Origin of the sequence: Nocardia niwae NBRC 108934 = DSM 45340, from assembly GCF_001613465.1 — a bacterium.
GTDB lineage: Bacteria > Actinomycetota > Actinomycetes > Mycobacteriales > Mycobacteriaceae > Nocardia > Nocardia niwae.
In genome coordinates this window covers 227,756-284,956 of the sequence record NZ_BDCK01000017.1, presented here as the reverse complement: position 1 = coordinate 284,956, position 57,201 = coordinate 227,756, and the positions used below count along the sequence as shown (strand labels likewise).

The following is a 57,201-nucleotide window of genomic DNA, read 5'->3' as shown; positions in this document are numbered from 1 at the left end:
GGCGTCCGTTCCCGCAGACCGTAGGCCTGTTTGGCGTAGACCACGATGGACCGGCCCTCCGGCGTCTCGTCGGCCAGGCTGGAAAGCTGCGCGGCGTCGGCCAGTTCCGCCTTGCTCACCCCGGGAACCGGGACGAAGTCCGCCGCCTGGCGGTTGCCGAGCGTGATGGTGCCGGTCTTGTCCAGTAGCAGGGTGTTCACGTCACCGGCGGCCTCGACGGCCCGGCCCGACATGGCCAGCACATTGCGCTGCACCAGACGATCCATGCCCGCGATGCCGATCGCCGACAGCAGCGCGCCGATGGTGGTGGGGATCAGGCACACCAGCAGCGAGACCAGCACGATGCCGGTGACGCCGTGCACGTCCAGCGCCGAGGTGTCCGGCACGCCCGGGTTGTTCGCCTTGCTGAAGATCGCCATCGGCTGCAGCGTGGCGACCGCGAAGACGAAGATGATCGTCAGCGCCGCCAGCAGGATGTTCAGCGCGATCTCGTTCGGGGTCTTCTGCCTGCTCGCGCCCTCCACCAGCGCGATCATCTTGTCGATGAAGCTGCGGCCCGGCTCCTGGGTGATCCGCACGACGATCCGGTCCGACAACACGGTGGTGCCGCCGGTCACCGCCGACCGGTCACCGCCGGACTCGCGGATCACTGGCGCGGATTCACCGGTGATCGCCGACTCGTCGACCGACGCGATGCCTTCCACGACGTCGCCGTCGCCCGGGATCACCTGCCCGGCCTCGACCACGACGTGATCACCGCGGCGCAGATCCGGGGCGGCGACGCGTTCCTCGACCACCCGCGCGCCCGGCGACCACTCCACCAGCCGCCGCGCGACGGTGTCGGTCTTCGCCTTGCGCAGCGTGTCGGCCTGCGCCTTGCCGCGTCCCTCCGCGACGGCCTCGGCCAGGTTCGCGAAGATCACCGTGAGCCACAGCCACACGACGATCGCCCAGGCGAAGAAGCTCGGGTCCGCCAGTGCGAGAACGGTCGACCACACCGCGCCGAGTTCGACGATCAGCATCACCGGGTTGCGCCACAGGGTGCGCGGGTCGAGCTTGCGAACCGCGTTCGGTAGCGAGGTCAGCAGCATCTTGGGGTCGAGAACCCCGCTCGGGACACTCGTGCCCCGCCGCGGCCGCTCGGGCTCGGCCTGTGCCGAGACCCTTTCATCGAGTGCGGAACTGGACATGTCAGTGGATTCCTTCGGCGAGCGGCCCGAGCGCCAGCGCGGGCAGGAAGGTGAGCGCGACCAGGATCACCGTCACACCGACGACCATGCCGACGAACTGCGGCCGGTGCGTCGGCAGCGTGCCGATCGACTCGGGAGTGGTGCCCTGCCGCGCCAGCGAACCGGCCAGGGCGAGCACGAAGATGATCGGCAGGAAACGGCCGAAGAGCATGGCCAGGCCCAGTGCGGTGTTGTACCACTCGGTGTTGCCGGTCAGGCCCGCGAAGGCGGAGCCGTTGTTGTTGGCGGCCGAGGTGAACGCGTACAGCACCTCCGACAGACCGTGCGGCCCGGAGTTCAGCATGCTCGCGCGCTGCCCCGGCATCGCCATCGCCGCGGCCGTGCCCACCAGCACGATCAGCGGACTGATCAGGAAATACGACGCGGCGAGTTTGATCTCGCGCGGCGTGATCTTCTTGCCCAGGTACTCCGGAGTGCGACCGACCATGAGGCCCGCGACGAACACCGTGATCACCGCCAGGAGCAGCATGCCGTACAGACCCGATCCGGTGCCGCCGGGCGCGACCTCACCCAACTGCATGTCGAACATCGTCATGAGACCGCCGAGGCTGGTGTAGGAGTCGTGGAAGGAGTCGACGGCGCCGGTCGAGGTCAACGTGGTCGAAGCGGCGAACGTGGCCGAATTCGCCACGCCGAAACGCTGCTCCACGCCTTCCATCGACGCGCCGATCGCGGTCGGCACGGTGCCGTGGTGCTGGAGCTGGAACAGGTTGGTCAGCGTGACGCTGATCAGTGCGATCGTCCCCATCACCGCGACGATCGCGTAGCCCTGCCTGCGGCTGCGCACCATCCGGCCGAAGGTGCGCGGCAGCGAGAAGCTGATCACCAGCAGCAAGAAGATCTCCACCCAGTTGGTCCAGGAGGCCGGGTTCTCGAACGGGTGCGACGAGTTGGCGTTGTAGAAACCACCGCCGTTGGTGCCGAGTTCCTTGATCACCTCTTGGCTCGCGACTGGGCCGCCGGGGATGATCTGCCGAGTCCCGTCGAGCGTCTGCGCCACTTGGTCGTGCGCGTGGAAGTTCTGGATCACACCGCCTGCCACCAGAACGACCGCGAAGATGAACGCGATCGGGAGCAGGATGCGCAGCGTGCCGCGCACCAGGTCGACCCAGAAGTTGCCGAGATCGCCGGTGTGCTGGCGAGCGAAACCTCGCACCAGCGCCACCGCCACGGCCATGCCAACGGCCGCCGACACGAAGTTCTGCACCGCCAGCCCCGCCATCTGCACCAGGTGGCCCTGGGTCGACTCGCCGGAGTAGTTCTGCCAGTTGGTGTTCGTCACGAAACTGACCGCGGTGTTCCAGGCCAGCGCCGGCGTCATCTCGGTGGCCGGGTCGTGCAGACGCAGCGGCAACCTGCCTTGCATCAGCTGGAAGAAGAACAGGAAGAGAACGCCGACCGCCGAGAAGGCCAGCACGCTGCGCGCGTACACCGGCCAGGGCTGCTCGACTTCGGGGTGCGCTCCGATCGCACGGTAGACGAGACGTTCTACGCGAGAGTGCTTCCGGCTGTCGTAGACCCGGTACATGTAGTCGCCCAGCGGCACGTGCACCAGCGCGAGCGCCAGGATCAGGGAGGCCACGAAGGCGATCCCCGCCGTTGTCGTGCTCACTCAGAACCTCTCGGGAAACAGCAGCGCCGCGACCAGATAGACCGCGACGCCGACGGCGAGAACCAGACCGATCAGATTCGCGGTCACAACTTCTCCACCCCGCGCTGGATCACCCCGAACAGCGCGAACGCCGCCACGGTGAGCGCGGTGAACACCACGACCGATATCACTGCACAACCTCCATCCGCGCGCCGGACTCCGGCGCGACACAGCGAGTGAAGCGCCCCAGTGGCGCGTCCGGCCGTTTCCTGACGACTTCTTGACGCCCGGGTGCTCGGCATTTGCGGTTCATTGACACTCACGCGACGCCCGCAAGGATGGCGTCAAGGAACGCGGACGGACCGTCAACACCCCGTAAAAATCCAGGTCCCGCCGTCTGGCGACGGTAGAAGTGGAGAGTCGGCCAGGCGGGACGATTCCAGCGCGACCGGTGCCGTCCAGCCGGAAAGAAGAGAGGACCGCGATGTCGGCAGTGATCTTCGTCGTCGCCTTCGTCTGCTGCGCGCTGGTCATCCGCGCGCTCGGGGCTCGCGAACAGGCGCCGCGACCCCTACCGATTGTGCTCGAGGTCGATGATGCGCGGAGGTGACGCGGAATCGGAAGGCCGCACGGTGGCGCGACAGCGCGCCGCGACGATCGAGGGGTGCTCGGCCCGGGCAGCGCGACGCGCGATGATGAAGGCGTGAAACGCGGGCAGCTGCGTATCTACCTCGGCGCCGCGCCGGGAGTCGGCAAGACCTACGCCATGCTCGGCGAGGCCCACCGGCGGCTGGAGCGCGGTCGCGACGTGGTGGCCGCGGTGGTCGAAACGCACGGCAGGGAGAAGACCGCGAAACTGCTCGAGGGCATCGAGCGCGTACCGCCGAAGCTGATCGACTATCGCGGCAGCACGTTCGCCGAACTCGACGTCGAGGCGGTGCTGCGGCGCGCGCCCGCGGTGGTGCTGGTCGACGAGCTGGCGCACACCAACGCGCCCGGCAGTGAGCACGAGAAGCGCTGGCAGGACGTGGCGGAGTTGCTCGACGCGGGCATCGACGTGATCTCGACGGTCAACGTGCAGCATCTGGAGAGCCTCAACGACGTCGTGGAGCAGATCACCGGCATTCAGCAGCGCGAGACGGTACCCGACGCGGTGGTGCGCGAAGCCGACCAGGTCGAGCTGGTCGACATCACGCCGGAAGCGCTGCGGCGCAGGCTTTCCCACGGCAACGTATACGCCGCCGAGCGGATCGACGCCGCGCTGCGCAACTACTTCCGCGCGGGAAATCTCACCGCCCTGCGCGAGCTGGCGCTGCTGTGGCTGGCCGACCAGGTCGACGCCGCACTGGCGAAATACCGGGCCGATCACAAGATCACCGAATTGTGGGAGGCGCGCGAACGCGTCGTGGTGGCGGTGACCGGCGGCCCGGAATCGGAGACGATCGTGCGGCGCGCAGGCCGGATCGCCACGAAATCCAGCGCCGATCTGGTGGTCGTGCACGTGGTGCGCGGCGACGGCCTGGCCGGGGTCTCCACCGAGCGGCTGGCCCGGCTGCGTGAGCTGGCGGCCGGCCTGGACGCCTCCCTGCACACCGTCACCGGCGACGACGTGCCCACCGCGCTGCTCGAGTTCGCCCGCGAGGCGAACGCCACCCAGCTCGTGCTCGGCACCTCCCGCCGTTCGCGCTGGGCGCGGATCTTCGACGAGGGCATCGGCTCCACGGTGGTCCAGCGCTCCGGCAAGATCGACGTGCACATGGTGACGCACGAGCAGGCTCACCGCGGATTCCGGTACGCGGCCCTGCACCCACGCCGCCCCCTGGCGGCCTGGCTCGCCGCCGTTCTCGTGCCTGCCCTGGTCTGCGCGGTCAGTGCCGCCTACCTCGACGAGCTGCTGGATCTGGGCGGGATCAGCGCCGTGTTCGTGGTCGGCGTGGTCGCGGTGGCGCTGCTCGGCGGCGTCGTGCCCGCGTCGTTCTCGGCGCTGCTGTCGGGCCTGTTGCTGAACTGGTTCTTCGCCCCGCCGCGCTACAGCCTTACCATCGCCGAGCCGAACAGCTTCATCACCGTGGTGGTGCTGCTCATCGTCGCCGTCGCGGTGGCGGCGCTGGTCGACCTGGCCGCGAAGCGAACCGTTCAGGCGCGCAAGGCGTCCCGGCAGGCCGAGCTGCTGACCATGTTCTCCGGCGCGATCCTGCACGGCGCGGATCTGCCCCGGCTGCTCGAACAGATCAGGGAGGTCTTCGCGCAGCGCGCGGTCGGCCTGGTGGCGGGCGACCGGGTACTCGCCGAGGTGGGCGTCGACCCGCCACGGCAGCCGTCGGATGCGGACACCGTGGTGGAAGCCGGCGATGCCCGCCACTGGCTACTGCTGTCCGGCCGCCCGCTGGCGGCCGCCGACCGACCGGTGCTCAACGCGGTGACCAACCAGGCCGTCGCGCTGGTGCGGCAGGCGCGCCTCGCCGAGGAGGCCAGCGCCGCCGCGGCGCTGCTGGAGGCCGATCGCCTGCGGCGTGCTCTGCTCTCGGCGGTCAGCCACGACCTGCGCACCCCGCTGGCAGGCGCCAAAGCGGCGGTGTCCAGCCTGCGCAGCGACGACATCGAGTTCTCCCCCGAGGACACCGCCGAATTGCTGGAGACGATCGAGGAATCGGTCGATCAGCTCACCGCACTGGTCGGCAATCTGCTCGACTCCTCCCGGCTCGCGGTCGGCGTGGTCACGCCGCAGGTGCGGCGGGTCTACCTGGACGAGGCGGTGCACCGCGCGCTGGTGAGCGTCGGGATGGGCGCGCGGGGACTGCGCCGCGCGGCAGTGGACCGGGTCCGGGTGGAGGTCGGCGACGTCTCGGTGCGCGCCGACAGCGGCCTGCTGGAACGGGTACTGGCGAACCTGATCGACAACGCGTTGCGGCACGCGCCCCGCGCGGACACGGTCCGGATCACTGCGGAACGCGCGGGTGACCGGGTCGCGATCGCGGTCGTCGACACCGGCCCCGGTGTGCCGCACGGCACCGAGGAGCAGCTGTTCGAACCCTTCCAGCGCCTCGGCGACCGCGACAACACCACCGGCGTCGGCCTGGGTCTGTCGGTGGTGCGCGGGTTCGTCGAAGCGATGGGCGGCACAGTGCATGCCGAGCCCACCCCGGGGGGAGGATTGACCATGCTGGTCGACTTGCCCGGCGGCGAGCCGCCGGATGCCGGCGGCACGGCCGTGGCGCACGAGACGACGAACGCGGGTGAGTGAGTGTCCGTGACGACACAGGAGGCGGCGGTGGCGGCGAAGACGTCCGAGGCGGTGGCGACGAAGGTGCTCGTGGTCGACGACGAACCACAGATCGTGCGCGCGTTGCGGATCAATCTGTCGGTGCGCGGCTACGAGGTGATCACCGCCGCGACCGGCGGGGCGGCCTTGCGCGCGGCGGCCGACCGGCATCCGGACGTCGTGATTCTCGACCTCGGCCTGCCCGACATGGACGGCATCGAGGTGCTCGCCGGATTGCGCGGCTGGACCGCCGCGCCGGTGATCGTGCTGTCGGCGCGGACGGATTCCGCCGACAAGGTCGAAGCGCTGGACGCGGGCGCCGACGACTACGTCACCAAGCCGTTCGGCATGGACGAGCTGCTGGCCCGGCTGCGCGCCGCGGTCCGGCGCGGCGCCACCGATCCCGACGCCTCGGCGCCCGTCGTGACCACCGACTCGTTCACCGTCGACCTGGCCGCCAAGAAGGTCACCAAACGCGGCGAGACCGTCCACCTGACCCCCACCGAGTGGGGCATGCTCGAGATGCTGGTGCGCAACCGCGGCAAGCTGGTCGGACGGCGTGAGCTGCTGCGCGAGGTATGGGGTCCCTCCTACGCCACCGAGACCCACTACCTGCGGGTCTATCTGGCGCAATTGCGCCGCAAGCTGGAGGACGATCCGTCGCATCCCAAGCACCTGCTGACCGAGGCTGGCATGGGTTACCGGTTCCAGGAGTAGTAATCCCGGCCACGGGCCGCCGACCGCGCGGAATGGCTCGACCTGGCGCGGCGTTGCCAGGCGCGCGAGTTGATTGCGACGACAATGGCAGGATCGAACCCATGGCTGAACAGACCGCTACACCCGTCACCGCCACCGCGGCGCCGAGCGCGCCGGAACCGACCACGTTGTGGGTCGAGCGCACCGGAACCAGGGCTTACACCGGCCGCAGCTCCCGCGGCGCCGAAGTCCTGATCGGTTCGCAGGGCGTTCCCGGTGTGTTCACCCCCGGCGAGTTGCTGAAGATCGCGCTGGCCGCCTGCTCCGGGCTGAGCGCGGACTTCCCGCTCTCGCGCAAACTCGGCGACAACTTCGACGCGACCATCCGCGTCTCGGGCGACGCCGACCGGGAGAACGAGGTGTACCCGCACCTGGAGGAAGTGTTCGAGCTCGACCTCAGCGAACTCGACGACGCATCCCGCGAACGGTTGCTGGTCACCGTGCAACGTGCGATCGACAAGGTCTGCACGGTGGGACGGACACTGAAGGCGGGATCGAAGGTGACGCTGTCGTTCGACATCGAGGCCTGATGGGCGAGACCGTTCGGTTGAGCGCCTGGGTGCACGGAATGGTCCAGGGCGTGGGTTTCCGCTGGTGGACTCGGTCGCGGGCGCTGGAGCTCGGCCTGGTCGGGCGCGCGACCAATGCCAGGGACGGCCGGGTGCACGTGGTCGCCGAGGGGCCACGACCGGCCTGCGAGCGGTTGCTCGCCCACTTGCGTTCCGGCGATACACCTGGTCAGGTGAGGTTGGTTGTGGAAAGCTGGGAGCCCGCGCGGGGTGATTTGACCGGTTTCGAGGAGCGGTAGTGGTGGTTCGGGCGACGAGGGGGGCGCAGCGGTGAGCACGCGAAATCCGGGTGAAGACGAGCGCCGGGACGAGCCCGAACGGCCGTCCGAGCCGCAGCGCCCGGGCGCGGACCAGCAGCCCGCCACTCCGGCCACGCCCGCCCCCGGCGACGACCAGGACTGGTCGACGCCCGTCTCCCGTGGCACCGACCAGCCGGCCCCTGGGGACGCCGAACAGTCCGGCGTCGACTGGTCCACGCCGGTATCGGCGCCGCCCGGCGAGACGAGCGGCCCAGGCGGCGAACACCCGGCAGCCTCCCCGCGGCCCGGCAGTATCCAGCGCCAGGAAGCCGGCGTGACTCAGCCCCGCCCACCGACCGTGGCCGAGGCGCGGGCAAGGGAGAAGGCCCGCAGACGCGCCGAGGAGGAACAGCGCGCCGCCGCCTGGGCCGAGGCGGCCAAGAAGCGCACCCGCAAGCGGGTCATGATCGGCGGTGTCGCCATCGTCGGCGTCGCCGCCCTGGTCGGTGGCGGCTATCTGGCCTATCGCGCCCTGGCCGCGCCGGACCGGGTGACGGCGCAGTGCGTGAAGACCGAGAACGGCCAGGAGATTGTCGTCGACGACTCCTACTGCGGCGACGGCCGTCCCGGCTTCATCAGCGACACCGGCGTCAATCCGGGTTTGATCATCCTCGGCGGCGGGCCGCAGTACCGCTACTACTACGGCGGCACGGGCGCCATCGGCAAACCGCCGACCGGCGGCACCACGATCAAACCGAAAGGCGCCGAGATCAAGACCAAGAGCGGCACCACCATCCAGCGCGGCGGTCTGGGCAGCAAGAGCACCGGCGGAGGGTCGTAGATGCGACGCGTGCGGGATACGCCCCGGGCGGGCTGGCAGCAGACCGTCGAAAGCCAGGGCCTGGTCTACGGTTCCCCGGGCCGGGATGCGAGTGGTCAGCCGCGCCCGTACTGGGACGAATCGGTGCACTACGAGTTCGAGATGCCGGAGATCCTCGCGTTGGAGGCCGACGTCGAACTCCTGCACTCGATGTGCCTGAACGCGGTCGAGCACATCGTGCTCACCGAGCGGTACGCCGATTTCGGCCTGCCCGAATGGAGCTGGGGCCCGATCGCGGAATCCTGGCGGCGCTCCGACCCGCACGTGTACGGGCGCTTCGACCTGCGCTACGACGCGCGGCGTCCGGCGAAACTGCTGGAGTACAACGCGGACACGCCGACCTCGCTGCTGGAGGCGGCGATCGTGCAGTGGCACTGGCTGACCGACCGCTACCCCGGCGGCGACCAGTGGAACTCGTTGCACGAGAAGCTGGTCGAGCGGTGGGGCGAGCTGCGCGATGTGCTGCCCACGCCGCAACTGCACTTCACCTGGTCCGGCGCGGACGCCACCGGTGAGGACAACGTCACCACCGCCTACATGCAGGAGACCGCGGCCGAGGCCGGGTTCGACACGGTCGCGCTGCCGATCGAGGAGATCGGATTCGATTCCGAGCTGGAACGTTTCGTCGATCTGGCGGAGGCCCCGATCGAGGGGATCTTCAAGCTCTACCCGTGGGAGTGGGTGCTCGACGACGATTTCGGCAAGCGCGTCGTGGACAGCCTGCCGCAGACCATGTGGATCGAACCGCTGTGGAAGACGCTGTTGAGCAACAAGGCGATCCTGGCGGTGCTGTGGGAGATGTACCCGGGCCACCCGAATCTGCTGCCCGCCTACCTCGACCAGCCCAACGAACTCACCGAGTACATCCGTAAACCGAAGCTGGGACGCGAAGGCGCCAACATGACGATCGTCGGCGCCGGCCTGGAAACCGCGACCGGCGGTGTCTACGGCGAGGAAGGCTACGTCTACCAGCTGCTCGACCCGCTACCGGAATTCGACGGCATGCGCCCGGTGCTCGGCGCGTGGATCGTCGGCGACGCCGCGGCGGGCCTCGGCATCCGCGAGACCGCGGGACTGATCACCGACGACGGCTCCGCCTTCGTCCCGCATCGCATCACCGATTGAGCATCGTCACCGTCGAACACGAATCCGCCTCGGCCGTAGGCCGGCCCGTCTCGGAAGGATCAAGATGACCGCAGTCGCCCTGGAATCGGGGTACTGGAGCTCGCTGGGTGAGGGGGTGGGAGCGATCGTTCTCTACGCCCTGGTCGGTTTGGTGCTCATGCTCGTCGGCTTCTACGCCATCGACCTGACCACGCCGGGCAAGCTGCGCAAGCTGGTGGTGACGGGCAAGCCGAACGCCATCATCGTCACCGCGGCGGGGATGATCAGCATGGCGTTCATCGTCGTGCTCGCCATCTTCGCCGTGGGCGGCGGCGGCAAACTGTCCGAGGGCCTGATCGCCGCGCTGGTGTTCGGCCTGGTCGGCATTGTCGCCCAAGTCGTCTCGGTGCGCGTCATCGAGCGGGCGCTCGGCATCGACATCGGCGCCGCGCTGCACGCCGACACCTACACCACCGAGGTGCTCGTGGTGGCGGCCGCGCATTTCGCGCTGGGTCTGGTCGTCGCCTTCGCGATTCTGTAGGCGGCGCCGCGCGTCCCGGCACCTCGACGGCCCGGATGTGCGCTGTCGGTCGCCGTGGTTCCGCTGGGTCAGTGCTGGTCGGCGTGGTCGAGACAGTACGCGGCCGCCGCGAGGTACTGGCGGCACTCGGGTCCGTGACCGGCGTGCACGCTGCGGATGAACAGTGCGCGATCCATATCGAGATCTGTCGACGGCTCCGCGGAACAGTCCCGGTACCGGGCGCGCCACAGGTCCTGCGTATCCAGCGATGTCTGCATCGTGCACCTCCCGTGCTGTGGAGCAGTGCGAGAAGGGCTTGCCAATATCCTTACGCCGGAGGCATACCCGATCCTGCCTCGCGACAACCGGTGTGCCTCATCTGGTCACCAGCCGCCAGTCGTCGGGCAAGCGGGCCGCGGTGATCTGTGCGCCCTCGGCCTCCAGATCGACGGTGGTCGTGCCGAGCCGCAACGCGCGCAGCGAGACCTTCCCCCACCGCGCCGGAAGCTGCGGCCGCACGGTGAGCGTCCTGGCCGGCGCATCGGGGTCGAGTCCGAGGAACGCGCGCACCAGCAGCAACGGCGCCGCGCTCGCCCACGCCTGCGGAGAACAGGAGGTCGGGTACGGCACGGGCGTGGCGAATCGCGAGCGGGGAAAGCCGCAGAACAACTCCGGCAGGCGTCCGTCGAACACCGCCGCCGCGTCCAGCAGGCCGGTGGCCAGCCGGGTCGCCAGCTCGACCGCCCCGGGCACGTGCCGATAACGCAGCAGGCCTGCCACCGCGATCGCCGTGTCGTGCGGCCAGACCGAGCCGCAGTGATAGCTCATCGGGTTGTAGGCGCCCATGTTCGACGCCAGGGTGCGCAGTCCGAAGCCGGAGTCCATCTCCGAACCCGCCAGCCGCGCCACCACTTCCGCCGCGTGCTCGTCGGTGGCGATGCCCGACCAGAGGCAGTGCGCCACATTGCTGGTCAGCGCGTCGACCTGACGCTTGCCGCCGTCCAGCGCCACGGCGTACCAGCCGCGGTCGGGCAGCCAGAACTGCTCGGCGAATTTGACGCGCAACTCCGCGGCGCGTTCGCGCAGCTGACCGGCCAGCCGCGGGTCGTCGAACGCTTCGGCCAGCTCGGCTCTGGCCAGCATCGCGGCGTGCACGTACCCCTGGACCTCGCACAGCGCGATGGGCGCCTCGGCGATATGGCCGGTGGCGTCGTTGATTCCGTCGAAGCTGTCCTTCCAGCCCTGGTTGATCAGGCCGCGGTCGGTGGCGCGGCGGTACTCGACGAAGCCGTCGCCGTCCCGGTCGCCGTAGTCGGTGATCCAGCGCAACGCGGCGTCGGCCGCGGGCAGCATCTGCCGGATCGCCTCCTGGTCGGCGCCCCAGCGATGGCATTCGGCCAGCAGCATCACGAACAGCGGTGTGGCGTCGGCGGTCCCGTAGTAGATGTTGCCGCCGAAGACTTGTCCGCCCGCCGGGCCGCGGCGCATCTCGTGCATGATGCGTCCGGGTTCCTCCTCGGTGAGCGGGTTGACGTCCTGTCCTTGCAGTTCCGCCAGCTGCTGCAGTGTGCCCAGCGCCAGATCGACCTCCAGCGGCAGCGCCATCCACGCGGTGAGCAGGCTGTCGCGCCCGAACAGGGTCATGAACCACGGCGCGCCCGCGGCGACGAACGGCCGGGCGTCGCCGGATTCGTCGTGCATCTGCAGCGCGCCCAGGTCGCTTTCGGTGCGGCGCAGCACCCGGGTGAGCGCCGGGTCGGATGCGGCGATGTCGGTGGCGGTGTCGCGCCACGCCTCGATCTTGCGGCCCGGCGCGCTGATCCCGTAGTGCTCGCCCGGCGAGATGGCCTGGAAGCGCTGATTGCCCACTGTCGGTTGCGCGATGATCTCGGTCTGCCAGCATTCGCCGACCGGCACGATCACCCGCCACAGCAGCGAACCGGGGAGAACCTCCGGTTCCACGGTCGCCGAGATCGAGATCCCCCGGCTGCGGTCGGCGTGATCGTGCAGCACGAGTTCGCCGTCGGCGACGGTCACGTCGGCCCGCGCGTGCCCCGCGCGGCCCTCCTTCACCGCGAAGAGATCGACGAAATCGGCGTCCACGTGCAGTTCGAGCAGCACCGCCGTCGGTTCACGGCCCATGTTCTCCAGCGTGATCAGCTCGTGCATGCCGTCGGCCACGATCCGTTCGCGCACCACCAGCAGCGTGCTGTCGGCCAAGCCCGCCTGCGGGGGCCTGCGCAACACGAACCTGGCGGCGAACGCCTCCGGACTCAGCACCGAAAGCGACTCGGCGGGTTTGCCGTTCACCAGCAACTCCCAGCGGGACAGCACGCGCGCGTCCCGGAAGAACAATCCGTGCGGTTTCCCCGGTTCGACGTCACCGAGCCGATTGGACAGGCAGAACGTGCCGCCTTCGACCAGGGTCACCGAGCCGCACCCCCCGAACCCGGTCGGCTCACCGGAGTTCAGGGGGGCGGGGCTCAACGGTGCGGAATCGGTCACGCCAATCCGCTCGCCGCGATCCGGATCGGCGCGACGCCGCCGGCCGTGGCGTCGAGCGGAGCGGCAGCAGGCGCAGCGATGTCCACCGGCGCGGCGCCGAACCGCTTCTTGGAGCGCAGCAACCGGCGATACACCTGTTCGTAACCGAAGCCGAGCGTGTCGGAGCCGAAATTGGCCTGCACGTGGGCTCGGCACGCGTACGGGTCGATGCCCCTGACCTCATCGATGGCCATGGGCAATTCGGCGGGATCCGTGCAGATACGGCCGGTCACGCCGTCGACGATCACCTCGGACACCGCCCCGCCGCGCAGCGCGACCACCGGCGTGCCACAGACCATGGATTCGATCATCACCATGCCGAACGGTTCCTCCCAGCGGATTGGGAACAACAGGCAACGCGCATTCGCAAGCAGCTTACGCTTGGCCGCCGCGTCGGCGAGACCGAACACGTGATCGTTTTCCGTCAACAGCGGCCGCACCTTCTCCTCGAAGTAGGCCTGCTCGGGACGCTCGCTGCACTTGCCCGCCAGCACGAGCGGGATCCCCGCGGCGTGCGCGGCTTCCAGCGCCAGGTGCGGCGCCTTGCACTCGTTGAACCGGCCGAGGAACAGCGCGTAGTCGTCCTTTTCCACGCGGAACGGCCAGTCGTCGACGTGCAGCGCGTTGTGCACGCGCCCGGCCCAGTTCAGACCCGGCGCCAGCTCGCGCTGGCGGTCGCTGATCGCCACCAGCGCCACCTCGTCGCCGAGATCCTGGTAATAGCGGTAGATGTCGTCCTCCACCGGCCCGTGCACGGTGAGCACCGTAGGCAGGCCCATGTTGTGGAAGACGGACGCGTTGAGCGGGCCCGCGAAGGTGTGGTCGTGCACCAGGTCGATACCCGATGTGGCCACGAGCTTCTCGATCGCGCGGCGCACCCGCAGCGCGTGCACGACCTCGGGGAACGGCTCACCGAGGCGCTCGGGCAGCGCTCGCTCCCACACCGGCACGAACTTGGCCTTCGTCCCTGGCTCCCCGGCGCCCAACAGCGTGACGTCATGGCCACGGGCCACCAATGCGTCGACAAGATCGGCCACCACGGCCTCGACACCGCCGTATGCCTTGGGCGGCACGTCGAAGTACGGCGGCACGACCATCGCGATGCGAAACGGGCCGCTCGAACGATCTGTCGACAAGTAGTCGCACGCCGGCATCTCCAGATCGGACGACGCCTGCGCGGAAATCGGCACGGAAAGCGCGCTCATGACCCTCCTTCCAGGGACAACCAAGTAGCACTCACTCGCATTCACCCAGCACTCGGAGTACCGGGCGCCGAACTGAACTAAGTGGCCGCCGCGGCGGGGGTGAAGACCTAGCTGCACCGCCGTCCATGGGGCTTGGTTGGCCTGGTCACGCCGTCGGCATGAGCAGGGGGGCCGAGTGGGAGGTACCTCAGACGGGGTCGTTCAAACCAAACAGTTCGGGAAAAATCGCACCGCCCAGCGTTCGTTCGGCAACCGATGGGTAAGCCGGTGGCCCCGCCTTGTCGGCCGAGGCGCGCCTCACCCGTCGAGGACGACCCGCGGATCGTGGTCGGTCGGGGTGGCGTCGCCGCCCGCCACGACGAATGACAGCAGATCTTCCGCTTCGGCTCGCACCGCTGCCTCGTCGGAGGCGGACAGCGGGTGCCAGGGAACGATGCGCAGCGTGGCGCCGTCCAGCGACCAGCGGCCGTGCACGAATCCGTCGACCAGGTACACCGCAACGCCCGCGGAGGCCTCCTTGGCGGTGCGCTTGCGGTCCTCTTCGCCGACGATCCTGCGGCGGTCCTTGTGGCCGAGCAGCGCGTTGTCGAAGGCGGGCAGAAAACGCACGGGCACAGGCAGTTCCGGGTCGGCCAAGGGCGCGTCCGGCAGATCGAACAGCACGCGATGCTCGTCGTCGGTGAACACGCGCAGCCGGGGGCGCAGATCGTCGACGACCTCGGCCAGCCGGGTGATGCCGGCCCACGCCTGCATGTCGGTCACCGTGGCCGGTCCGAAAGCGGCCAGGTAACGCAGCACCAGCGTCGCGGGCTGCGGCGCCGCCATCGGCGTGCCCGTCCATTCCTCGGCCGACCCGACCGTGACGAACCGATTGCGCCATCGCCCCCACGCGCCGGTCTCGGGGCCGTGCGTCAACGGCACCAGTAGCTCGACGGTTTCGGCGAGTCTGCGCGGGTGCCTGCCCGGGAAGCGCCGGGCGAGCAGGTCGCCCAGTTCGCGGCGGCGCAGGTGCTGCCCGGCCAGCAGTTCGCGTCCGGCCGCGGCGAGCGCGGCCAAGTCGACGCCGTCGATCTCGTCCCGGAAGTACGGCGTTTTCAGCGCCGCGACGACCACGGACTGCACCGTCGGCCGCAGCCACCGATAGTCCTCGGCGTCGGCCAGGTGCACGGTCCGGCGAATCATGGTGGAACGCACCAGCGAGCGATCGCGCAGCAGCGCGGCCAGGTCGTCGTGCCGGAAGTCCGCCAGACGCGACCACAGCCCCACATAGGGCCAGTTCGGTTCCTGGCCCTGCACCGCGACCAGCTGCCGGACGAGTTCCAGCGGGGGCATGCGCACCCGCTCCACCAGCTTCTGGCGGACCAGCAGCGCCCGATTCAGCTCGCGCAGTGAGAGTTTCGTCATGCGACCATCGTCGCCCAGCCCACCGACACCTCGGCGCCTGCCGCGCCAGCGGGACTCACTGATCCGGTAGGCAGCGCCCCGGGTCGGGCAGGTCGGCGCACGGCGCGTTGCCGTGCGCACGCAGCACCTCTTTGCCGGTCTGATCGGTCAGGAAGTGCAGGAAACTCGCGGCGAGCGAGTCCCCGGGCAGTTCGCCGTTGCTGTAGGCGTATTCCACTCCCCAGAAGGGATAGGTGCGCCGCACGGCGGCGTCGCGGCCCGGGCCGACACCGTCGATCACGACAGTCGGCAGACCAGCGTCGACGGCCTCCGAGAACTCGGCATAGCCGATGGCGCCGGGGATCTCGGCCACCGCCTTGCGCATATCGGCGGTCAACTGCACCTCGCAGTGCGCGGGCTCGGTGACGACCGTGCCCTTCAGCGCCGTGCAGCTCATGTGCGGGCGATCCGGTTGGGAGCCGTCGAGCAGCCTGCGCTCGAGGGTGTTTCGCGAACCCGAACCCGGAGTGCGGTTGACCAGCACCACGGGCAGGTCCGGACCGCCAACCGCACGCCAGTTGCCGATCTTGCCCCGGTACAGATCCTGGATCTGGGCGACGGTGAGACCGCGGATCCCCACGCCGGAATGCACGATCAGGGCGAACAGCGACAACGCGAGCGGGCGGTGTACCAATGCCGGATAACCGCTGCCCTTCGCGCCGTCGGTGATGGCGAGCAACCCGGCGTTGCCCGCGCCCTCCTCGGCGAGCCGGTCGAGCCCGCGCTCGGTGCCTTCGAAGCCGAACGCGAAATCCGCCTCGATGCACCGCTTGCGGTACTGCGCGGCGGCTTCCTCGAGCACCGGTCCGAACGCCGAGGACCCGACCACGGTCAGTTTGCCCGAGGCGCACTCGAGCGGCGTCGGCGACGGGTCCACCGCGGCCACCACCAGCTGGACGACGATCACCAGCACCAGGAACACCGTGAGCGCGATCATCATCAGAGGAATGCCGGTGCGGCTGCGGGTTTCGGTGAGCCGGCCGCCTTTGATGCCGCCACGCAATACGGGTTGCGGGTATTCGCCGACGCCTTCGGAACGCTGCAGAATCGCCAGGATCTTGTAGTGATCGCCGGGACCGAGCGGCACCTTCGGCAGATCGATCACGCCGATGTGCCCACTGGTGTCCTCGCGCACCGCGATGCCGGAGTCGGCGTCGAGATTGTCGGCCAGCGCGGGATCGCTGAGCTCGTTCACCGCCATCCCGATCACCCGGCGCTGCGGAAAGCGCAAGTGCAGACCGATCCGCGCGGCGTCCGGCGCCTTGTAGTCGTGGGAATCGATCGTCGTGACGCCGCTGTTCTCGATGCGCACCAGGACGACCGAGATGTCCTTCAGGTCCGGGGTCGCGCCGTCGGATGAGGGGCGCAGCTGCGGCAGCACGCCGGGGAACACCGAGTCGATCTCGCCGGTGACGGGCGTGTCCATCTGCACCCGGTAACCGAGCCGTCTACGACCGGCGAAGACGAACTCCCACAGGAACGCGCCGATGGGCACGGCGATACCGATGAGCGCGAGTACGATTTCGAGCGGAAAGTCGCCCACCAGTTGATCCCACCCCCAGCAATCGTGTGGCCCTCGTTCTCGGCGGCAATCGCCTTCCGACACAGCCGAAATCGAACTATCCGACAATAGTCGACCCGGCGGTCACCCGTGCGCGAGAGTCCAGGTGAGGAGATCCGCCAGCGGCCACGTGTTGATCACCTGTTCTGCCGCGACACCGTTCGCGACGGCGCGCTCGCAGCCATAGCCCTGCCAGTCGAGCTGCCCGGGTGCGTGCGCGTCGGTGTCGATCGAGAAGTGACAACCCATCTCGGCGGCCAGTCGCAGCAACCGCGAAGGGGGATCGAGTCGTTCGGGCCTGCTGTTGATCTCCACGGCGGTGCCGTAGGTGCGGCATGCCTCGAACACCACCTCGGCGTCGAACGTCGACTCCGGCCTGGTGCCACGTCCACCAGTGACCAGGCGGCCGGTGCAGTGACCGAGCACGTCGACATTGGGGTCGGCGACCGCGTACGCCATCCGTTTGGTCATGGTCGCGCTGTCGTCGCGAAGACGCGAGTGCACGCTGGCCACGACGATGTCCAGCCGGGCCAGCAGGTCCGCCTGCTGGTCGAGGGTGCCGTCGTCGAGGATGTCCACTTCGATGCCGGTGAGGATGCGGAACGGCGCCATCCGCTCGTTGAGCTCGGCGACCACATCCAACTGCTTGCGCAGCCGGTCGGCGGACAAGCCGTTGGCCACCGTCAGGCGCGGCGAATGGTCGGTCAACGCACAGTATTCGTGCCCGAGCGCGGCCGCCACCCGCATCATCTCCTCGATCGGGCTGCCGCCGTCGGACCAATTCGAGTGCGTGTGCAGATCACCGCGCAGCAGTTCCCGCAGCGGCTTGCCCGGAGCTCCGATCGGCTGCGCGGCCGCGCGCAGCTCGGCCAGGTAGCGTGGCACCTCACCCGCGTACGCCTGGTCGATGACGGCGGCGGTCTTGGGTCCGATGCCCGCGAGCTCGGTCCAGTTGCCTGCCGCCCGCCGCGCCGCGCGCTCGTCGGCGGACAGTCCGGCGACGACCTCGGCGGCGCGGCGGTATGCCTTCACCCGATGGGTTTCCGCTCGGGAGCGCTCCAGCCAGAAACCGATCTCCCGCAGCGCCGCCTCCGGACCGGGCGCCGCGGCCCGGTCCGGCATGCCACTCGGATGCTGGTCCGGCACCTGCTACGGCACCCGGCTGTATTTGACGAACGCCACCCCGTCCTCGAACACCGTGCTGGTGATCACCCGGAATTTGGCCGGTTCCGGCAGCCGCGACCCGGCGCCGAACAGCGCGCGCCCGCGGCCGAGCACGATCGGATAGAGCTTGAGGAAGATCTGGTCGATCTCCGGCAGCAGCGCCTGCGCCAGTTCGCCGCCGCCGCACAGCCAGATGCCCAGTCCGCTCTCCCGCTTGAGCGCACGGACCTTCTCGACCGGGTTCTCCGAGATCAGCTCGACAGCTGGATCCGGGCTCTCGGGCAGTGTGGTCGAGACCACGAATTGCCGCAGGTGCGCGTACGGAGTCGACGTGCCGGTGCGGACCCCGAAGTCGTGCGTCTTGCGTCCCATCAGCACCGTGTCGAAGTAGCGATTGCGTTCCTCCAGCCCGATCGCTTCGCGCACCTTGGTCGGCAGCGTCTCGGGGTACTGCGCGTTGATCGACGGACCGTGATCGCCGCCGACGGGGAAGAAGTCGACCGAGCCGTCCTCGGTGGCGATGAATCCGTCGATCGTCGAGGCGACGTAATAGGTGAGCTTGCGCATGCTTCCCTTCCTCACGGTCGGCTGACATTCCGAACCGCCCTGAGGAAACGGTAGCTCGCCCGCGCTAGCGACGGCGGGGCTTCGGCTGGCAGCGCGGACAAGAGTAGGACGAGCGGTTCATGAACCGCTCCCGGATGATCGGCGCACCACACCGGCGACACGGTTCGTGCTCCCGACCGTATACGGCGAGGGAGCGTTCGAAGTAGCCCGACTGGCCGTTGACGTTCACATACAGCGCGTCGAACGACGTACCGCCCGCGGCGAGCGCTTCCCCCATCACCATGCCGACTTCGGCCAGCAATCCGCGCACCGCGGGCCGCGACAGCCCCGAGGCGAGCCGGCCACCGTGGATCTTCGCGCGCCACAGCGCCTCGTCGGCGTAGATGTTGCCGATTCCGGAGACGACGCCTTGATCGAGCAGGACACGCTTGATCTCGGTCTGCTTGCGCCGGATGACGGCGACCACGGACTCGACGTCGAAACGCGGGTCCAGCGGGTCGCGGGCGATGTGCGCGACCGGCTGCGGCACCAGGGTGCCGTCCACCTCGACCAGCGGCGCTAGCGCCCAGCCGCCGAAAGTGCGCTGGTCGACGAAGCGCAGCTGGGTGCCGTCACCGAAGGTGGCCCGGATGTGCGCGTGCTTCTCCAGCGGCGCGTCGGCGGGCTGGACCAGCATTTGACCGCTCATGCCGAGATGCACGACCAGGGCGGCTTCGGGGTCGTCGAAGGTGAGCCAGAGGAATTTGCCGCGCCGCTCGGCCGACTCGACCTTCAGGCCGGTCAGCCGGGCGGCGAGATCGGCGGCGCCTTCGAGATGGCGGCGCACCGAGCGGGGATGGGTGATCGCCACCGATTCGACAACCCGGCCGACCACGTGCTCGGCGAGCCCGCGTCGCACGACCTCGACCTCGGGTAGTTCGGGCACGTCAGGTTTCGGCGGTCAGCGCCTCGTAGGCGGCCCCCGCGGCCTTCTGCTCGGCTTCCTTCTTGGACCGGCCGACACCCTGCCCGTAGGCACGTCCGCCGACCACCGTGGTGGCGGTGAATTCCTTGTCGTGGTCCGGCCCGGTCGAGGTGATCTCGTAACTGGGCACGCCGAGACCACGCTCGGCGGTGAGTTCCTGCAGGCTCGTCTTCCAGTCCAGGCCCGCGCCCATGCGCGGTCCACGCTCGAGCAGCTCGGCGAACAGCCGCAACACCACGGAGCGAGCCACTTCGATGCCGTGCTCCAGGTGCACGGCGCCGAGCAGCGACTCCATACCGTCGGCGAGGATGCTCTCCTTGTCCCGGCCACCGGTGAGTTCCTCACCTTTGCCGAGCAGCAGGTGCGCACCGAGGCCGCCTTCGCCGAGCCCACGGGCCACTTCCGCGAGGGCGCGCATGTTCACCACGCTCGCGCGCAGTTTGGCCAGCTCACCCTCGCTCTTCGAGGGATGCTCGTGATACAGCCGTTCGGTGATGCTCAGTCCGAGCACGGAGTCGCCGAGGAACTCGAGACGCTCGTTCGTCGGCAGACCACCGTTCTCGTACGCGTACGACCGATGGGTCAGCGCGAGACGCAGCAGATCCGGCTGCACATCGACGCCCAACGCGGCGAGCAGGCTCGCGTGTTCACCGGACGAGTCGGGTTCGTCGGTCACGTCGCTACGACAGGTCGAACGATCAGACCGCGGCGGTGACCTGGCGGCCCTTGTAGGTGCCGCAGGACGGGCAGGCGATGTGCGGCAGGGTCTTCTCGCCGCAGGCGCGGTTCGGGCAGGTGATCAGGGTCGGCGCGGTGGCCTTCCACTGGCTGCGCCGCGACCTGGTGTTGGAACGGGACATCCGGCGCTTGGGAACGGCCACGACTACTTCTCCTCTGTCTGATTGCTCTGCCGGTTCGGCTGATCGGTCTTGCTCAGTGGTCTGGGTCGGCCGCACCCTCGTCGGGGCTGCCGGTGCCGGGCGATCCGGAGGCGAACTTAGCCAGTCCGGCCCAGCGAGGGTCAAGTATCTCATGCCGGTGGTCGGATCCCGCAATCGCCATCCGTACGCCGCATTCCGGGCACAATCCCGCGCAGTCCGGCGTGCACAGCGGCTGCAGCGGCAGCTCGAGACCGACCGCGTCGATCACCACGGGCTCCAGATCGATGAGGTCGTCGACCATGCGGTAGATCTCGTCGTCCTCGGTGGTCTGCTCGGTGGTGCTGTCCGGATAGGCGAACAGTTCGGTCAGCCGGAGGGTGACCGCGTCGCCGAACGACTCGAGGCAGCGCGAGCACTCCCCTTCGATCGGCGCGGTCACCGTCCCGGTGACCAGCACACCCTCGGACACCGCCTGCAACTGCAGATCGAGCTCCACCTGCGCGCCTACGGGAACGGCGATCAGATCCAGGCCGATCCGCTCCTCGGTGGTGACGGTGCGGTGCAGCTCGCGCATGGTCCCCGGCCTGCGGCCGAGGCTGCGGGTGTCCAGCGCGAAACCAGCGTCCGGGGAGCGGCGCTTGGCCGACTTGGGACGCGACGCGGAACCGGAACCGGCGGACATCACGAACTCGCTCACGATCGAGGGGATACGGGCAACCACTCAACAATACGCGATCATGCGGGGGTGACCCAAACTCACCCCACCGCGATCGACGCCGCTACCTGCGGAATTCGCTGGCGTAGTCGGGTGCGCCCGCACCGCTGCGGAGCTGATGCCGTCCCCGCCCGACCGTGCGCAGCGTGCTGGTCAGCGTCTCCTCGAAATCGGCCAGCCGGGAGTCGACGTAGTGGTCGCATTCCTCGCGCAGGCGATCGGCTTCGGCGTGCGCGGCGTCGATCACCCGCGCCGATTCGGCGTGCGCGGCGCGGACCACTTCGGTCTGCGTGACCAGCCGCTCCTGCTCGGCGAGCCCTTCGGCGACGGAGCGGTCGTAGGCGGCCTTGCCCGCCTCGATCATTCGCTCGGACTCGACGCGCGCCCGGCCGGTCACCGCCTCGTATTCGGCGTTTCCCTCGGCCACCACGCGATCGGCTGCCTCCTGAGCGGAGGCGACCAGACGATCGGCGTGCGCGCTCGCCTCGGCGACCATGCGGTCGGCGTGGGCCTTGGCGTCGGCCAGGATGCGATCGGCTTCCTCGCGCGCGGAGCCGATGGTGTGCTCGGCCTGTTCGTTCGCGCCGGTCACCGCGGTCTCGGCGGCGGTCCTGGCATCGGAGACGATCTTGTCGCGATGGTCGAGCACGTCCTGGGCGTCGTCGAGTTCGCCGGGCAGCGCGTCGCGGACGTCGTCGAGTAGCTCGAGCACATCGCCGCGCGGCACGATGCAGCTGCGGGTCGGCGGGATGCCGCGGGCCTCTTCGACGATGGCGACCAGTTCGTCGAGCGCTTCGAATACGCGATACATGCTCACTACCCTCCTGCGGACTCACGGCGAAACTTTCCGCCGAGCCCCAGTGTGCCCGTCGTCACCGCTCGTGCCGAGTCACTTTCCGGTGTGTCGGGCCAGTGTCTCGCACGCCACAGAAATCAAGTGGAGACTACCTCTCCGCTTCGTGTTAAATTCTTCTGGAAGGTCGACCAAGATCTTCACCCCCTACCGCGGTCCCCGGATCGCGGACCAGGAAGCCGGAGGTACGGGCAACCTGCCGTCGAATGTTGACAAGCTCCGACGCGCCAGCGATCGCTGAATACGCGCGATGAACGGAACCTGCCAAGAGTCGACGGGGGAAGCGGGCGATCACCATCGCCGTTGTCCTCGCCGATGGCCTGTGTTCGATCGGAAAGACGATGACTGTTCTGGAACTACCGCGACCGGCGGGAGGAAGCGCCACCAGCTTCTTCGTGCCGTGGGTGGGCCCCTACCCCGTGTTGCCGGCGACCTCGGTCGCGACCAGGTTCGGACAGCTCACCCGTTATCTGCGCGGCGATCGCGCCTTCGCGCAGCTGATCCGTTTCGCACTGGTCGGCGGATCCAGCAATATCGCCTACGTCCTGCTGTTCTTCGCCATGCACAGCGTCGGCCCGCTGGTCGCCAACGTCGTCGGCTCGGTGGTCAGCACCATGATCGCCAACGAGCTGCACCGGCAGCTCACCTTCCACGCCGCGCAACGGGTGGGCTGGTTCACCGCCCAGTGGGAGGGCGGCGGGCTCGCGCTGGTCGGCCTCGGCGTCACTACCGCGGGACTGGCCGCGCTCGGCCTGTGGGCTCCCGGAATCGGCGACACCGCTCAGGCCGCCGCCATCCTGGGGATCACCGCCGCGGTCGGCGGCATGCGTTTCCTCGCCCTGCGCGGCCTGGTCTTCTAGGCGGGACCAGTGGTTGCGTGCGCTCCAGTGATCAGTGATTGCGTGCACTCGAGTGATCAGTAGCTGCGTGCGCCCGACCGGAGTCGCGGTCGACGGTCCGTCGACGCCGACCGAGTAGTGGGCAACCCGTAACAGGTTTCCGCCGCCGCGCGGGGTCAGGGCTATCCCCATCGCCGCATCGGCGTTCGCGGAATTCGCGGTGCAGGTCGGGCGTGCGGTTCTCCGTCAGCTCTTGCGCTCGGCCAGACGGTCGACGAGGCGCTTGTGCACCGAGGGAGGCAGCATGTCGGTGACGTCGCCGCCGTACGCGGCGACCTCCTTGACCAGTGAGCTGGACAGGAAGCTGAAGGACGGGTTGGTGGCGATGAAGAACGTGTCCACCCCGGAAAGCTTCTTGTTCATCTGCGCCATCTGCAGTTCGTAGCCGAAGTCGCCCGCGTCGCGCAGGCCCTTCACGATCGCGGTGATGCCCTGCTCGCGGGCGAAGTCCACCAGCAGGCCCTGCCACGACTCCACCCGCACGTTGCCCAGGTGCGCGGTCGACTCGCGCAGCATCTCGATGCGCTCCTCGACGGTGAACATGCCCTGCTTCTTCGGATTGATCATGACGGTGATGACGACCTCGTCGAACTGGGCCGCGGCCCGGGTGAAGACGTCGAGGTGTCCGTGGGTCACGGGGTCGAACGACCCGGGGCACAGTGCTCCTGCCATGAGGCGACGCTAGCAGGACGCACGCGGCCGGGCCCGAGCGACCGGTTCCGCGCCTACGCGTCCGGCTCGTACTCCGCCAGATCGATGCGCGTTTCGCCGTATCGGCGCGACTTGGCCGGGACGAAGTCTGCGGGCCAAGCCGTTTCGGGCGATCGCGCCGAACGCTCCAGGACGACGAACGCTCCGGGACGCAGCCAGCCGTGCTCGGTCAGCGCACGCAGGTCGGCGAGGACCGCGGCGTCGTCCACCGCGTAGGGCGGGTCGGAGAACACCACGTCGAAAACGCCCGCCCCACCCAGTTGCAGCACACCGGCCACCGTCGCGACGCGCAATTCGGCGCCGGGCAGCCCCAGCTCGGCGATATTGCCGCGAACCACCGCCGCTGCCTTGCGGTCGGACTCGACCAGCAGCGCGTGCTGCGCGCCCCGAGACAGCGCCTCGAGCCCGAGCGCGCCGGAACCCGCGTACAGGTCCAGCACGCGCGTGCCCGCGAAGTCCAGCCGGGCGTCCAACGCGCTGAACAGCGCCTCCCGCACCCGGTCGGAGGTCGGCCTGGTGCCCGAGGGCGGCACCCGGAGGCGCCGCCCGCCCGCCGTTCCGGCGACGATCCGCGTCATCCGGCGGACGACTCCCGGACCGCCAGCTCGATGAGCAGGTCGCCGCCTTCGACCTGTTGCACAGCGCCGATGGCGACGCGGCCGACGGTGCCCGCCCGGGGCGCGGTGATCGCGGCTTCCATCTTCATCGCTTCGATGGTGCCGATGGTGTCGCCCGCCGCGACCGAATCGCCTTCGGACACCGCGAGTGTGACGACACCGGCGAACGGCGCCGCGACGTGGCCGGGGTTGGCTTTGTCGGCTTTCTCCGCGGCGGGGATCTCGCTGGCGATCGACCGGTCGCGGACCGAGATCGGCCGCAGCTGCCCGTTGAGGATGCACATCACCGTGCGCATGCCGCGCTCGTCGGGTTCGGAGATGGCTTCCAGGCCGATGAGCAGGGTGACGCCCTTCTCCAGCTGCACCCGGTGTTCCTCGCCGCGGCGCAGGCCGTAGAAGAACTGGTTGGCCGACAGACCCGAGGTGTCGCCGTACTTCTCGCGGTGGGCGAGGAATTCGGCGGTGGGCCCGGGGAACAGCAGCCGGTTCAACGTCGCCCGGCGCTCCTCGGAGGTACCGGCCAGGCCTTTCTCATCCGCGGGCGTCAACGGTGTCTCGGGCTTGGCCGCGCCGCGCCCGGCCAGCGCTTTGCTGCGGAACGGTTCGGGCCAGCCACCGGCGGGGGTGCCGAGTTCGCCGCGCAGGAACCCGATCACCGAATCCGGGATGTCGTAGCGGCCGGGGTCCGCGGCGAAGTCCTCGACGTCGACGCCGGTGCCGACCAGCGCCAGCGCCAGGTCACCGACGACCTTCGAGGACGGGGTGACCTTCACCAAGCGGCCCAGCAACCGGTCGGCGGCGGCGTATTTCGCCTCGACCTCCTCGAACCGGTCGCCCAGTCCGAGCGCGATGGCCTGCTGACGCAGGTTCGACAACTGACCGCCCGGAATCTCGTGGGTGTAGACGCGACCGGTGGGCGCGGGCAGTCCGGATTCGAAGGGCGCGTACACCTTCCGCAGCGCCTCCCAGTACGGCTCCAGGTCGCACACGTTCTGCAGGTTCAACCCGGTGTCGTATTCGCTGTGCGCGGCCGCGGCGACGATCGCCGAGAGCGCGGGCTGGCTGGTCGTGCCCGCCATCGCGGCGCTCGCACCGTCGACGGCGTCGGCGCCTGCCTGCCACGCGGCCAGGTAGGTGGCCAGCTGCCCGCCGGGCGTGTCGTGGGTGTGCACGTGCACCGGCAGATCGAAATTGCTGCGCAACGCGGTGACCAGCGTGGTCGCGGCCGGAGCGCGCAGCAGACCCGCCATGTCCTTGATCGCGAGCACGTGGGCGCCCGCGTCCACGATCTGCTCGGCCAGCTTCAGGTAGTAGTCCAGGGTGTAGAGCGTCTCGTCCGGATTCGACAGGTCGCCGGTGTAGCTGATGGCGACTTCGGCGATCGCGGTACCGGTCTCCCGCACCGCGTCGATGGCCGGACGCATCTGGTCGACGTTGTTGAGCGCGTCGAAGATCCGGAAGATATCGATGCCGGTGGCGGTCGCCTCGGAGACGAACGCGCGGGTCACCGCCTCCGGGTACGGGGTGTAGCCGACGGTGTTGCGGCCACGCAGCAGCATCTGCAGGCAGATGTTCGGGATCGCTTCCCGCAACGCCGCCAGCCGCTCCCACGGATCCTCGTAGAGGAACCGCAAGCCCACGTCGTAGGTGGCTCCGCCCCATGCCTCGATCGACAGCAACTCCGGGGTCAATCGCGCCACATGTCCCGCGACCCCGAGCAGGCCGTTGGTGCGCACGCGGGTGGCCAGCAGCGACTGGTGCGCGTCCCGGAAGGTGGTGTCGGTGACGCCGACCGCCTTCTGCTCGCGCAGCGCCCGCGCGAACCCTTCCGGTCCCAGCTGCAGCAGCCGCTGCCGGGAGCCGTCCGGCGGCGGCACGCTCAGATCGATGGCGGGGAGTTTGTCGTGCGGGTACACCGTGGTCGGCCGCTCGCCGTGCGGCTTGTTCACGGTGACGTCGGCCAGATAGTCGAGGATCTTGGTGCCGCGGTCGGCGGATTGGCGCAACGTCAGCAGCTGCGGGCGCTCCTCGATGAACGAGGTGGTGACCAGGCCCGCCTTGAAGTCGGGATCGTCCAGCACCGCCAGCAGGAAGGGAATGTTGGTGGCCACGCCGCGGATCCGGAATTCCGCCAGCGCCCGGCTCGCCCGCGCCACCGCCGCACCGAAGTCGCGGCCCCGGCAGGTGAGCTTGACCAGCATGGAGTCGAAGTAGGCGCCGATCTCGGCGCCCAAGTTGGCGCCACCGTCCAGGCGGATGCCCGCGCCGCCGGGCGTGCGGTAGGCGGTGATGCGGCCGGTGTCGGGGCGGAACCCGTTGGCCGGATCCTCGGTGGTGATCCGGCACTGCAACGCCGCGCCCCGGATGGTCACCGCGTCCTGGCTCAGCCCCAACTGCTCGAGCGACTCGCCGCCCGCGATGCGCAGCTGCGACTGCACCAGGTCGACGTCGGTGATCTCCTCGGTCACCGTGTGTTCCACCTGGATGCGCGGGTTCATCTCGATGAAGACGTGGTTGCCGCGCTCGTCCAGCAGGAACTCCACGGTGCCCGCGCACGAGTAGCCGATCTGCCTGGCGAAGGCGACCGCGTCGGCGCAGATCCGTTCCCGCAGCGCGGGGTCCAGATTCGGCGCGGGCGCCAGCTCGATCACCTTCTGATGCCTGCGCTGCACCGAACAGTCCCGCTCGAACAGGTGCATCACATTCCCGTGCTGGTCGGCCAGGATCTGCACCTCGATATGGCGGGGATTCACCACCGCCTGCTCCAGGAACACCGTCGGGTCGCCGAACGCCGACTCCGCCTCCCGCGAAGCCGCCTCGATCGACTCGCGCAACTGCTCGGGCGCGGCGACCCGGCGCATCCCGCGACCGCCGCCGCCGGCGACCGCCTTGACGAAGATCGGGTACTCCAGCTCGCGCGACGCGGCCAGCAGTTCCTCCACATCCGAGGACGGTGCGCTCGAACGCAACACCGGCAGGCCGGCCGCCTTGGCCGCCGCGATGGCGCGCGCCTTGTTACCCGCCAGTTCGAGGACCTCGGCCGACGGTCCGATGAAGGTGATGCCCTCGCGGGCACACGCCGCCGCCAGATCCGGGTTCTCCGACAGGAATCCGTATCCCGGGTAGATCGCGTCGGCGCCCGCGGACTTGGCCGCCTCGATGATCGCCTCGATCGACAGGTAGGCCCGCACCGGATGGCCGGGTTCGCCGATCTGGTACGACTCCGCCGCCTTCAATCGATGGACCGAATTGCGGTCCTCGTAGGGAAACACGGCGACCGTCCCGATGCCGAGTTCGTAAGCCGCGCGGAAGGCTCGGATGGCGATCTCGCCACGGTTGGCAACCAAGACTTTCGAGAACATTGACCTAAGGTACCCGGCTGCGTGAACCGCACCGACACGGAATCCCCCTTCGCGAACTTTTTCACAAAGCCGACTAGCACCGTTGCGAAGTTGCGTTCACCGTGCCGATACAAATGGCCGCGCCGGCAACCGGTGCGCTGCTCGGTAACCGGGTCCGGTTCGGTGTGCTCGTCCCACCGCGTCCTATGCTGAGAGCGCAGCTGGTTCACCGCAGCGCGACGAGATGGAGCCCCGACGTCGCGCGACGGAGTCGAGCCCGCCTGTGCGGCGACGCACGGCGGGTGAGAGGGAACCCGGTGAGAATCCGGGACTGTCCCGCAGCGGTATGCAGGAACGACCGCCGTCACCAGGCACTGAGTTCACCGGGCCGGAAGGTCCGCGACTCGGGAAGCGACGGCCAGTAGGTCGGCCATCGGGAGCATTCCGGCGTACGCCGGCCCGCACGGCCGGTGCCCGCGAGTCCGAAGACCTGCCAGCCGTGCCGGGTACGCCGTACCCGGCGGCCACCGCCTCGTGGATTGGGCGCGCGGATCACCAGCTGACGTGTCGGGGCTTCTCGGCCGGGAATATCACCGGCATGTCATAAGGTTCTCCGCCTGCCCGTATGGCGATGGCTTTCGTCCTCAGCAATGGAGAAACATCGTGACTGTTGCACAGCAGAAGCCGTTCACCGCGACGGTTCTCGGGCTTCCACGAGTGGGGCCACGACGCGAACTGAAGCGGGCTACCGAAGCCTATTGGGCGAGCAAGATCGACGCGGGCCGGTTACACGCCGTGGCGCGCGACCTGCGGCAGGCCCAGTTCGCCGAATTGCGAGCCGCGGGCTTGGACTCGATCCCCGTCGGCACGTTCTCCTACTACGACCAGATGCTCGACACCGCCGAACTGCTGGGCGCGCTGCCGCCCCGCGTCGCAGGGATCACGGATCCGCTGGACCGGTATTTCGCCGCCGCGCGCGGCACCGACACGGTCGAGCCCCTGGAGATGACCAAATGGTTCGACACCAATTACCACTATCTGGTGCCGGAGATCGGCCCGGAGACCGCGTTCTCGTTGCACCCGGAGAAACTGCTGGCGCAAGTGCGCGAGGCGCTCGAGCTGGGCGTGCCCGCCCGGCCGGTGGTGATCGGCCCGCTCACGTTCCTGAAGCTGGCGAAGGCGACCGGGGGCTCGGCACTCGCCCGGCTGATCGAACTGCTGCCGCTGTACCGCGAACTGCTGCGCAGGCTCGCCGTCGCCGGCGCCGAGTGGGTGCAGATCGATGAGCCGGTGCTGGTCACCGACCTCACGGCGGAGGAGATCGACCTGCTGCGGGTCACCTACGAGGAGCTCGCCGACGCCGCCGAGCGCCCGGCGATTCTCGTCGCGACCTACTTCGGTCATCCGGACGCCGCGCTCCCGGCGCTGGCGCGCACCGGAATAGAAGGAGTCGCCCTCGACTTCACCTCCGGCGTCGACGTCGCCGCGGTGGCGGCCGTGCCCGCGCTGACCGGCAAGCTGGTCGTCGCCGGGGTGGTGGACGGGCGCAACGTCTGGCGCACCGATCTCGACCGAGCCGCGGCCACTCTCGGTACGTTGCTGGGATCCGCCGGGCACGTGGCGGTTTCGAGCTCGTGCTCGTTGCTGCACGTGCCGTACGCGCTGGCCGCGGAGACGCGGTTGGACGAGCGTCTGCGATCCTGGCTGGCGTTCGGCGCGGAAAAGGTGACCGAGGTCCGCCTGCTCGCGACCGGGCTGAGCGAGGGCTCGGCGGCGATCGAGGCGGAATTGGCCGCGGTCCGCGCGGCGCTGGCGTCGCGGAAGTCGGATCCGCGGCTGAACGATCCCCGGGTACGTGCGCGGCTGGCCGCGCTCGGGCCGGACGCCGCCCGCCGCGCGCCCGCCGAACAACGCCGGGAACTGCAACGGGACCGTTTGCGGCTGCCTGCGCTGCCGACCACGACCATCGGGTCCTATCCGCAGACCTCGGCCATCCGGCTGGCGCGCGCCGCGCTGCGCAAGGGCGAGATCGACCAGGCGGAGTACGTGCGCCGGATGCGCGCCGAGATCGCGGAGGTCATCGCACTTCAGGAAGAACTGGGGCTGGACGTGCTGGTGCACGGCGAGCCGGAACGCAACGACATGGTGCAGTACTTCGCCGAGCAACTCGACGGGTTCGCGGCGACCGAGCACGGGTGGGTGCAGTCCTACGGGACGCGCTGCGTGCGGCCGCCGATCCTGTTCGGTGACGTCGCGCGGCGGGAGCCGATGACCGTCGACTGGATCGGGTACGCCCAGTCGTGCACCGACAAGCCGGTGAAAGGCATGCTGACCGGCCCGGTGACCATTCTGGCGTGGTCGTTCGTGCGCGACGACCAGCCGCTGGGCGAGTCCGCCCGCCAAGTGGCGCTGGCCATCCGGGACGAGACCGTGGACCTGGAGTCGGCGGGCATCCGGATCATCCAGGTGGACGAACCCGCCTTGCGTGAGCTGCTCCCGCTGCGGAGGGCCGATCAGCCCGGGTACCTGGAGTGGTCGGTGCAGTCGTTCCGGCTCGCCACGTCGGGGGTTTCCGATGCGACGCAGATCCACACGCATCTGTGCTACTCGGAATTCGGCGAGGTGATCGATGCGATCGCCGGGCTGGACGCCGATGTCACGTCCATCGAGGCGGCGCGCTCCCGCATGGAGGTGCTCGACGACCTGAACGCGGCGGGATTCGACCTCGGGGTCGGCCCCGGCGTGTACGACATCCACTCACCGCGGGTGCCCAGCGTGGAGGAGATCACCACCTCGTTGCGGGCGGCGCTGAAAGCCGTTCCGGCCGAGCGGCTTTGGGTGAATCCGGACTGCGGTTTGAAGACCAGGGAACGCGTCGAGGTGGAAGCCTCCCTGCGCAACATGGTCGCCGCCGCGGCGGCCGTGCGGTAAGCCTGCCCGCCGATCGTTGATCGGTGCCCCCTTCGCTCGCCGGAGGGGGCACCGAATCACGGACGCTTCAGTCGGATTGCGGCTCCGGCCGTGGGGGCTGCCGCCGCCGCAGGGTGTATCGATCACACGGTTCCTCCCGCCGCATCACCGGCAACTCCCGTGCCCGCGCCCGCATCCCCCGCCGCCACGCCGTATGACACCCGGAACAACGCTCCATCGGCTACCCCTCCTCACAAGTCGACCACGACACCGTCTTTCCCCTCTTGCCTACTTTCGACGCACGTACTCGCGATTCGGTTCCGCATAATCGGAGAATTCGCGGAGTCCGAGCACGATCTGTTCGACCGAGTGCCGCTCTACAGGCCGAAGGCCCGGTTGATCGCGGCCATGTCGAAGTAATCGCGCCACACGGTGATCTCGCCGTCGGCGACTTCGAAGAAGCCCATGACGGGGAGCGGGGTCTCACGTCCGGCGGAGCGGAGGGTGTCGGTGCGCTCGTTCATCACTACGGCGCCGGAAGCGACCTGGTGGTGGATGTCGAAGTCGATGGCGTCGAAGGTGGTCAGGAAGCCCGCGATGAAGTCACGGATGGCGGCGCGGCCGACGATGGGTTCCATCGGGATGTTGTGGTAGACGGCGTCCTCGGCGAAGTACGCGCTGATCCGATCCGGATCGGGGTCGGACCAGCTTCGGCACATCGCACGCACCAGTTCGTCGGGATCGGGCATTCGCTCTGCTCACTTCCTGCTGCCGGACCGCACCATTCAACCAAGCAATTGCTCGGCACGGAAGGGAACCGGCCCGCCCCCTCCGGTCAGTGGCTCACCGCCAGGTCGCGCTGCGGTACGCCGATGTACTCCGACAGCGGCCGGATCAGCGCGTTCGACGCCGCCTGCTCGATGATGTGCGCGGTCCAGCCGGTGATCCGGCTCATCACGAAGATCGGCGTGAACATCGCGATGTCGAAGCCCATCAGGTAGTAGGCGGGCCCTGCCGGGAAATCCAGGTTCGGCTCGATACCGGTGGCCTCGTCCATCGCGCGTTCCAGCGCGGCGCCCACGCGCAGCCACCGCTCGCCCCCGGTCACCGCCGCGACCTGCGCCAACTGTGCCCGCATGGTCGGCACCCTGGAGTCGCCGTGCTTGTAGACCCGATGCCCGAATCCCATCACTTTCTGCTTGTCGGCGAGCTTGGCGCGCAGCCATTCACCGGCGAGTTCCGGTTCGCCGATCTCCAGCAGCGCGTGCATGACGGCCTCGTTGGCACCGCCGTGCAGCGGGCCTTTCAGCGCGCCGATCGCCGCCGTGACCGCGCTGTAGATGTCCGATCGGGTGGAGGTGACCACCCGGGCGGCGAAGGTCGAGGCGTTGAAACCGTGTTCCGCGTACAGGATCAGCGAGGTCTCGAACGCCCGGACGATGCGTGGATCGGGTACCGCGCCGAAGCACATGTTCAGGAAGTTCTCCGCGAAGCCCAGGTGGGAGTGCGGCGCGACGAAATTCAGCCCGCGCCGCCTGCGCATGTCGGCCGCGATGACGGTCGGCAGCATCGCGGTCAAGCGCAGCGCCTTGGCCAGCAGCGCCCGCCGGGCGGGGACGCCGGTGAGATCCTCCTCCGGATCCTCGGCGCCCAGATAACTCACCACCGTCCGCACCACGTCCATCGGATGACACGAGTCGGGCATCTTCTCGACCAGCGACAGCACGGACCGATCGATCCGGCGCTGGGCGCGCTCGCGCCGGCACAGCAGTTCCAGTTGCGCGGCGTCCGGCAGTTCGCCGTACCAGAGCAGATAGGCGACCTCCTCGAAGCCGCAGTGCCGCGCCAGATCCGGCACCGCGTAGCCGCGATAGGTCAGAGAGTTGGTCTCCGCGACCACCTTCGATACGGCGGTGGTGTCGACCACCACGCCCGCCAGGCCCTTCTTGATCTCGGTCATGTCGTCACTCGCTCACGGTGAAGGTGAATATTCCTGCGTCGAATTCGCTGTAGCGCTGGTAGCGCAGCAGTTCGTAGAGGCGGGACCGGTGCTGCATACGGTCGAGCAGCGCGGCCTGCGTCCCGGTGCGGTCGATCTCGCGTAGCCCGTTCTCGACGGCGTGCATGGCCAGCCGCAAGGTGGTCACCGGATAGATGACCGCGTTGTAACCGAGATCCTCGAGCAGACGCGCGGTCAACAGCTGGGACTTTCCGAACTCGGTCATGTTCGCCAGCAAGGGAATTGGCACAGCGGCACGGAATCGCGCGAACTCCGACGCGTCGGCCAGCGCTTCGGTGAAGATCAGGTCCGCACCGGCGTCCGCGTAGGCCTGGGCCCGATCGATCGCGGCGGCCAATCCCTCGGTGGCGCGTGCGTCGGTGCGGGCGCAGACGACGAAGTTCGGGTCGCGCCGAGCCGACACGGCGGCGCGCAACCGCCGCACCATCTCCTCGACCGCCACCACGGACTTGCCGTCGAGGTGCCCGCAACGCTTCGGGTTGACCTGGTCTTCGATGTGGCAGCCCGCCAGTCCGGCGTCCTCCAGGAGGGTCACGGTGCGCGCGGCGTTCATCGGCTCCCCGAAGCCGGTGTCCGCGTCGATGAGCACCGGAAGCTCGGTCGCGCGTGCGATCTGCTGCCCACGCGCGGCCACCTCGCCGAGGGTGGTCAGCCCGATGTCGGGCAGGGCCAGCTCGGCCGCCAGCACCGCCCCCGAGACGTATACGCCTTCGAACCCGATCTCCTGGACCACTCGGGCCACCAACGGGTCGAAGGCGCCCGGCAGTCGCTGGATGCGTCCGGAGGCCAGACCGGCCCGGAACGCCACGCGCTTCTGTTCCGCGCTCGCCGCCGACGACAGCAGGCCGGTCACCGTACCCACCGCCCTGCGTTCAGCGCTGGCCCGCTCCACGCTGCCGAAGGCTCACCGGCATCACCGACGCGCGTTGCGATGCCCCCTTCGACGGCCCGATCGTGACCACCCGCCACGCCGAGCGCGTCCTCGCGGCGCCCACGGTGATCCCGGACGAGAACCGGCGCCCGCATCAGAAGACCCCGTCCGGAATACGCGGCGCCCGGCTCAGCACCTGCTCGGACACGGTGAAACTCAACTGGTCCAGCTCGCCGGGGGCCAGCTCCGGCGTCCGCTGGGCCGCGTCGAGGAAGCGCTCCTGTTCGTCCTCGGCGAGCACTCCCTCGGCCAAATCCCGGAACTTGGCGATGTATTGCGCTCGGCCGAAGGGACGCGCCCCGAGCGGATGCGCGTCGGCGACCGCCAACTCGTCGACGATCGTCTCCCCGCTCCGCAGCGTCACGACAGCCCGGGCGCCGAACGCCTTCTCACGGGGATCGGTGGCGTGGTATCGGCGGGTCCAGTCCGGATCCTCGGTCGTGCTGATCTTGCGCCACAGCGCGACGGTGTCCGGGCGTCGCGCCCGCTCCGGCGCGTACGACCGCTCGTGGTGCCAGGTCCCGTCCTGCAGCGCGACCGCGAAGATATAGGGCACCGAGTGGTCGAGGGTTTCGCGACTGGCGTGCGGATCGAACTTCTGCGGGTCACCGGAGCCGGTGCCGATCACCACATGCGTGTGGTGACTGGTATGCAGCACGATCGAGGCGATCTGATCCGGGTCCCCGATCCGCGCGCGCATCCGCCGGGCCAGATCGATCGGCGCCTGGCTCTGATATTCGGCCGAATGCTCTTTGGTGTAGCTGTCCAGGATCGCCCGCTTGGCCTCGCCCGGACCTGGCAGCGGCACCCGGTATTCGGCGTCCGGCCCGCCCAGCAGCCGGGCGATCACGCCGTCGGCGCCCTCCCAGATCGGCGCGGGCGCACCCTCGCCCCGCAGCGCGCGATCCACCGCCTCCACCGCCGCTTTCCCCGCGAACGCCGGAGCGTAGGCCTTCCAGCTGGAGATCTCGCCTTTGCGGGATTGCCGCGTCGCCGTGGTGGTGTGCAGTGCCTGGCCGAGCGCCTGGTAGATGGTTTCGGTGTCGAGCCGCAGCAGCGTTCCGATACCGGCCGCCGCGGAGGGGCCGAGGTGGGCGACATGGTCGATCTTGTGCTCGTGCAGGCAGATCCCGCGAGCCAGATCGATCTGGATCTCGTAGCCGGTGGCCAGCCCGCGGATCAGATCGGCGCCACTGCGGCCGAGATGCTGGGCGACGGCGAGGATCGGCGGAATGTTGTCACCGGGATGCGAGTACTCCGCGGCGAGGAACGTGTCGTGGAAATCCAGCTCCCGCACCGCGACGCCATTGGCCCACGCGGCCCATTCGGGCGAAACCCGCTGCCGGACGGGCAAACCGAACACCGTCGCGCCGCGGCGACCTGCGCGCGGCGAGTAGGGCTGTGCGGTGGCCTGGGCGCGCGCCGCGGCCACCGGGCGGCGGGTCAGCGACGCGGCGGCTACCGCGGCGTTGTCGATGATCCGGTTGACGATCATCGCGCCGGCTTCGGGGGTGACTTCGACCGGGTCCGCGGCCACTTCGGCGATCTTCGTCGCGAGATGATCCGACCGCGGGAACTCCTCGGCGGCGGAACGGGCCCGTACGGTGTGTATTTTCATGCATCCTCCACGACACGGCGGCAAAACCTCTCTTCGCACGCTACGCAGATCGAATACATTGCTGAACACCTTGCAAAAGCATATTTTCGCGGGTAATAACGCGTGTTTTTGCGATGATTGCGAATGATCGCAGCTACCATCGTGCACGTGCGCAAGATGTATGCGGGCGCCCGGCTTCGGCGATTGCGCGAAGAGCGGAGGATGACTCAGGCGGCTCTGGCGAAATCGCTGGATCTGTCGCCGAGCTACCTCAATCAGCTCGAGCGCGACCAGCGCCCACTCACCATTCCCGTACTGCTGAAACTCAATTCCACCTTCGACCTCGACGTCCAGTTCTTCGCCGCCGATTCCGACGCGCGGCTCGTGTCGGACCTGCACGAAGTACTCATCGACGCCGCGGGCGGGCACACCGCGCCGCTGACCGAAGTGGAGGAGTTGGCCACCCGCCAGCCGGAGGTCGCGCGGATCGTCGTGGCGATGCATCGCCGACTACGCGCCGCCACCGATCAACTCGACCTGCTGTCCGCGCGGGTCTCCGCGCCCGCCGGCGCACCGGGAGTGCCCATGCCCTATGAGGACGTGCGCGACTTCTTCTACGACCACCACAACCACATTCCGCAGCTCGACATCGCCGCGGAGCAGCTGTTCGAGAACTCCGGGCTCACCATCGGCTCGCTCGATCGCCAGCTCGCCCGCATCGCCGAGGAACGCGCCGGGGTCACCGTCCTGGTGCGGGGCGACGGCGCCGACCCCGCCGTCCCCAAGCGGCACTACGACCCGGAGACCCGGACGCTCACGCTCGCCCGCCGGTTGCGGCCCGGCCAGCGCGCCTTCCAGATCGCAACCACCCTCGGCTTCCTGTTGTACGGGGCCGAATTGGATGCCGTGCTGGCCGAGAGCCCGTCGCTCAACGGCGAGTCGCGCACACTGGCACGGATCGGGCTGGCCAACTACTTCGCGGGCGCGCTGGTGCTGCCGTACGGGCGATTCCTTCGCTCGGCCGAGGAACTGCACTACGACATCGACCTGCTGAGTCTGCGTTTCGAAGTCGGGTTCGAGACCATCTGCCATCGGCTCAGCACGCTGCAGCGACAGGGCCAGCGCGGCGTCCCGTTCTTCTTCGTGCGCACCGACCGGGCGGGCAACATCTCCAAGCGTCAGTCCGCGACCGCGTTCCATTTCTCCCGGGTCGGCGGCAGCTGCCCGCTGTGGGTGGTGCACGAGGCCTTCTCGAACCCCGGCCGGATCCTGACCCAGGTGGCCGAGATGCCCGACGGCCGCCGCTATCTGTGGGTGGCCCGCACCGCCGCGATCGCCCCGCACGGGTTCGGCACCGCCGCGAAGAACTTCGCGATCGGCCTCGGCTGCGATGTCGAATACGCCGACCGCTTGGTGTACTCGGCCGGATTGCAGCTGGACGACCCGGCGGCCTCGGTCCCGATCGGCGCGGGCTGCAAGGTGTGCGAACGCCCCGCCTGCCCGCAGCGCGCCTTCCCGCACATCGGCAGTCCGTTGGCGGTCGCCGAGCACACCAGTACCGACCTGCCCTATCCGCGGCTCGGACGGTGACCGTGGCCGATGGGGTCCGGCTCGTTCACGGGTAGATAGCTCGTTCACGGGTAGATCGCCCTGATCGGCCCGCCCGGCCGCGTCGATGGCGCGCGGCATCAGGACTTGGCCAGGTACTCCAGCCGCTCGGAGTCCACCGCCGCGTGCATCATTCCGGCCAGGCCGGGATGCCTGCTCAGCCCCGGATCGGACGCCACCACGGCCCGGGCGAATTCCTGGGCGGCCGTGATCACCTCGAGATCGTCCAGCAGCGACAGCAGGCGCAGCGAGCGGGCCGTGCCGGACTGAGCGGCGCCGAGCACGTCGCCCTCGCGGCGGGTCCGCAGGTCGAGCACCGAGAGTTCGAAGCCGTCAGTGGTGGCGGCGACCGCGTCCAGGCGCGCCATGGCCGACCCGCCCGGCGCGGCATCCGTCACCAGCAGGCACAACCCGGGGTGCTTGCCCCGGCCGATGCGGCCGCGCAGCTGATGCAGCTGGCTGACGCCGAACCGGTCGGCATCCACGATCACCATCACCGTCGCGTTGGGCACGTCCACGCCGACCTCGACGACGGTGGTGCACACCAGCACGTCCACCGATCCGTCGTTGAACGCCCGCATCACCTGGTCTTTCTCGTCGGCGGGCAGTCGGCCGTGCAGCAGGCCGACCCGCACGCCGGACAGCGGGCCGCCGCGCAGCATCTCGAACACGTCGAGCACCGCCTGTGTGGTCGGGCCGTCCTTCTCACCGTCGCCGGACTTCGAGCGTCCGTTGCGCGACTTGCCCGCCGGCTCCTCGTCGTCGCCGATGCGCGAACACACCACATACGCCTGGCGACCGGCGGACACCTCCTCCACGATCCGTTCCCAGGCGCGATCCACCCAGTTCGGATGCAGCCTGCGGGGCACTACTTTGGAGACGATCGGTGAGCGGCCCCTCGGCAGTTCGGTCAGCGTGGAAGTCTCCAGATCGCCGAGCGTGGTCATGGCGATGGTGCGCGGGATCGGGGTCGCGGTCATCACCAGCAGATGCGGGCTGGTGCCCGTTTTGGCCTTGGCGCGCAGGGCATCTCGCTGCTCCACGCCGAAACGATGCTGCTCGTCGACCACCACCATGCCGAGATCGAAGAATTCGACGTTGTCCTGGATCAGCGCGTGCGTGCCGATCACGATGCCCGCATCGCCGGTCACCGCCTCCAGCAGCGCGGCCTTCTTGGCCGCGGCCGACATCGAGCCGGTCACCAGCACCACGCGGGTGGCGTGATCGGCCGCGCCCAGTTCACCCGCGGCGCCAAGTTCGCCGAGCATGCCGCGCAACGACCGATAGTGCTGCGCGGCGAGCACTTCCGTCGGGGCGAGCAGCGCGCACTGCAATCCCGCGTCCACCACCTGGAGCATGGCGTGCAGGGCCACGATCGTCTTGCCGGAGCCCACCTCACCCTGCAACAACCGGTGCATCGGCTGCTCACGGGCCAGGTCGGCGGAGATCTCGGCCACAACCTGCTGCTGCCCCGCGGTCAGATCGAAGGGCAGACGCTGGTCGAACGCGGCGGCGATGCCGTCGGCGCGCGGGGCACAGGCGCGCGCCCGGCGCCCGGACACCTCGTGCCTGCGCTCGGCCAGCACCAACTGCAGGGCCAGCGCCTCATCGAAACGCAGCCGGTCCTTCGCCTGATCGATATCGGATTTGCGCTCGGGCAGGTGGATCAGGCGCAGCGCGTCGGAAAGGTTCGGCAGCGCGCGCTCGGCGCGCACGTCCTCCGGCAGCGGATCGTCGAGCGGATCGAGCTGGTCGAGCACCTGCCGCACGCAGGCAAGCACGTCCCAGCTCTGCACCTTCGCGGTGGCCGGGTACACCGGGATGAACTCGCGTTCCATGAACGACGTATCCACCCCGCCCGCGCCTTGCGCGCTCTGCGCGAGACCGCGCAGATCTCCGCCGCCGCGCACCTTCGTCATCGCGCCGACCGAGTCGTCGTCCTCGGTCTCCGGCAGGATGAGGTAGCCGGGGTGGCTCAGATTCCACTGGCCGGGGCGCCAGTAGTTCACCGTGCCCGACATCATCGCGCGCAGGCCCTCGCGGACGACGTATTTCACCTTGTCGCCATGGAAGAAGGTGACGTCGACGCCGCGGCCGGAGCCGGTGTCGAGCACCACCTTCAGCAACGACCCGCGGCGGTTGCGCATCGGCCGCAGTTCGGCCTTGGTGATGCGGCCGATGACGGTGATGTGCGAACCGTCCTCCGGCGCCTCCTCGGTGAGCGGCTGCCCCTGCGTCGCGTACCGCAGGGGGTAGTGCCGCAACAGATCCTCGACGGTCTGCATGTCGAACGCGTCCGCCAGCGAGGCCGCCGCTTTGGCCCCGAGGATGTGGTCGAGCCGATCGCTCAGTGCCGCCATGCCTATTCCACTCCGATCTGCACCGAATCACCGTGCTGCCCACCGGAATACACGATCACCTCGACACCGGGGTAATTCTGCTCGACATGCGCGGCGAGTTCGTCGCCGAGACCGTCCGGCGCCGCCGCGCCCATCAGCAGCGTGACCAGCTCGCCGCCGAAGGCGAGCAGCCGATCCAGCAGTGTCCGTCCGGCCGCGCGCACGTCGCGCTCGATCACGACGACGTCGTGCCCGGCCAGGCCGAGGCCGTCGCCCGGTTCACACGTGCCGACCATGGTGAGCGCCCGCTCGGTCGCCGCGCGCAGCGATCCCCACCGCGTCGTGGCGGCCGCCTCGGACATGGCGAAAGCGTCGTCCACCGCGATCCGCCCGCGGTCGTGCACGGCCAACGCGGCCAGCCCCTGCACCATCGACGCGCTGGGCAGCAGCAGCACGTCGCGACGGGCGTCGCGCGCCGCGACGCCGACGGCGACCAGTTCGTGCGCGGGCAGCGCGCCGTTGGGCAGCACCAGCACTTCGCGGTTCGGCATTCGCCGGATCGCGGACAGCAGCGCGGTCGCGGTGACCGGATCATCGCCCGCCAGCACCACGGCACCCGCGTCCTCGAACAGCGCCGCGGCGCCCGCGCCCGCGACCACCGCCAGGATTCCGCGATCCGCGGGAACCTCCGGTGTCGCTGCCGCGCCCGAGCCGAGCGCACCGGCCACCACGTGATTCGTATCGGCGGCCGGTGCGGACCCCGCGATGCCGCTCGTCCGGGCCAGTCGGGTGCAGGAGCCGGATGCCTCGACGCCGGCGAGCGCGCCGAGATCAGCCGAGTCCGCGCGTTCGCCGGGATCGTCGGCGACAATGCCGGACCCGGGCGACGTGTCCGCGTGCGACGTGCGCAGAACGTTCTCGATGCGGATCCGGCTGAGCGCGCCCGCCGCGATGCCCGCCTCCACCGCCGCACCCGCGTCGGCACAGTGCACATGCGCCGACCACGAGCCGAGCCCGTCACCGACCACCACGACCGAGTCGCCGAGTTCGCCGAGGCGGGCTCGCAGCGCGGCCACTCGCCGCTCATCGGAATCGGCGAGCAGGTACATCACCTCGTACTGCGGTTCGCCGCCGCCTGCGGGCGCACTCCGCGCCGCGGGCCTGGGGTACTCCGGACGCGTGGGCGCCTCACCCCGGGTGACGGTGACCAAGCTGTCCAGCAACACGACCAACCCGCGGGCTCCCGCGTCGACGACGCCGGCTCGGCGCAGCACACCCAGTTGGAACGGGGTGTCGCCGAGCGCTTCGGCCGCGCCGTCGGCGGCCGCCAGCGCCACGGTCGCCAGTTCCTGGTCCGGGCACCGTGCGGCCGCCGCGGTCGCGCAGTCCAGCACGGTGAGAATGGTCCCTTCGATCGGCACGCTCAACGCCTCTCGGACCAGCCCGGACGCCCTGGCCAGCGCGGCACGCAGACTATCGCCGGTGAACGGGCCGCCGTCCACGACGTCCGCGACGCCGCGCAGCACCTGGGACAGAATGATCCCGGAATTGCCGCGAGCCCCGACCGTCGCCCCGTGCGCCATCGCGACGGCGACGGCACGGGCCGCGCTCCCGTCCGCGTGCGCCCGCGCCCCCGCCGCCTCCCCTGCCTCGACCGCGGCACGCATGGTGGCCAGCAGGTTCGTCCCGGTGTCCGCGTCCGGGACCGGAAAGACATTGAGTGCGTTGATCTCCTCGCGCCGGTGCGCCAAGCCTGCGAGACAGGTGCGGCCCCAGCGCAGCAATGCCGTGCCGTCCATCACATCTCGCGCTCCGGACACCGTCACCTCTCTCCCTTCCGCCACCTGCGCACCATCGCCGCCCGCCAGGTTAGCGGGCGGTCCCGACAGGCAACCGGCAACACCGCGTCCTTAGAATGGAGGGGCCCGGCAAACGATCCGGCGCTCGTCCGCGGGGACCGGTTTGGTGGATCGGTGGCAGCACAGCTACCCTTGCAGGGTTGCCTCGCGCGGCCGTCGCCGGTCAGCGCTGGTCGGCTCTCCGCCGACAGGGCACACACTCGACATTGCACGAGGATGCGCCGCATCGCGAAAGCGGCGGTCCCCACCATTGACATGAAGGAGTTCGCGACTATGGCTGCCGTCTGCGACGTCTGCGCCAAGGGCCCCGGCTTCGGGAAGTCGGTCTCGCACTCGCACCGGCGCACCAACCGTCGTTGGAACCCGAACATCCAGACCGTTCGCGCGCAGGTTGCCCCGGGCAACACCCGCCGCATGAACGTGTGCACCTCCTGCCTGAAGGCGGGCAAGGTCACCCGCGGCTGATCCGCCCTCCGGCTGACCAGCACCGTCGGCACACGCCCCGGCACCCGCATCGGGTGGTCCGGGGCGTCGTCATGACTACCGGCTGACGGGGCCGCGGTGACCACGCATCCGTGGCGGGTCCTGCCACTGGCCGCCGAGTACGTCCACAGCCTCGCCGAATGCCACATCGACTGCTGGCGCGAGGCGTATCGGGGACTGGTTCCCGCGCACGTGCTCGACGCGTTCGACGTCGAGCGGCGAGCCGAACAGTGGGAGCGCGACCGGGTGCGCTATCCGGGCCGCACGCATGTCGCGATCGTCGAGGACGCGGTGATCGGATTCTCCAGCGCGGGGCCGCCCGGCGACGCGGACGCGGTGACCCCGGTCGAGTTGCACGCTCTCTACGTGCGTTCCCCTTGGCACGGCAGCGGGGTCGCCGACGACCTGATCCGCGCCGCGCTCGATCCGGCCGCTCCGTGCTCGCTGTGGGTGTTCGAGCAGAATGCGCGCGCCCAGGCGTTCTACCGCAGGCACGGTTTCGTGCTCGACGGCACGCGAAAAGTCGAGGTGTTCACCGCCGCGATGGAGGTGCGCATGGTGCGCACGCCGACGATGCACGCGGACGCCACGCAGGATCCGACGCACTAGGCGCTTCTCCGCTGCGTCCACGCGCGAACCGCCTCCGCCTGCGCCCCGTTAAGGTGCAGATCATGACCTCCAGCGAGCAAGCCGAGTACGTGACCACCGTCGACGGCGTCCTCCAGATCACCATCGCCACGTCCGCCGACGGCACGTCCATGGACTTCGCGGGTATCAACGCGGGCACCGCGGCGCTGCACGCGCTCGGCTCCGACGTGGGCGCGGTGCTGTTGCGTGGCACCGGCGCGAACTTCTGCGCGGGCGGCGACGTGCGCGGCTTCGCCGCGGCGCAGGACCGCTCGGCGCACATCCACGGTCTGGCCACCGACCTGCACGAGTTCGTCCGCGCGCTGGACGCGGCCACGGTGCCGGTGGTGGCCGCGGTCCAGGGCTGGGCGGCAGGCGCGGGCATGAGCCTGGTCTGCCTGGCCGACATCGCCCTGGGCGGACCCGGCACCAAGCTGCGCCCCGCCTACCCCGGCATCGGCCTGAGTCCCGACGGAGGCATGTCCTGGACGCTGCCGCGCGTGGTCGGACGAGCACGGGCGCACGAAATCCTGCTCACCGACGCCGTCCTGGACGCCGACGAGGCGGTGCGCCTCGGTGTGCTGAGCAGGCTGGTCCCCGACGCCGAGATCGCCGCGGAGGCGCAGCGACTGGCACGCACGCTCGCCGCCGGACCGCGTTCGACCCATGCGAGCATCAAGTCGTTGCTGCGGCAGTCGCAGAGCGCGACGCTGAGCGACCAGCTCGACAGTGAACGCGACGGCATCGCCGCGGCCGCGAGCTCCGCCGCCGGACGCGAGGGCGTGGACGCGTTCGTCGCGAAGCGCAAGCCCGATTACGCCGGGCTCGCCTGAGCGGGCGTCACTCCAGGGTCGCCAGCACGAATTTCGCCACCGCGTCGGTGAACGAGTCGTTGTCGTCACCGGCCGCGGTGTGCGCGGCGCCGCCGATCTCCACCAGCTGGGCGTGCGGCACCAGCCGCTGGAACGCTTCGGCTCCTTCGGCGCTCACCACATCCGAGCGCATGCCGCGGACCAGCAGCACCGGGATGCGCAGCGCCCGCGCCGCGTCCTCCATCGGCTCGATCATCGCGGACGGGTCCTCGACCCGGTCGCTCAGCATGCCCGGATCCCAGTGCCAGTACCAGCGACCGTCGCGCTCGCGCAGGTTGCGCAGCAAGCCCTCGGTGCTCTTCGGCCGCGGGCGGTGTGGCAGGTACGCGGCGACCGCGTCGGCCGCCTCCTCGATGCTGTCGAAGCCGTCGCGATGCTTGCCGAGGAAGTCGATCACCCGGGCGACCCCTTCCGGTTCGGGCCGGGTGACGATGTCGACGAGCACCAACGCGGTGATCGCCTCCCCGCCGGGCCGCGCGGTCGCGAGGAGTCCGGTGACGCCCCCCATGCTGGCGCCGACGACCACCGCGGGCGCGCCGAGCTGTTCCAGCACCAGCAGGAGGTCGTCGACCATCGTCTGGCGCCGGTAGTCGCGATCCGGCGCCCACTCGCTGTCGCCGTGGCCGCGGGCGTCGACCGTGACCACCCGCATTCCCGATGCGCCCAGCCGGGCGCCGGTCTTCTTCCACGAGTGCCGGGTCTGCCCGCCACCGTGCAGGAAGACGACGAGCGGGCCGTCGACCGGGCCGAACTGATCGGCGGCCAGCTCGAGTCCACCCGAACCGCGCAGCCGGAGCCGGGACGGTTCGAGAGGATTGTTCGCATTACTCACGATCCGTAGGATCGCACAACGCCGTTCCGCACCGGCGAGAACCCGGCGATTCGCGGATTCAGCAGCCCAGATTGCCCACGAAGAACAGGCACGCGATCTTGGCGTTCACCGAGGCGGAGAGGGTGGAGGAGCCGCTGGAGGTGTACTCCTCGGCGACCGGGGCCGTCGTGGTCTCCGTGGCGGGCTCGAGCCGCAGGGGTGCCGCGCCCGCGACGGCGGCGCCGCTGGTGAGAGCGGCGCAGAAGGCCAAGGTCGCGGTGGTGCCGCGCAACGCGCCGCGGACGGTGGTGTTGTGCATGGAACAGCTCCTCACTCGTTACTTCGGTCGATCACACACAGACGCCCGATCAGGGCAGGCGCCAGTCAACCGGTTCGGCCCCCAGTTCGTCGAGTAGTTCGTTCACTCGCGAGAAGGGGCGGGAACCGAAGAACCCACGAGACGCCGACAGCGGCGACGGATGCGCGGACTCGATGTAGGGGACCTCGGATTCGGCCAGCAGCGGCTTCAGCGTCGCCGCGTCGCGGCCCCACAGGATCGCGACCAACGGCTCGTCCCGGGCGACCAGGGCGCGGATCGCTTGATCGGTGACCGTCTCCCAGCCCTTGCCCCGGTGCGAGGCGGGCTTGCCGGGGGACACGGTGAGCACTCGGTTCAGCATCAGCACACCCTGGTCCGACCACGGGCTCAGATCCCCGCAGGACGGCGTCGGGTGGCCGAGATCCTTGCTGTATTCGGCGAAGATGTTCGCCAGGCTGCGCGGGATCGGCGAAACGTCCGGCGCCACGGAGAAACTCAGGCCCATGGGGTGGCCCGGGGTCGGGTAGGGATCCTGGCCGACGACGAGAACGCGCACCGCGTCGAACGGGCGCTGGAAGGCGCGCAGGACGTTCTCACCGGACGGTAGATAACCACGGCCCGCGGCGTTCTCGGCGCGAAGGAATTCGCCCATGGCGGAAATCTGATCCGCCACCGGCTCGAGTGCCTTCGCCCATCCCGGATCCATGATTTCCGACAGTGGTTTCGCGCCCATGACCGCACAACTTAGCGTGGTCCGCCGCCGGCTGACGAGTCCGCCCCACGGAACGATTCCCACCCTCCGTCACCGGTCTGCGCGACGCCGTCGACGGTGAGCCCGCGACCGGCCACAACGCATCCGATCGCGACCCATCCGGGCGGTAGCGCGCCGCCCGGCGCCCATGCGCCCGCGAAGGCGTGGTCCTCGCCCCCGGTCAGGATCCATTGAGCGGCATCGCCATCCAACCGAGCGGCGACGGGTTCCAGAGCCGGGTCGCGCAGGGCGGCGGAATCGAGGTCGATGCCAACGCCCGAGGCCGCGGCGATGTGCCCGAGGTCGGCGACCAATCCGTCGGACACGTCGGTCAGCGCGTGCAGCCGGCGGCCGTACGGGCCGGCCCCCGTACTTCCCGAGGCAGCCCGCGGTTCGAGGTCCTCGCCGAGCGGCGCCGGCCCGGACGACGACGCGACGGCCGCCCCGGGCGAACTCGACGCTCCGGAATCGGAGCAGACAGTCGCGCGTCCTCCGGCTCCAGCGGGTGCGGTATCGGCTCGCGGCGAAATGCGCTGGGCCGCAGACAGTTCCGAACTCTCCCGCCGCTCGTGGCGCAGCGCGTCCAGGACAAGAGCGTACGGAGGCTGCGGGACCCGATGTGCGGCAAGCGCTTCCGCGACCTCGGGTCCGGTCACCCCGGCGCTGAAGGCGGCCAGTCCAGCGGCCGACCAGCCGAGCCGACCCGCCACCGCCACGACATCCCCCACGCGCGCATCCGCTCTGGTGATCGGCGCGCCGACCGGGTCGCCGAAGGCGGTGACGGAGATGACCAGTTCGCGGCTGCGGACCAGATCTCCGCCCGCGATGGACGCACCCGCCCTGGCGGCCTCGGCCCACATGCCGTCCGCGAGTCCATCGATCACCGCGACCGGGGTGTCGGCCGGGCAGCCCAGTGCGACGACGAACGCGGTCGGCGTCGCACCCATGGCGACCACGTCGGCGGCATTCTGCGCGATCGCCTTGCGGCCGACGTCCTCCGGGCTGGACCAGTCCAGCCGGAAATGCCGGTCCTGCACGAGCATGTCGGTGGTCACCACGAACCGGCCGTACGGCGCCGCGACCAGCGCCGCGTCGTCGCCGGGGCCGAGCAGCACGCCCGGCGACTGCACCCGTCCCGCGTTGATGCGGTCGATCAGCGCGAACTCCCCCAGTTCACGCACTGTCCTCGGGGCCCTGCTGGCGCTGATGACCGATCCTTTCCGGCGCGCTGCTTGCTGGAATGAGCCCGACGGTACCCTTTCGGAGGCACTCGAGTACCACCGGCCCGGTCCACCGCTGCGCGGCTGTCGACCGGGGCGACGCGCATCAGAAAGGATCGGTGACCATGGCGGCGGACTCGCCGGACCGCGATTCGGCGGAGCGGGACCAACGTCCCGAAGCCGCGACCGGCTCCGGGATGCCCGACAGCACGGACGACGCGGTGGACAGCGCCGACACCGCTGCCTCGAACACCGCTGCCTCGAACACCGCAGCCTCGAACGCCGCGGCGCCGGACCGTGACGCCGGAGCCTCCGCAGCGGCGGACGAGCCGGACAGCCCGCCCGCATCGGCCCCGGCGCACCAGTACTCGCCCGCCCTCATCGCCACCGCCGTCGCCCTTCCGGTCGTGCTGGTCGTCGCGGTGCTCGTGGCCGCCGTCCTCGCGCGCCGCGCGCCCGTCGAACGCGAACCGCTGGTGCTCGGCCCCGTCCCCGCCCCGGCGGCGGAGGGCCCGGCCTGCGCCGCCCTGCTGCCCGCGCTGCCCGCCAACCTGGGTGAGTTCACGAAATCGACCCTGGTGGAGCCCGCTCCGCCCGCCACCCGCGCATGGCAGCGCCCCGACGGCGGCACCGCGATCGTCCTGCGCTGCGGGTTGGATCGCCCGCTGGAATTCAACCGCGCCTCGCCGCTGCAGATCGTGAACGGCGTGCAGTGGTTCGAGGTCCGCGACCAGGCCGCCGCCGCGAGCACCTGGTTCGCCGTCGACCGGGGGACCTACGTCGCCCTCACCGTCCCCGACGGGTCCGGTCCGACGCCGCTGCAAGAAGTCTCCGACACCATCACCGCTCAGCTCCCGGCCCAGCCGATCGACCCGGGGCCGCTGCCCAACTGACCCCTCCCGGCCACGGAAGGAACGCCGCCGAGCCGGCACAGTCTCGCCGGTTTCGGCCTACCGCCGATCAGTGACCGATCCCCGGTGGTCGCTCGCCGAGCGACCGTTGCGGAACCCGGTCCTGCTCCGTCGACGGCCTACCGCAGACCGGTGCCGCGGACGAGCGCGGTTTCGATGAGCGTGGAGATCAGTGCGGCGTAATCGACACCGGTGGCCTCCCACATCCGCGGGTACATGGAGATGGCGGTGAACCCCGGCATCGTGTTGATCTCGTTGATCACCGGCCCCTGCTCGGTGACGAAGAAGTCGACCCGCGCCAGCCCCTGGCAGTCGAGGGCACGGAAGGCGCGCACGGCCAGTTCCCTGATCTGTTCGGCGACCTCGTCGTCGAGCTTGGCGGGAACGTCGAATTCGCAGACGTCGTCGAGGTACTTGGTGTCGAAGTCGTAGAACGCCGGATCCTCGGCGGTGGTGCCGCTCTCCGGCATCCGGATCTCCGCCACCACGCTCGCCGCGACCCGGCCGTCCGGGAATTCCAGCACCCCGCATTCCACTTCACGTCCGACGATGCCCGCTTCGACGATCACCTTCGGGTCGTGCGCGCGCGCCGCGGCGATGGCGGCGTCCAGGTCGTCCCAGTCGGTGACGCGGGTGATGCCGATCGACGAACCGCCACGAGCCGGCTTGACGAACACCGGCAGGCCCAGGCGCAGCCGGTCCTCCTCGGTGACCGTCGCGGCGCCGGGCCGCAGCACCACCTGGGTGCCGATCGGAAGTCCTTCGGCCGCGAGCAGCTTCTTGGTGAACTCCTTGTCCATGCCCGCCGCACTGGCCAGCACACCAGGGCCGACATACGGAATTCCGGCGAGTTCCAGCATTCCTTGCAGCGTGCCGTCCTCGCCGAACGGCCCGTGCAGAATCGGGAAGACCACGTCGACCGTGCCGAGCGCGGCGCTCGGATCGTCGAGCGCGATGAGCGCCCCCGCGCGGCTCGGGTCCGCGGCCAGGGTCAGGGCCGTCCCCGCGGCGTCCACCGACGGCAGGGCGCGATCGTGGATGCCGAGCGCCGCCACGTCCGCACCGCCGAGCACCCAGCGGCCCTCGGTGGTGATGCCGATCGGCACGACCTCGTACTTCTCCGGATCCAGGTGACGCAGCACGCTACCGGCCGATACGCAGGACACGGCGTGCTCATTGCTGCGCCCGCCGAACACCACAGCCACCCTGATCCGGTTCGTCATGCCCCGAACCGTACCCGTTTCACTGCGCGCTCCCACCGCTGACCGTCCCGGACACCCCGGCCGCCGCCCGCGTGTCGCGGGGGCGGATCACTCCGGCTTCATCCGCCGCCCGAGCAGGTTGCCGACCGCTTCGCGCACGGAGAGCCCTTCATGGCAGACCTGGTGCACCGACGTGGTCAACGGCATCTCGACACCGTGCCGCTCGGCCAGCGCGCGCACCGAAGTGCAGGACTTCACACCCTCCGCGACTTGGCCATGAGTGGCCGACTGGGCGGCCTCCATCGATCCGCCCGCGCCGAGCACGTGGCCGAAGGACCGGTTGCGCGACAGCGGAGACGTGCAGGTGGCGACCAGGTCCCCGACTCCGGCCAGTCCTGCCAGCGTCACCGGTTCCGCGCCGAGCGCCACCCCGAGCCGGATGATTTCGGCGAGGCCGCGGGTGATCAGGCTGGCGATCGAGTTGTCGCCCAGGCCCATCCCCGACGCGATGCCGCAGGCCAGCGCGATGACGTTCTTGCACGCGCCGCCGATCTCGCAGCCGACGACATCGGTGTTGGTGTAGGGCCGGAAGTATCCGGTCGCGCTCGCGTGCTGCACCGCGACCGCGCGGTCGTCGTCGGAGCAGGCGATCACGGTCGCGGCGGGCTGGCACAGCGCGATCTCCCGGGCCAGGTTCGGTCCGGACAGCACCGCGATCCGGCTCGGGTCCGCTCCGCTGACCTCCTCGATCACCTGGCTCATTCGCAGCAGCGTCCCGGTCTCGATCCCCTTCGCCAGGCTCAGCAAGGTGGCGTCGTCCGGGATCAGCCCTTTCCACTCCGCGAGGTTCGCGCGCAGCGACTGCGACGGCACCGCCAGCACGACGATGTCCGCTCCGTCCAGCGCCACCGCCGGGTCGGAGGTCGCCGCGATCGGCGGCAGCGGAATATCCGACAGGTAATCGGGATTGCGATGTTCGGAGGCCAGCGTCGCGGCGACCTCGGGCCGCCGAGCCCAGATCGTGACCTCGGTTCCCGCATCCGCCAACACCTTCGCGAACGCGGTGCCCCACGATCCCGCGCCCAGCACAGCCGCCCTCGTCATCAGCCCAATATGCCATGGAAGGATTGCTCGCATGCGTCCGCACGCCGTGCACGCCGTGATCGCGGTCAAGAGCCTCGATCGGGCCAAGAGCCGACTGGCCGACCGGCTGCGCCCGGAGCACCGGGCGCGGCTGGTGCTGGCCATGCTCGCCGATACCGTGACCGCCACCGCGGCGGTCCACGAGATCGTGTCGGTCACCGTGGTCACGCCGGATCCCACCGTCGCGGGAATGGCCCGCACGCTCGGCGCCGACGTCCATCCGGAACCGCGGCAGTCGCAGGCCGAAGGACTGAACACCGCGCTGGCCGCCACCGCCGCCGCGTTGCGCGGCGCGCATGGGCCGATCGATCTGCTCGCGCTGCAGGCCGATCTGCCCGCGCTGCGCTCGGAAGAGCTGTCGGACATGCTCGCCGCCGCTCCGCGCGGCCTGCGCTCGATCGTGGTCGACCACGAGGGCAGCGGCACCGCCGCGCTCGTGGTCCGCGATCCGGAAGCCGCGCTCGACCCCCGCTTCGGCCCCGGGTCGGCGCGCAGCCATATCGACGCCGGAGCGGTCGACCTCGCCGGAGACTGGCCCGGGCTGCGCTTGGACGTCGACACCCCCGACGACCTGAACCGCGCGGTGGCCCTCGGCGCCGGGAACGCGACTCGCGCTGTCCTGCACGACATCGGATGGCCGGGCGGCGTTCACGACCACGTTCCACACGTGTGCTAGCCGGTCGCCGTGGTGGCGTGAGACACATGACGATCGTGGTCGCGGGATGCGCGTGGCCTCTCCGGTAGGGGATGATCGTTGGCGTGAGCGATACGGAAACCGTCAAGCAGCAGCCGTTGCTTCCCACGCCACCCCCGGCGGCGACACCCCTGTCCGCCGACTCGTCGGCGGTGCGGTTGCCACGCGATCGCTACCTCAATCGCGAATTGAGCTGGCTGGACTTCAACGCCCGCGTGCTCGCCCTTGCCGAGGACGCGTCGCTGCCGTTGCTGGAGCGGGCCAAATTCCTGGCGATCTTCGCCTCGAACCTCGACGAGTTCTACATGGTGCGAGTGGCGGGATTGAAACGCCGCGCCGAGACCGGCTTGCTGGTCCGCTCGGCCGACGGCCGCTCTCCCGGCGAGCAGCTGGAATTGATCGCCGCGCGCACGCAGGAGATCGCGGTGCGGCACGCCCGCGTCTTCCTCGACAGCGTGCTGCCCGCGCTGACCGCCGAGGGTATCGCGATCATCGACTGGTCCGACCTGGACGACGGCGAACGCGAGCGTCTTTCGGGCTACTTCCAGGACCAGGTGTTCCCGGTCCTCACCCCACTCGCGGTGGACCCGGCGCACCCCTTCCCCTACATCAGCGGACTGAGTCTCAACCTCGCGGTGACGGTGAAGGACTCCTCGACCGGCGGCGAGCACTTCGCCCGCGTCAAGGTGCCCGACAACGTCGACCGGTTCGTCCGCGTGCGCCGCACCGATTCCGGCTCTCCGATCGCCGCTTTCCTGCCGATGGAGGCGCTCATCGCCGCGCACCTGGATCTGTTGTTCCCCGGCATGGATGTGGTGGAGCACCACTCGTTCCGGATCACCCGCAACGCGGACTTCGAGGTCGACGAGGATCGCGACGAGGACCTGCTGCAGGCCCTGGAGCGGGAGCTTGCCCGGCGGCGGTTCGGTTCGCCGGTGCGACTCGAGGTGTCCGACGACATGACCGAGCACATGCTCGATCTGCTCCTGCGGGAGTTGGACGTCGACCCCGGCGATGTCATCCAGGTGCCCGGGCTGCTCGACCTGTCCTGCCTGTGGCAGGTGTACGGGGTGGACCGGCCGAATCTGAAGGACACCCCGTACGTCCCCGCGACACCGCCCGCGTTCGGCGAGCGGGAGACGCCGCGCAACGTCTTCGCCGCGCTGCGCGAGGGCGACGTGCTCGTGCACCATCCGTACGACTCCTTCTCCACCAGCGTGCAGCGTTTCATCGAACAGGCCGCCGCCGACCCGCAGGTGCTGGCCATCAAGCAGACGCTCTACCGCACCTCCGGTGACTCCCCCATCGTCAACGCGCTCATCGACGCCGCCGAGGCGGGCAAACAGGTGGTCGCCTTGGTGGAGATCAAAGCGCGCTTCGACGAGCAGGCCAACATCAAGTGGGCCCGCGCGCTGGAACAGGCCGGCGTGCACGTGGTGTACGGCCTCATCGGCCTGAAGACCCACTGCAAGACCTGCCTGGTGGTGCGTCGCGAGGGCTCCACCATTCGCCGCTACTGCCATATCGGGACAGGCAACTACAACCCGAAGACCGCACGTCTGTACGAGGACGTCGGATTGCTCACCGCGGCACCGGAAATCGGCGCCGACCTGACCGACCTGTTCAATTCGCTGACCGGTTACTCGCGCAAGGAGAACTACCGCAACCTGCTCGTGGCCCCGCACAGCGTGCGCTCCGGCATCATCGAGCGCATCCAGCGCGAGACCGAGCTGGCGGGTCAGGGCGAGGACGCCCGAATCCGGCTGAAGGCCAATGCGATCGTCGACGAGGAGATCATCGACGCGCTGTACCGGGCCTCGCAGGCGGGGGTGCCGGTGCAGATCGTGGTGCGCGGCATCTGCGGTCTGCGCCCCGGTGTCCTCGGCATGAGCGAGAACATCGAGGTTCGCTCCATCCTCGGCCGTTTCCTGGAGCATTCGCGCGTCCTGCACTTCCAGGCGCAGGACGAGTACTGGATCGGCAGCGCCGACATGATGCACCGCAACCTGGATCGGCGGGTCGAGGTGATGGCGCAGGTGAAGGACCCGCGGTTGACCGAACAACTCTGCGAGGTGTTCGAGTCGGCCCTCTCGCCGACCACGCGCTGCTGGGTGCTGCAACCGGACGGCACCTGGCGAGCGTCGCCGGGGACATCCGGCGACGGGGACAAGATCAGAGACCATCAGGAATTCTTGATGCGGCTGCGGAGGCCAGAACAGCAGTGAACGCCACAACGGGGTTCGAACAGGAAGGGGGCCCGTTGTGGGATCCCCGCGTCACCGCCAACATCTACGCCGCGGGGGCGGTGCTGTGGCGTGAGTCGCCCAGCGGGGCGATCGAGATCGCGCTCGTGCACCGCCCCAAGTACGAGGACTGGTCACTGCCGAAGGGCAAGCTCGATCCGGGTGAGACCCCGGTGCTGGCCGCGGTCCGCGAAGTTCGCGAGGAGACCGGGCTGGAGTGCAAGCTGGGCCGCTACCTCGGCCACGTGACCTACCCGATTCCGGGCCATCGCAAGCTCAAGCGGGTCGACTACTGGGCCGCGGAACTGGTCAGCGGGGAGTTCACCGCCAACTCCGAGGTGGACGTGCTCAGCTGGCATCCGCTGGACCGGGTGATGGACCAGTTGTCGTATCCGATGGACCGGCAGGTGGTGCGCGCCTTCACCCGGCTACCCGCGCGCACCAACACGCTCCTGTTGGTGCGGCATGCCAAAGCCGGCCGCCGGAACCGCTTCAACGGGCCCGACGACCAGCGCCCGCTCGACCGCGAGGGTGAGACGCAGGCGCGCGCGATCACGCCGAATCTCCTGGCGTTCGGCGCATCTGAGGTCTACTCGGCTCCTCCCCTGCGCTGCGTGCAGACCGTGGCTCCGCTGGCGGACAAGCTCGGCGTCGAAATCATCGAGGAGCCAGTGTTTTCCGAGGACGGGTACGCCGAGCGCCCGGACGAGGCCGGGGAGCGGTTTCGAGCCCTGGTGTCGGACAAGGTTGTTCGCGTCGTCTGCAGTCAGGGCAAGGTGATCCCGGATCTGCTGGGCCGGCTGGCCGAACGCGACGGACTCGTGCTGCCGTCGGCGCGCAATCGCAAGGGCAGTGTGTGGGTGCTGTCGTTCGTCGGCCATCGCTTGGTGGCCGCCGACCATCTGGATCGATCGCTGTCAGCCTACGACGGGCAGTCCTGATCCGACGGCAACTCCGTCGTCACCGCGCGGGTCGGCCGGGCGCCGATCGACGACCGCGACGCGTCGCGGGGATGAGCTCACGGTAGGCGGACAGCCGAAAACGGCCCCGGGTGTCTCCCGGGGCCGTCTCGACGTTGAGGCGAATGGGCCCAGTCGTGGGGCCGCGCATTCAGCGCCGATCCGGCGGTGGCTCGAGATCAGCGGGTTCCACGAGCCGAGGACTTTTTGGCCGCGGTCTTCTTCGCAGGGGTCTTCTTGGCGGCGGTGGTCTTCTTGGCCGCCGTGGCCTTGGTGGCCGTCTTCTTGGCCGGAGCCTTCTTCGCGACCGCGGTCTTCTTCGCGGGCGCCTTCTTCGCAGCGGTCTTGGTAGCGGTCGTCTTGCGCGCTGTGGTCTTCGCCGGGGCCTTGGCAGCGGCCTTACGGGCCGTGGTCTTGGCGGGCGCCTTGGTCGGCGTCGACTTCTTGGCGGCGGTCTTCTTGGCTGCCGTCTTCTTCGCCGCCGCCTTCTTCGCGGCCACCGGCGCATTCACCCCGCGCTTGACGGCGGGCCCGGTCGCGGCCAGTTTCTGCTTGCCCGCGATCACCGCCTTGAACTGAGCGCCGGGACGGAACGCGGGTACCGAAGTGGGCTTGACCTTCACAGTTTCGCCGGTACGCGGGTTCCGGGCGACGCGAGCCGCCCGCTTACGCTGTTCGAACACACCGAATCCGGTGATTGTGACGCTCTGACCCTTGTGCACCGCGCGCACGATGGTGTCGACCACATGCTCGACTGCCGCGGTGGCCGTGCGCCTGTCCGTACCCAACTTTTCGGTCAGAACGTCGATCAGTTCCGCCTTGTTCATTGAATCCTCCGCAGACTAATGGCCCGTCGTCGGACCGACTAGGTACCACGGTAAACCCACTTTGGGCAAGAGTCTATGTGCCACGCCAAAATTCATGTGGTTTAGCACACGTCCAGCTACCGCAACTCCGGCTGTCCAGCTAACCGGCAAGGGTGATTACGTCTGCGAAATATGTGCCGGGAGGGTCGTGGGTTTCCATGTTGGCCTTGCCTTTTCGAACCGGGCGATCGTGTCCTCCCGGCGCAGCGTCAGCCCGATGTCATCCAATCCCTCCAGCAGACGCCACCTGGTGTAGTCATCAATATCGAACGGCAACACGACGGTTCCGGCCGTCACCGTGCGCGCCTCGAGGTCCACAACCAATTCCAAGCCCGGCTGTTCCTCGAGCAACTTCCAGAGCATTTCGACATCGTTCTGTGACATCTGAGCGGCGAGCAGACCGCCCTTGCCCGCATTGCCGCGGAAGATGTCGGCGAACCGGGATGAGATGACCACCCGAAAGCCGGAGTCCGACAGCGCCCAAACAGCGTGCTCACGTGACGATCCGGTACCGAAATCCGGGCCCGCCACCAGCACACTACCCCTGTTGTAAGGCGGGATGTTCAGAATGAAGTCGGGATCGGTGCGCCATGCGGCGAACAACCCGTCCTCGAATCCGGTCCGAGTCACCCGCTTGAGGTAGACGGCCGGGATGATCTGATCGGTATCGACATTGGAGCGGCGCAGCGGCACCCCGACGCCCTTGTGCACGGTGAAGGCTTCCATTACGAATCTCCTGGGTTTGTTTGAGGGAATCGGGGCCGGTCAGTCCAGATCCGCAGGCGACGACAGAGTTCCGCGGACCGCCGTCGCGGCCGCTACGAGGGGAGAAACGAGGTGCGTACGGCCGCCTTTGCCCTGCCTGCCCTCGAAGTTGCGGTTCGAGGTGGACGCACAACGCTGGCCGGGCTCGAGCTGGTCCGGATTCATTCCCAGGCACATTGAGCAGCCCGCCTGCCGCCATTCGGCGCCCGCCGCGGTGAAAATCTCCCCGAGTCCTTCTTTTTCCGCCTGGGCGCGAACCCGCATCGACCCCGGTACAACCAGCATTCGCACGCCGTCGGCGACATGACGCCCCTTCAAAATCCCGGCCACCGCACGCAAATCCTCAATGCGTCCGTTGGTGCACGAACCGACGAATACGGTGTCGATCGGCACTTGTCGAAGCGGAGTACCCGGCTCCAAGTCCATGTAACGCAGAGCTTTCTCCGCGGACTCACGGGCCACCTCGTCGGCGAAGGCGGCGGGATCGGGCACCGCCTCGCCCAGCGGGGCGCCCTGACCCGGATTGGTGCCCCAGGTGACGAACGGGGTCAGCTCAGCGGCGTCGATGTGCACCTCGGCGTCGAAAACGGCGCCCTCGTCGGTCTTCAGCGCCTCCCAGGCGGCCACCGCGGCGTCCCAGTCGGCTCCCTGCGGCGCGTGCGGCCGTCCTTTGAGGAATTCGTAGGTCGTCTGGTCCGGCGCGATCATCCCGGCCCGCGCGCCCGCTTCGATGGACATGTTGCAGATCGTCATTCGGGCCTCCATCGACATGCCCCGGATGGCCTCCCCGCGATACTCCAGGACGTAGCCCTGGCCGCCGCCGGTGCCGATCTTCGCGATGACGGCCAGGATCAGGTCCTTGCTCGTCACGCCCGCGGGCATGGCGCCGTCCACCGTGATCGCCATCGTCTTGAACGGCCGCAGCGAGAGGGTCTGGGTGGCAAGCACATGCTCGACCTCGGAGGTGCCGATGCCCATCGCCAGCGCGCCGAACGCCCCGTGCGTCGAGGTGTGGCTGTCGCCGCAGACCACGGTCATGCCCGGCTGGGTCAGGCCGAGCTGCGGCCCGACCACGTGCACGATGCCCTGGTCCAGGTCGCCCATCGGGTGCAGCCGCACACCGAATTCCGCACAGTTGCGCCGCAGCGTCTCCACCTGGGTGCGCGAAACCGGGTCGGCGATCGGCTTGTCGATATCGACCGTCGGCACATTGTGATCCTCGGTCGCGATCGTGAGATCCGGCCGACGCACCGGCCGGCCCGCGGCGCGCAGGCCGTCGAAAGCCTGCGGGCTGGTCACCTCGTGGACGAGATGCAGGTCGATGTAGATCAGGTCCGGTTCGCGCGAGGCACCCTCGCCCTCCCCGCGAGCGACGACGTGCTGGTCCCACACCTTCTCGGCCAGCGTGCGCGGTTCGGCCATAGTCGATCACCTTTCGGACGAAGCAGCCGTTCCGCGATCTGGACTCCGACGCGGTGACGGTTGCACAAGTTGGGATAGCTGCGCCTGGTCCGGACGCTGAAGGGCGGAATCCGTGAAGGTGGATTTCTCAACATCCGAGACGCTAGTATCGTTCTATGAGACAGCATAGCGGCATCGGCGTTCTCGACAAAGCAGTGGCGGTCCTGTACGCCGTAGCCGAGCATCCGTCGGGTCTCAACGAGCTGTGCGCGCGCACCGGGCTACCGCGCGCCACCGCGCACCGGCTCGCCGTCGGTTTGGAAGTGCACCGCCTGCTCGCTCGCGACAGCAACGGCACCTGGCGGCCCGGCCCGGCCCTCGCCGAGCTCGCGACCAGCGCCAACGACCCGTTGCTCGAGGCCGCGTCGGCCATTCTGCCCCGGCTGCGCGAGATCACCGGCGAGAGCGTCCAGCTGTACTGCCGCGACGGCAACGCCCGCGTCTGCGTCGCGGCGCTGGAACCTCCCGTCGGACTGCGCGACACCGTGCCGATCGGGGCGCGGCTGCCGCTCACCGCGGGGTCGGCGGCCAAAGTACTGCTGGCGTGGGCCGACCCGGAGCTGCAGCGCACCATCCTGGCGGACGCGGTGTTCGGCGAGCGCGCGCTGGCCGAGGTGCGCAAGCGGGGGTGGGCGCAGAGCGCGGCCGAGCGGGCGGCCGGCGTGGCCAGCGTTTCCGCACCGGTGCGCGACGCCGGAGGCAGCGTCGTCGCGGCCGTCTCGGTGTCCGGACCGATCGATCGGATGGGCCGCAGGCCGGGCGCCCGGTGGGCGGCGGATCTGGTCGCGGCGGCCGAGGCCCTGCACAAGCGCCTGTAACCCGTTTCAGTCCGAACTCTCTAGAGTTGGCCCATGGGAGTCAACCAACGGGCACAGATCGTGATGTCCGACACCGAGATCACCGAGTTCCTGCAGCGCAGCCGCATCGCGACGCTGGCGACGATCGGCCCGAAGGGCACGCCGCACCTGATCGCG

General features: G+C 69.4%; 52 protein-coding genes and 1 riboswitch (2 of these 53 only partly in view). Of the genes, 19 read left to right on the top strand and 33 right to left on the bottom strand.

Going from position 1 to position 57,201, the window contains the following annotated elements; translation table 11 throughout:
• The 3 genes in view from kdpB to kdpF are tightly spaced (at most 1 nt apart) and all read right to left on the bottom strand, a layout consistent with a single transcriptional unit that may run on beyond the window.
• Positions 1-1,190 carry the 5' portion of a potassium-transporting ATPase subunit KdpB gene (gene kdpB, locus NNI01S_RS10205; protein ID WP_063019775.1) on the bottom strand. It extends 967 nt beyond the left edge of the window, so 1,190 of the gene's 2,157 nt are visible here — the first part of the coding sequence; it begins with the start codon at positions 1,188-1,190; the stop codon falls past the left edge of the window.
• 1 nt (position 1,191) lies between these two features.
• On the bottom strand, positions 1,192-2,862 hold the full coding sequence (gene kdpA / locus NNI01S_RS10200; RefSeq protein WP_063019774.1) for a potassium-transporting ATPase subunit KdpA: 1,671 nt from the start codon (positions 2,860-2,862) through the stop codon (positions 1,192-1,194).
• A complete protein-coding gene (gene kdpF / locus NNI01S_RS36490) occupies positions 2,863-2,949 on the bottom strand; it encodes a K(+)-transporting ATPase subunit F (RefSeq protein ID WP_067479578.1) in 87 nt (28 codons plus the stop codon).
• A gap of 595 nt (positions 2,950-3,544) precedes the next feature.
• Here kdpF and NNI01S_RS10195 point away from each other — a divergent pair.
• From NNI01S_RS10195 to NNI01S_RS10165, 7 genes are all read left to right on the top strand, one after another.
• Complete coding sequence (locus NNI01S_RS10195) at positions 3,545-6,085, top strand: sensor histidine kinase (protein ID WP_084488697.1); 2,541 nt, start codon at positions 3,545-3,547, stop codon at positions 6,083-6,085.
• Between the two features lie 6 nt (positions 6,086-6,091).
• Positions 6,092-6,820: a response regulator gene (locus tag NNI01S_RS10190; protein WP_281180610.1), complete on the top strand. Its 729-nt coding sequence runs from the start codon at positions 6,092-6,094 to the stop codon at positions 6,818-6,820.
• Between the two features lie 101 nt (positions 6,821-6,921).
• Entirely contained in the window at positions 6,922-7,389 is a 468-nt protein-coding gene (locus tag NNI01S_RS10185; protein WP_063019773.1) for an OsmC family protein, read from the top strand.
• Positions 7,389-7,667 (top strand): acylphosphatase, encoded by a 279-nt coding sequence (locus tag NNI01S_RS10180; protein WP_063019772.1) that lies wholly within the window; start codon positions 7,389-7,391, stop codon positions 7,665-7,667. The genes NNI01S_RS10185 and NNI01S_RS10180 overlap by 1 nt, the downstream gene beginning before the upstream one ends.
• Before the next feature lie 31 nt (positions 7,668-7,698).
• A complete protein-coding gene (locus NNI01S_RS10175) occupies positions 7,699-8,508 on the top strand; it encodes a hypothetical protein (RefSeq protein WP_245676057.1) in 810 nt (269 codons plus the stop codon).
• Entirely contained in the window at positions 8,509-9,672 is a 1,164-nt protein-coding gene (locus NNI01S_RS10170) for a glutathionylspermidine synthase family protein (protein ID WP_063019771.1), read from the top strand.
• Positions 9,673-9,736: 64 nt separating this feature from the next.
• Positions 9,737-10,192: a DUF350 domain-containing protein gene (locus tag NNI01S_RS10165; RefSeq protein ID WP_063019770.1), complete on the top strand. Its 456-nt coding sequence runs from the start codon at positions 9,737-9,739 to the stop codon at positions 10,190-10,192.
• A gap of 68 nt (positions 10,193-10,260) precedes the next feature.
• Here NNI01S_RS10165 and NNI01S_RS10160 read toward each other — a convergent pair whose 3' ends face one another.
• The 12 genes from NNI01S_RS10160 to NNI01S_RS10105 form a co-directional block, all read right to left on the bottom strand.
• Positions 10,261-10,449 (bottom strand): hypothetical protein, encoded by a 189-nt coding sequence (locus NNI01S_RS10160; protein WP_063019769.1) that lies wholly within the window; start codon positions 10,447-10,449, stop codon positions 10,261-10,263.
• A gap of 97 nt (positions 10,450-10,546) precedes the next feature.
• Positions 10,547-12,676, bottom strand: coding sequence for an amylo-alpha-1,6-glucosidase (locus NNI01S_RS10155; RefSeq protein WP_435825024.1), 2,130 nt, complete (start codon positions 12,674-12,676; stop codon positions 10,547-10,549).
• A complete protein-coding gene (locus NNI01S_RS10150; RefSeq protein WP_084488695.1) occupies positions 12,673-13,869 on the bottom strand; it encodes a glycosyltransferase family 4 protein in 1,197 nt (398 codons plus the stop codon). Before NNI01S_RS10150 ends, NNI01S_RS10155 begins: the two co-directional genes overlap by 4 nt.
• 348 nt (positions 13,870-14,217) lie before the next feature.
• Entirely contained in the window at positions 14,218-15,324 is a 1,107-nt protein-coding gene (locus NNI01S_RS10145; protein ID WP_063019768.1) for a winged helix DNA-binding domain-containing protein, read from the bottom strand.
• A gap of 55 nt (positions 15,325-15,379) precedes the next feature.
• A complete protein-coding gene (locus NNI01S_RS10140; RefSeq protein ID WP_063019767.1) occupies positions 15,380-16,906 on the bottom strand; it encodes a PstS family phosphate ABC transporter substrate-binding protein in 1,527 nt (508 codons plus the stop codon).
• Positions 16,907-17,008: 102 nt separating this feature from the next.
• Positions 17,009-18,046, bottom strand: coding sequence for a PHP domain-containing protein (locus tag NNI01S_RS10135; RefSeq protein WP_063019884.1), 1,038 nt, complete (start codon positions 18,044-18,046; stop codon positions 17,009-17,011).
• A 27-nt stretch (positions 18,047-18,073) separates the two neighbouring features.
• Positions 18,074-18,655 (bottom strand): dihydrofolate reductase family protein, encoded by a 582-nt coding sequence (locus NNI01S_RS10130; RefSeq protein ID WP_063019766.1) that lies wholly within the window; start codon positions 18,653-18,655, stop codon positions 18,074-18,076.
• A gap of 64 nt (positions 18,656-18,719) precedes the next feature.
• On the bottom strand, positions 18,720-19,580 hold the full coding sequence (gene mutM / locus NNI01S_RS10125; protein ID WP_063019765.1) for a bifunctional DNA-formamidopyrimidine glycosylase/DNA-(apurinic or apyrimidinic site) lyase: 861 nt from the start codon (positions 19,578-19,580) through the stop codon (positions 18,720-18,722).
• Position 19,581: 1 nt separating this feature from the next.
• Positions 19,582-20,295, bottom strand: coding sequence for a ribonuclease III (gene rnc / locus NNI01S_RS10120; RefSeq protein ID WP_063019764.1), 714 nt, complete (start codon positions 20,293-20,295; stop codon positions 19,582-19,584).
• Between the two features lie 22 nt (positions 20,296-20,317).
• Positions 20,318-20,500: a 50S ribosomal protein L32 gene (gene rpmF, locus NNI01S_RS10115; protein ID WP_014987105.1), complete on the bottom strand. Its 183-nt coding sequence runs from the start codon at positions 20,498-20,500 to the stop codon at positions 20,318-20,320.
• A gap of 52 nt (positions 20,501-20,552) precedes the next feature.
• The gene (locus NNI01S_RS10110) at positions 20,553-21,182 is read right to left on the bottom strand and encodes a YceD family protein (protein WP_063019883.1); all 630 of its coding nucleotides are present in this window, start codon (positions 21,180-21,182) and stop codon (positions 20,553-20,555) included.
• Between the two features lie 97 nt (positions 21,183-21,279).
• Positions 21,280-22,026, bottom strand: a complete 747-nt coding sequence (locus tag NNI01S_RS10105) for a DivIVA domain-containing protein (RefSeq protein WP_063019763.1) — start codon at positions 22,024-22,026, stop codon at positions 21,280-21,282.
• 383 nt (positions 22,027-22,409) lie between these two features.
• Here NNI01S_RS10105 and NNI01S_RS10100 point away from each other — a divergent pair, with 383 nt between their 5' ends.
• Positions 22,410-22,928 (top strand): GtrA family protein, encoded by a 519-nt coding sequence (locus NNI01S_RS10100; RefSeq protein ID WP_063019762.1) that lies wholly within the window; start codon positions 22,410-22,412, stop codon positions 22,926-22,928.
• Between the two features lie 225 nt (positions 22,929-23,153).
• Here NNI01S_RS10100 and coaD read toward each other — a convergent pair whose 3' ends face one another.
• From coaD to NNI01S_RS10085, 3 genes are read right to left on the bottom strand one after another with little or no spacing between them, the layout of a single operon-like run.
• Positions 23,154-23,639: a pantetheine-phosphate adenylyltransferase gene (gene coaD, locus NNI01S_RS10095; RefSeq protein ID WP_063019761.1), complete on the bottom strand. Its 486-nt coding sequence runs from the start codon at positions 23,637-23,639 to the stop codon at positions 23,154-23,156.
• A 53-nt stretch (positions 23,640-23,692) separates the two neighbouring features.
• Positions 23,693-24,256, bottom strand: coding sequence for a 16S rRNA (guanine(966)-N(2))-methyltransferase RsmD (gene rsmD / locus NNI01S_RS10090; protein ID WP_063019760.1), 564 nt, complete (start codon positions 24,254-24,256; stop codon positions 23,693-23,695).
• Positions 24,253-27,657, bottom strand: a complete 3,405-nt coding sequence (locus NNI01S_RS10085; protein ID WP_063019759.1) for a pyruvate carboxylase — start codon at positions 27,655-27,657, stop codon at positions 24,253-24,255. The genes rsmD and NNI01S_RS10085 overlap by 4 nt, the downstream gene beginning before the upstream one ends.
• Positions 27,658-27,919: 262 nt before the next feature.
• Positions 27,920-28,148: riboswitch (cobalamin riboswitch) on the top strand.
• Positions 28,149-28,296: 148 nt separating this feature from the next.
• On the opposite strand from NNI01S_RS10085, the gene metE reads away from it, so the two are divergent.
• Positions 28,297-30,567: a 5-methyltetrahydropteroyltriglutamate--homocysteine S-methyltransferase gene (metE, locus tag NNI01S_RS10080; protein WP_063019882.1), complete on the top strand. Its 2,271-nt coding sequence runs from the start codon at positions 28,297-28,299 to the stop codon at positions 30,565-30,567.
• Between the two features lie 356 nt (positions 30,568-30,923).
• Here metE and NNI01S_RS10075 read toward each other — a convergent pair whose 3' ends face one another.
• From NNI01S_RS10075 to NNI01S_RS10060, 4 genes are all read right to left on the bottom strand, one after another.
• Positions 30,924-31,295 carry a nuclear transport factor 2 family protein gene (locus tag NNI01S_RS10075; protein ID WP_063019758.1) on the bottom strand — a complete coding sequence of 124 codons (372 nt, stop codon included), beginning with the start codon at positions 31,293-31,295 and terminating at the stop codon, positions 30,924-30,926.
• Positions 31,296-31,381: 86 nt separating this feature from the next.
• A complete protein-coding gene (locus NNI01S_RS10070) occupies positions 31,382-32,506 on the bottom strand; it encodes a bifunctional 2-methylcitrate synthase/citrate synthase (protein WP_063019757.1) in 1,125 nt (374 codons plus the stop codon).
• A gap of 4 nt (positions 32,507-32,510) precedes the next feature.
• A complete protein-coding gene (gene prpB / locus NNI01S_RS10065; protein WP_063019881.1) occupies positions 32,511-33,419 on the bottom strand; it encodes a methylisocitrate lyase in 909 nt (302 codons plus the stop codon).
• A gap of 172 nt (positions 33,420-33,591) precedes the next feature.
• Positions 33,592-35,115 (bottom strand): MmgE/PrpD family protein, encoded by a 1,524-nt coding sequence (locus NNI01S_RS10060; protein ID WP_063019756.1) that lies wholly within the window; start codon positions 35,113-35,115, stop codon positions 33,592-33,594.
• Positions 35,116-35,238: 123 nt separating this feature from the next.
• Here NNI01S_RS10060 and NNI01S_RS10055 point away from each other — a divergent pair, with 123 nt between their 5' ends.
• Entirely contained in the window at positions 35,239-36,684 is a 1,446-nt protein-coding gene (locus NNI01S_RS10055; protein WP_063019755.1) for a short-chain fatty acyl-CoA regulator family protein, read from the top strand.
• A 98-nt stretch (positions 36,685-36,782) separates the two neighbouring features.
• On the opposite strand, the gene recG is transcribed toward NNI01S_RS10055, so the two are convergent.
• The gene (gene recG / locus NNI01S_RS10050) at positions 36,783-39,062 is read right to left on the bottom strand and encodes an ATP-dependent DNA helicase RecG (protein WP_063019754.1); all 2,280 of its coding nucleotides are present in this window, start codon (positions 39,060-39,062) and stop codon (positions 36,783-36,785) included.
• 2 nt (positions 39,063-39,064) lie between these two features.
• Positions 39,065-40,840 carry a DAK2 domain-containing protein gene (locus tag NNI01S_RS10045; RefSeq protein WP_063019753.1) on the bottom strand — a complete coding sequence of 592 codons (1,776 nt, stop codon included), beginning with the start codon at positions 40,838-40,840 and terminating at the stop codon, positions 39,065-39,067.
• A gap of 333 nt (positions 40,841-41,173) precedes the next feature.
• On the opposite strand from NNI01S_RS10045, the gene rpmB reads away from it, so the two are divergent.
• The 3 genes from rpmB to NNI01S_RS10030 all read left to right on the top strand — a co-directional run bounded on the left by rpmB (position 41,174) and on the right by NNI01S_RS10030 (position 42,843).
• Positions 41,174-41,365, top strand: coding sequence for a 50S ribosomal protein L28 (rpmB, locus tag NNI01S_RS10040; protein ID WP_063019880.1), 192 nt, complete (start codon positions 41,174-41,176; stop codon positions 41,363-41,365).
• 96 nt (positions 41,366-41,461) lie between these two features.
• Positions 41,462-41,992, top strand: a complete 531-nt coding sequence (locus NNI01S_RS10035) for a GNAT family N-acetyltransferase (protein ID WP_063019752.1) — start codon at positions 41,462-41,464, stop codon at positions 41,990-41,992.
• A 62-nt stretch (positions 41,993-42,054) separates the two neighbouring features.
• Complete coding sequence (locus tag NNI01S_RS10030; protein ID WP_063019879.1) at positions 42,055-42,843, top strand: enoyl-CoA hydratase-related protein; 789 nt, start codon at positions 42,055-42,057, stop codon at positions 42,841-42,843.
• 7 nt (positions 42,844-42,850) lie between these two features.
• On the opposite strand, the gene NNI01S_RS10025 is transcribed toward NNI01S_RS10030, so the two are convergent.
• The 4 genes from NNI01S_RS10025 to NNI01S_RS33355 are packed head-to-tail and all read right to left on the bottom strand — an operon-like array spanning position 42,851 to position 45,944.
• Positions 42,851-43,714 carry an alpha/beta fold hydrolase gene (locus tag NNI01S_RS10025; RefSeq protein ID WP_063019751.1) on the bottom strand — a complete coding sequence of 288 codons (864 nt, stop codon included), beginning with the start codon at positions 43,712-43,714 and terminating at the stop codon, positions 42,851-42,853.
• 58 nt (positions 43,715-43,772) lie between these two features.
• Positions 43,773-44,012, bottom strand: coding sequence for a hypothetical protein (locus NNI01S_RS10020; RefSeq protein ID WP_062969872.1), 240 nt, complete (start codon positions 44,010-44,012; stop codon positions 43,773-43,775).
• Between the two features lie 49 nt (positions 44,013-44,061).
• A complete protein-coding gene (locus NNI01S_RS10015) occupies positions 44,062-44,745 on the bottom strand; it encodes a uracil-DNA glycosylase (protein ID WP_063019750.1) in 684 nt (227 codons plus the stop codon).
• Positions 44,746-44,756: 11 nt separating this feature from the next.
• Entirely contained in the window at positions 44,757-45,944 is a 1,188-nt protein-coding gene (locus tag NNI01S_RS33355; RefSeq protein WP_063019749.1) for a thiamine-monophosphate kinase, read from the bottom strand.
• A 164-nt stretch (positions 45,945-46,108) separates the two neighbouring features.
• Here NNI01S_RS33355 and NNI01S_RS10005 point away from each other — a divergent pair, with 164 nt between their 5' ends.
• Positions 46,109-46,876 carry a DUF3515 domain-containing protein gene (locus NNI01S_RS10005; RefSeq protein ID WP_063019748.1) on the top strand — a complete coding sequence of 256 codons (768 nt, stop codon included), beginning with the start codon at positions 46,109-46,111 and terminating at the stop codon, positions 46,874-46,876.
• Between the two features lie 137 nt (positions 46,877-47,013).
• Here the strand turns inward: NNI01S_RS10005 and NNI01S_RS10000 are convergent, their stop codons facing one another.
• Positions 47,014-48,117 (bottom strand): D-alanine--D-alanine ligase family protein, encoded by a 1,104-nt coding sequence (locus tag NNI01S_RS10000; RefSeq protein ID WP_063019747.1) that lies wholly within the window; start codon positions 48,115-48,117, stop codon positions 47,014-47,016.
• Positions 48,118-48,204: 87 nt separating this feature from the next.
• A complete protein-coding gene (locus NNI01S_RS09995; protein WP_063019746.1) occupies positions 48,205-49,200 on the bottom strand; it encodes an NAD(P)H-dependent glycerol-3-phosphate dehydrogenase in 996 nt (331 codons plus the stop codon).
• Between the two features lie 31 nt (positions 49,201-49,231).
• Here NNI01S_RS09995 and cofC point away from each other — a divergent pair, with 31 nt between their 5' ends.
• The 3 genes from cofC (at position 49,232) to NNI01S_RS09980 (ending at position 53,117) form a co-directional block, all read left to right on the top strand.
• On the top strand, positions 49,232-49,915 hold the full coding sequence (gene cofC / locus NNI01S_RS09990) for a 2-phospho-L-lactate guanylyltransferase (RefSeq protein ID WP_063019745.1): 684 nt from the start codon (positions 49,232-49,234) through the stop codon (positions 49,913-49,915).
• 71 nt (positions 49,916-49,986) lie between these two features.
• The gene (locus tag NNI01S_RS09985; RefSeq protein ID WP_063019744.1) at positions 49,987-52,158 is read left to right on the top strand and encodes an RNA degradosome polyphosphate kinase; all 2,172 of its coding nucleotides are present in this window, start codon (positions 49,987-49,989) and stop codon (positions 52,156-52,158) included.
• Positions 52,155-53,117 carry an NUDIX hydrolase gene (locus NNI01S_RS09980; RefSeq protein ID WP_174554385.1) on the top strand — a complete coding sequence of 321 codons (963 nt, stop codon included), beginning with the start codon at positions 52,155-52,157 and terminating at the stop codon, positions 53,115-53,117. Before NNI01S_RS09985 ends, NNI01S_RS09980 begins: the two co-directional genes overlap by 4 nt.
• Before the next feature lie 197 nt (positions 53,118-53,314).
• Here NNI01S_RS09980 and NNI01S_RS09975 read toward each other — a convergent pair whose 3' ends face one another.
• The 3 genes from NNI01S_RS09975 to leuC all read right to left on the bottom strand — a co-directional run bounded on the left by NNI01S_RS09975 (position 53,315) and on the right by leuC (position 56,188).
• Positions 53,315-53,962: an HU family DNA-binding protein gene (locus NNI01S_RS09975; protein WP_063019742.1), complete on the bottom strand. Its 648-nt coding sequence runs from the start codon at positions 53,960-53,962 to the stop codon at positions 53,315-53,317.
• Between the two features lie 156 nt (positions 53,963-54,118).
• Entirely contained in the window at positions 54,119-54,727 is a 609-nt protein-coding gene (leuD, locus tag NNI01S_RS09970) for a 3-isopropylmalate dehydratase small subunit (protein WP_063019741.1), read from the bottom strand.
• A gap of 39 nt (positions 54,728-54,766) precedes the next feature.
• Positions 54,767-56,188, bottom strand: coding sequence for a 3-isopropylmalate dehydratase large subunit (gene leuC, locus NNI01S_RS09965; protein WP_063019740.1), 1,422 nt, complete (start codon positions 56,186-56,188; stop codon positions 54,767-54,769).
• Between the two features lie 155 nt (positions 56,189-56,343).
• On the opposite strand from leuC, the gene NNI01S_RS09960 reads away from it, so the two are divergent.
• Both NNI01S_RS09960 and NNI01S_RS09955 read left to right on the top strand, forming a co-directional pair.
• Positions 56,344-57,045, top strand: a complete 702-nt coding sequence (locus tag NNI01S_RS09960; RefSeq protein ID WP_063019739.1) for an IclR family transcriptional regulator — start codon at positions 56,344-56,346, stop codon at positions 57,043-57,045.
• Between the two features lie 33 nt (positions 57,046-57,078).
• Positions 57,079-57,201, top strand: partial view of a pyridoxamine 5'-phosphate oxidase family protein gene (locus tag NNI01S_RS09955; protein WP_063019738.1) — the start only. Its footprint extends 378 nt past the window's final position; the window shows 123 of its 501 coding nt (coding positions 1-123); the start codon lies at positions 57,079-57,081; its stop codon lies beyond the right edge, outside the window.

What these genes read in the sequence shown, in the direction of transcription:
- NNI01S_RS10185 (WP_063019773.1), top strand. Translation starts at nt 6,922, where the DNA reads ATGGCTGAACAGACCGCTACACCCGTCACCGCCACCGCGGCGCCGAGC.
- NNI01S_RS10180 (WP_063019772.1), top strand. Translation starts at nt 7,389, where the DNA reads ATGGGCGAGACCGTTCGGTTGAGCGCCTGGGTGCACGGAATGGTCCAG.
- NNI01S_RS10170 (WP_063019771.1), top strand. Translation starts at nt 8,509, where the DNA reads ATGCGACGCGTGCGGGATACGCCCCGGGCGGGCTGGCAGCAGACCGTC.
- NNI01S_RS10165 (WP_063019770.1), top strand. Translation starts at nt 9,737, where the DNA reads ATGACCGCAGTCGCCCTGGAATCGGGGTACTGGAGCTCGCTGGGTGAG.
- NNI01S_RS10160 (WP_063019769.1), bottom strand. Translation starts at nt 10,449, where the DNA reads ATGCAGACATCGCTGGATACGCAGGACCTGTGGCGCGCCCGGTACCGG.
- NNI01S_RS10150 (WP_084488695.1), bottom strand. Translation starts at nt 13,869, where the DNA reads ATGCCGGCGTGCGACTACTTGTCGACAGATCGTTCGAGCGGCCCGTTT.
- NNI01S_RS10145 (WP_063019768.1), bottom strand. Translation starts at nt 15,324, where the DNA reads ATGACGAAACTCTCACTGCGCGAGCTGAATCGGGCGCTGCTGGTCCGC.
- NNI01S_RS10135 (WP_063019884.1), bottom strand. Translation starts at nt 18,046, where the DNA reads ATGCCGGACCGGGCCGCGGCGCCCGGTCCGGAGGCGGCGCTGCGGGAG.
- NNI01S_RS10130 (WP_063019766.1), bottom strand. Translation starts at nt 18,655, where the DNA reads ATGCGCAAGCTCACCTATTACGTCGCCTCGACGATCGACGGATTCATC.
- NNI01S_RS10110 (WP_063019883.1), bottom strand. Translation starts at nt 21,182, where the DNA reads ATGTCCGCCGGTTCCGGTTCCGCGTCGCGTCCCAAGTCGGCCAAGCGC.
- NNI01S_RS10105 (WP_063019763.1), bottom strand. Translation starts at nt 22,026, where the DNA reads ATGTATCGCGTATTCGAAGCGCTCGACGAACTGGTCGCCATCGTCGAA.
- NNI01S_RS10100 (WP_063019762.1), top strand. Translation starts at nt 22,410, where the DNA reads ATGACTGTTCTGGAACTACCGCGACCGGCGGGAGGAAGCGCCACCAGC.
- coaD (WP_063019761.1), bottom strand. Translation starts at nt 23,639, where the DNA reads ATGGCAGGAGCACTGTGCCCCGGGTCGTTCGACCCCGTGACCCACGGA.
- rsmD (WP_063019760.1), bottom strand. Translation starts at nt 24,256, where the DNA reads ATGACGCGGATCGTCGCCGGAACGGCGGGCGGGCGGCGCCTCCGGGTG.
- NNI01S_RS10085 (WP_063019759.1), bottom strand. Translation starts at nt 27,657, where the DNA reads ATGTTCTCGAAAGTCTTGGTTGCCAACCGTGGCGAGATCGCCATCCGA.
- NNI01S_RS10075 (WP_063019758.1), bottom strand. Translation starts at nt 31,295, where the DNA reads ATGCCCGATCCCGACGAACTGGTGCGTGCGATGTGCCGAAGCTGGTCC.
- NNI01S_RS10070 (WP_063019757.1), bottom strand. Translation starts at nt 32,506, where the DNA reads ATGACCGAGATCAAGAAGGGCCTGGCGGGCGTGGTGGTCGACACCACC.
- NNI01S_RS10060 (WP_063019756.1), bottom strand. Translation starts at nt 35,115, where the DNA reads ATGAAAATACACACCGTACGGGCCCGTTCCGCCGCCGAGGAGTTCCCG.
- NNI01S_RS10055 (WP_063019755.1), top strand. Translation starts at nt 35,239, where the DNA reads ATGATCGCAGCTACCATCGTGCACGTGCGCAAGATGTATGCGGGCGCC.
- recG (WP_063019754.1), bottom strand. Translation starts at nt 39,062, where the DNA reads ATGGCGGCACTGAGCGATCGGCTCGACCACATCCTCGGGGCCAAAGCG.
- NNI01S_RS10045 (WP_063019753.1), bottom strand. Translation starts at nt 40,840, where the DNA reads ATGGACGGCACGGCATTGCTGCGCTGGGGCCGCACCTGTCTCGCAGGC.
- rpmB (WP_063019880.1), top strand. Translation starts at nt 41,174, where the DNA reads ATGGCTGCCGTCTGCGACGTCTGCGCCAAGGGCCCCGGCTTCGGGAAG.
- NNI01S_RS10030 (WP_063019879.1), top strand. Translation starts at nt 42,055, where the DNA reads ATGACCTCCAGCGAGCAAGCCGAGTACGTGACCACCGTCGACGGCGTC.
- NNI01S_RS10020 (WP_062969872.1), bottom strand. Translation starts at nt 44,012, where the DNA reads ATGCACAACACCACCGTCCGCGGCGCGTTGCGCGGCACCACCGCGACC.
- NNI01S_RS10015 (WP_063019750.1), bottom strand. Translation starts at nt 44,745, where the DNA reads ATGGGCGCGAAACCACTGTCGGAAATCATGGATCCGGGATGGGCGAAG.
- NNI01S_RS10005 (WP_063019748.1), top strand. Translation starts at nt 46,109, where the DNA reads ATGGCGGCGGACTCGCCGGACCGCGATTCGGCGGAGCGGGACCAACGT.
- NNI01S_RS10000 (WP_063019747.1), bottom strand. Translation starts at nt 48,117, where the DNA reads ATGACGAACCGGATCAGGGTGGCTGTGGTGTTCGGCGGGCGCAGCAAT.
- NNI01S_RS09995 (WP_063019746.1), bottom strand. Translation starts at nt 49,200, where the DNA reads ATGACGAGGGCGGCTGTGCTGGGCGCGGGATCGTGGGGCACCGCGTTC.
- cofC (WP_063019745.1), top strand. Translation starts at nt 49,232, where the DNA reads ATGCGTCCGCACGCCGTGCACGCCGTGATCGCGGTCAAGAGCCTCGAT.
- NNI01S_RS09985 (WP_063019744.1), top strand. Translation starts at nt 49,987, where the DNA reads ATGATCGTTGGCGTGAGCGATACGGAAACCGTCAAGCAGCAGCCGTTG.
- NNI01S_RS09975 (WP_063019742.1), bottom strand. Translation starts at nt 53,962, where the DNA reads ATGAACAAGGCGGAACTGATCGACGTTCTGACCGAAAAGTTGGGTACG.
- leuD (WP_063019741.1), bottom strand. Translation starts at nt 54,727, where the DNA reads ATGGAAGCCTTCACCGTGCACAAGGGCGTCGGGGTGCCGCTGCGCCGC.
- leuC (WP_063019740.1), bottom strand. Translation starts at nt 56,188, where the DNA reads ATGGCCGAACCGCGCACGCTGGCCGAGAAGGTGTGGGACCAGCACGTC.
- NNI01S_RS09960 (WP_063019739.1), top strand. Translation starts at nt 56,344, where the DNA reads ATGAGACAGCATAGCGGCATCGGCGTTCTCGACAAAGCAGTGGCGGTC.